Origin of the sequence: Vibrio salilacus, assembly GCF_002811245.1 — a bacterium.
In the GTDB taxonomy this organism is placed as follows: Bacteria; Pseudomonadota; Gammaproteobacteria; order Enterobacterales; family Vibrionaceae; genus Vibrio; species Vibrio salilacus.
Genome location: NZ_NIVQ01000007.1, coordinates 1 through 56,127, shown reverse-complemented (window position 1 = coordinate 56,127; position 56,127 = coordinate 1). Strand labels below are relative to the sequence as shown.

The following is a 56,127-nucleotide window of genomic DNA, read 5'->3' as shown; positions in this document are numbered from 1 at the left end:
AGCCCGATCAGCTGAGCCCATTGTCACTCAAACTATCGGCTCAACTTGAGCTTAAACAGTGGTCGCCTGCGATAAAGACCATAAAACGTTTGATTGCCATTGAGCCTGCGCGCATGGAATGGTGGCGCCAGCTGGTGGCGTTATACCTGCGTGTTGGTGATGAAAAGGGCGCATTAGACGCGATGGCGCTGGCCAAGCTCGATGGTATAGCGCTTAGCCAAGATGACCTAAAATTATTGGCTCAGTTGTATGCCAAACGCGGGGTCCCAGAGCGTGCGGCGATGGTATTGGCGCAGTTGGATCAGATCGACGTTGATAGCAAGCTCAAAGCGCAACAAGCCAGTTACTGGCAAAGCGCCAAAGAGTGGCAAAAGTCGATCGCGAGTTGGCGTGTTGCCGCTCAGCTAGATAGCCAATACTACTGGAATTTATCGCAGTTGTTGGCTCAAGAAGGGCATTACCAACAAGCTCTGGCGGCTTTGGATAAGGTTACGGGTCGTCACGCCGAAGTCGCTTTGATCAAGGCGCGCGCCTATTACAAATTGCAACGTATTGAAGACGCCTTGGCCAACGCAAAGCGGGCCAATGAAATTTCGCCTTCCAAACAAGCGCAAAGCTGGGTGAAGTATCTATCGCAACTGCGCAGTGTTAAGAGCAGTCAAAATAGCTAAGCGAATGATTAAATTGCATCAAAGGCCAGAGTGAACGCTCCGGCCTTTTTTTTGACCACGACTGTGTTGCATTTAACCCGTTCTGTCTCCGTCCTCACTCTTGCTCTGTTTCGAAACGTAAATAATGTAAATTGAATGCCAATAAGAACCATTATCACCTAAATTGAGCGCGGATTAACTGATGATGACTGTTATATGTTGCTCAAGAGTAAGGGCGTTCAGCATTGGGCGCGTCGCCTGCACATTTACGTTTCAATGGCGTTGCTATTGGTCACGCTATTTTTCGCCCTAACTGGCATTACCTTAAATCGCCCGCAGTGGTTTGAGCGTAGCGAAGCGATGATTGAGCACCACACCCTGAACGTTCCACCTCAGCATCTGTTTGCCAACGAACGCCGCTTTGAGCCAAATCGCGTTGCGTTGATCGCTTTTCTCACTCAACAAAGCCAATTACGTGGCACACCTTCTGCCTTGGATGTTTATACCGAGGTTGAACAGGGGCGGTTGCTGGTCGGTGAACTCTCTCTCGACTTTAAAGGCCCTGGCTACAACGCGACAGTTTTTGTTGATATGACGAGCGGTGAAGCAGAAATTGAAACCACAGACTACGGCTTGATTGCGCGGCTTAATGATCTGCATAAAGGGCGAAATAGTGGTGAAGTCTGGAAGTGGTTTATCGATATCACTGCATTGCTGATGGTGTTGTTTGTTGTCACTGGGGTGTGTTTGCTGTTGCCGAAGAAAAAGACATTAAAGACCTCAATGCAGTGGATGACTTTTGGCACTGCGTTATCACTGACTATTTATTTTTTTGCTGTGCCATAGCGGCTTAATGAAGAGAAAAACCATGTTGAACACAGGCCAATTTTTGCGCCGCAATCCTTTGAGTCGATTGCTTCTTATTGCGGCACTGACGCCGTTACCACTATTTGCAACGCCGTTGCCTGATAAGGCAAAAATCGATATTGAATTTGAGCTTCCCACCATCGAAACCTCAATGTATGCCCGCCCGTACGTTGCCGTGTGGATTGAAGACCAACAGCGTCAATCGGTGAAAACCCTTCAGCTTTGGGTGGGTAAAGATGAATGGCTTAAAGACTTGCGCAGTTGGTGGCGCAAAGTAGGGCGTTATGATCGCCAACGAGTTGATGCCGTTACTTCTGCCACTCGTCCTGCTGGTCGTTATCGTTTTAGCTGGGATGGTACGGATGATAATGGTCAACGATTAGCGCAAGGTGATTATACCTTGTTAGTCGAAGTGGTACGCGAACATGGTGGGCGTAATTACCTGCGTCAAAAAATACATTTGGCTGAACATGACGTGCGCTACCAACTCCAACCAACCGAAGAGACGGGAGCGATCACCGTCAATTACCTAGTGAAGTGACAAAAGGAACAACAATGAAAACCAATATCAAAGCAGTGGCGTTAGCCAGTGTCATGGCAATCAGCTTTGCCACCGCAACGACAGTGCAAGCACATCCTCGCTGGGTTCTCCCATCTCATTTTACCGTCTCTAAAGAGGGCGGTGATTGGTTGACATTTGATGTCACCGCGTCGCATGGAACCTTTGTCTTTGATAAACCTGCTGGAAGTGAACAAGCGTTTGTGATGATGCCTGATGGTCGCTCTGAACGTCCTAATTTTGTAGTGCGAGGTAAACGTCGTTCGATGTTTGATTTCTACTTCGTTGAAGAAGGGACGCACAAAGTGGCGATCAACAACCAACCGAGTTACTACACCCAATATAAAGCGGGTCGTCGTGATACGGTTAAATGGGCCAAAGCAAGCAAGGTTGAACGCGGCGGTGTGATCCCAGAACAAGCTCGTGATGTGGTCACTCAGCTCAGTTACACACGCGCAGAAAGTTATATCACTGTCGGTAAACCAACAGAAAAAGTGTTAGAGATTGAAGGCAAACTGCTTGAGATGAAACCACTCACGCACCCTTCCGATATCATTGAAGGTGAAGCGGTGACTTTCCAATTTTTCTTTAATGGTCAGCCTCAGTCAGGCGTGACCGCTGAAATTACTCGCGAAGGTACACAGTATCGCAATCACCAAGAGCAGATTGATGTGGTCAGTGATAACGACGGTAAAGTGACCTTTACGCCCGACCTCGCAGGGCGTTACCTGATGAAAGCTAACTACAAAGGCGAGCTGAAAAATGATCCGTTAGCCGACAAAGTCAGCGTCAATGTTCACCTGACGTTTGAAACCCAACTTAACTAATCAAACCTTGGCTCAGTGCCTTACTGAGCCATTTTGGATACACCATGAACAACACTCTCTTAGTTAACATTTTAGGCTTGATGATTGGTTTGACATCATTTCAATCAGCAGCACATTTTCCTTTGATGAGCTGTCACTTAGCGCAAGACCAAGTGATCTGTGAAGCTGGCTACTCTGATGGTTCAACGGCAGTAGGCTACGATGTCAACATGTACGATTATGATGACAACCTCGTTGCCAAAGTCACCACCGATAAGCGTTCGATTGCGCAATTTACCCACCCTAATACTGACTTTTATTTGGTGTTTGATGCTGGCCATGAGAACCCAGTTGAAGTGGATGTGGTCGAGTTGAAACCACGATGATTATTGACAAGGTTCGATCCGACAATGGCAGTCGTGAAGGCAAGTGGGTGGCGTTGACGGTTGCGACTATCTTGGCGGTTTCACTGCTGTTGTTACCTCACCATCAAGCGCAGTCGCAGCAGACTTCGACTTTGGCCCATCAAGTGTTGGTCACTACTCTTGAGCAAGACGATTTAGCTATGCTGGTCGAGCTTAAACTTGCGCATGAAGAGATTCGTGATCTTTATCTGGAGTCCGGCGAGTGGCCAGATGTCAGCGAGTTACAGCGCAACTGGATTGCGCCGTTTGTGCCAGACCAAAGCTGGCAGCGCAAAGGCTCACATCAATGGCAGCAACTTGAGGCAGGACTGTACCTTGGGGTGAAACAAGACCGACAAGGTTCAGCGTTGATGTTGCTAGATAGCCGTGATCAACAGGCCGACATTTGGCTAGCACCTGCGTCATTGACGTTGAACAAAAGCGTGCCAATCAAGCCAGAAAATCGTCAGTTGCAAGGCTGGCAGCAGGTCATCCTTGCACCATCTTCGCCTTCCCATTCTCACGCTGATTAAGCGTCAACAGAGATGATAGTCACTATGCTCAAACGCGCTCTATCCCATTGTTTTTTCACTTTTAACGCTTTATTGATGGTCTCTTTTAGCAGTTTTGCCACCGATAAGCTCAGCATTGGCGTTACTTTGCAACCTTATTACAGCTACGTCAAAGCGGTAGTGGGTGACAAAGCCGAGATAATTCCCCTTGTCGATGCGGGATTCAACCCTCACAACTATTTACCGCAACCAAATGATCTGAAAAGACTTAATCAAATGGATGTGATAGTGGTCAATGGTGTCGGTCATGATGATTTTGCCATCAAGGTCATTGAGGCCGCTCAGCGTGATGACCTTGTGGTGATTTACGCCAATAAAGAGGTGCCGCTACTGCCTGCCATGGGCCAATCGGTCGGCAAAGGTGCCGTCAATCCGCACACCTTTGTCGGATTGTCGACCACGATTCAGAAGGTTTACACCATTGCCAGCGAGCTGAGTAAGCTTGACCCGGATAACGCGACTTTTTATCGTCATAATGCCCGTCGTTACGCCAAAATATTTCGCCAACTCAAGCGTGACGCGATGTTGTCTTTAGGTGAACTCAATACCGCAGGCATGAAAGTAGCGACCACGCACAATGCTTACGGTTATATTTTGCAAGAGTTCGGTGTTGATGTGGCGACCGTGATAGAGCCTGCCCATGGCGTCGAGCCAAGTGCAAGTCAGTTGCAAGCGACTATCGAGAAGATCCGCGCTGCTGGTATTGACGTGCTGTTTTATGAATTGAATATGCCCAATCGCTTTGTCGATACCATTGAAGCGGCGACGGGGGTTCAGTTATACCGCTTCTCACACATGACACACGGTGAATACCAAGCCGACAAAGTAGAAGTAGAAATGCGCGCAAATGTCGCAACACTGATTGAAGCGATGAAGTTTGTTGCGAGCCAACCTGCGCAGGAGAAGGCGTAATGTCCGGTCCATCGATTTCTCTTGATGGGGTTACTCTGCGATACGGCGATAACTTAATTTTGCAGCAGATCCACACTCAGTTCGAAGCCGGTCAGTGTCACGTGCTCATGGGGCCTAATGGCGGAGGCAAGACTTCTCTACTGCGTTCGGTATTAGGGCTGACGCCATTTACTGGCGAGATAGCGATTCACTGGCCAGATCCAAACCAGACTCAGCAAGCGGGTAGAGTGGGGTATGTACCGCAAAAAGCCATGTTTGAAGCGAGCTTACCGATGACGGTCAGTGACTTTGTGCTGCTCAATCAAACTCGAATTCCGCTGTTTTGGCGACGTAAAACTTCGCAGGCTCAACGCGCGTTAGCTCAGTTAGAACGAGTTGGTATGGCTGGCCGTTGTGATCGTCGTATGGGGCAGCTTTCGGGCGGAGAGCAGCAACGAGTGTTGTTTGCTCAGGCTCTGCTTGATGACCCCGACTTACTGGTATTAGATGAACCAACGACTGGGATGGATGAGCAAGGCGTACGTTACCTAGAAACGCTGATTCATCAAGTGGTCGCCGAGGGCAAAACGGTGTTGGCGGTACATCACGATGTGACGGCTGTGCGCCGTTTAGATGCTCAAGTGCATGTGGTGAATCGTCATATTGTGACCTCAGGCCATCATTCGGATGTGTTAAGCCCCGACCGGATTGAATCGTTGTTTAAGCATTACAGCGCCAAAGTGGAGGCAGCATGATGGATTGGTTAAGACAGCAAGCCTTAAGTGGAGTTGAAGCGGGTTGGTTGAGTGACAGCTTTGCTTATGCCTTTATGGTCAATGCGCTTGTGGCGGCACTGATATTGGGGCCACTACTTGGCGGGTTAGGCACACTGGTTATCGCTAAACGCTTGGCGTTCTTTTCTGAAGCCGTCGGGCACGCCGCCCTGACGGGGATTGCCATCGGAGTATTGCTTGGTGAACCCGCAGAAAATCCATTTATTGGTCTGTTCGGTTTTTGCATGATATTCGCATTATTGCTTCATTTCGTGCGTAATCGTACCAATGTACCCTATGACACTCTGGTCGGCGTTTTCCTCGCCTTGGCGCTTGCGGTGGGGGCGGCGCTGCTGATGTACGTGGCTCGTAAGATCAATATCCACATGCTTGAGAATGTCCTATTTGGCTCGATTTTGACCGTGACAGATGGGGATATTGCCATTTTAGCCTTGAGCTGTTTGGTTATTTTATTGGTACTTATTCCGACCTTTAACCGAATTTTACTCACCAGTATTAGCCCAGATATTGCCCGTGTTCGCGGGTTTAACACCCGTTTTTATGACTATTTGTTTGTCATGATGATCACTCTTGTGACCATCGCCGCGGTAAAGATTATTGGCGCGGTGCTGGTGGGGGCGCTGCTGCTTATTCCGGGTGCAACCGCGAGATTACTGACCAAACGCATTGGCAGTTTTGTCTTGCTCTCTTCTTTGCTGGCTACTTTGGCTTGTCTGATAGGGACGCTACTGCCGATGGAGCTTGAATTACCAGTGCCGTCGGGGGCATCGATCATTATCGTCTCTGCGATATTATTTTTAATGGCAACGATTTATCGAATCGTCAATAAAGCTTAAATCTGAGTAGTTAAATATGAATATGAAAACACTGATCATGGTCGCGTGTTATGGAGCCGCCAGCACGTTGGCTCCTTTTAGTTATGCCAACGATATTGTTACCAGTACCCCAGTGACCTATATGTTGTCACAGCAGTTGCTAAAAGGGACGGATATCGACGTTAGCTACTTGCCGCCCAAACGTTACGGCATTGAGCGGCTGACCAACTGGTTTGCCAATAAAGGCCAGCAACACGTTGTTGAAGCGGGAAAACAAGCCACAGTGGCGATTACGTTGCGGGCCATCTGGCCTCAAGACCCGACTTATGTCTATGCGCGACAGGGAAATATTCACCTGATTGAGATTGATGCTTCACAAGCTATTTCTCCACGCGCCCAAGGGGTCGCAGCATTAACCTTAGATCAGGGAGAGATATCAAAATACGTTTGGATGAATCCGACCAATTTAATTCGTATGGCAGCGATCGTCGGTGAAGATCTGCAAAAAGTGTATCCGCAACATCAAGCGACCATCGACATCAATCAGCAAGGGTTATTACTCGCGATACGAACGTTAATCAATCAGCAGCAATCCGCCATTTTTGCCAGACAGATGGATTCTGTGGTGTTGCTTAGTCAAGCGTTAGAAGATTTTGCTGTGGGTAATCAATTGTTTGTGGTTGAGCGTCAATTTAAGCCTCAATTGGAGTGGACTGAGAGCGATAAGCAGGCGCTCAAAGATCGGTTTGAACAAGACCCAACGTTATGGCTGGTGACGGATAAGCGTCTGTCGGCAGAGCTTACCTCGTTAGTGCCCAGTGAACGAATTTTCCAGGTTGATGTGATTGATCGTTGGGGCAGCCAAGGAATTTCATTACAAACGCCTTTGGCACGTTGGCAGCTGTAATTATTAGTTTGGCGACTGTAATGACTCGCTTGATAATTCTAGCACCGGGTTGAGCGAGAGCCAGAAGACGTATTTTAGCGCGTTAAACAACAAGGGCTACCTGATGAGGTAGCCCTTTGGCATTTTAGGCAGCGTTGGCGAACTCGGCCCAAAACGCTTCTTTGCGTTGGTTGAAGCGTTCAACTAAGTCGTCTACGGCCTCTTGATCGTAAGGTTTTAAGCCACTTGCTACCATGCGTTTGAGGCCTTTACCAACCACTTGACCGTTCTCTTTAAACGTAAAGTTAAGCGTTACTAAGCCACGTTTCCCTTCCACATCGAAGGTGGCATTCGCAAACTCAACTTCTGGCTGAGTAAGGTCAAGACGAGTAAATTCGATTTCCATGCTTTCATAGATCACTAATGGGCGTTGGCAGTTGATCATCATCTGCTGCTGTTCCATCAGTGGTACCATGATGTGTGGAAAGTTCATGCCGGAAAACTGCACATAGTTGGTGACCACGTGCTGAATAAACTCAGGGTTATGGCTTACGTCACCTTGACGGGACATGTGGAGGTACTCTTTGCCATTATGATCGACAACCGCACTCTCTTTGTCACACTTGTTGTCAATCGACAACGAGATCCCCTCACTGACCATACCAGAGAAGTCAAAACGCATCTTTTGGCTAATGCCTTCTTTGCTCAGCAAAACGGCAAACAGAAGATCGCCAGGCACGCAGAAGCGTTTACTGTCTTCGTCATGGATAGGGTTAAAGTCTTCCGCAACCTTTTTAGCAAAGTGACTTGCTTGCTGGCGCGTAAACTGAAATTGGTGGTTATCGTGTGAAAAATACGGTGTCAGAAACATACTTATATTCATGTAGCTATAACTGCGGCGAAGTATACAACAAGGATCGGGTCTAAATGGTCTAATCAGCTGGTTTGTTGCCTTTGTCTTGATTGTGAGCAAGTTTTGCTCCGCCGTTGCTGTTATCGCTGGCATAACAAGATGACCCAAATCAGTGTGAAATAACCCACATATTTGCACCTCTGTTCAACAAATCGTCGATAAATGCTGATATCACAGTAACAGACAGAAAACACTATTTACCCAAGGAAGGACGATGAAAGACGAAACCTTATCCATTCATTTTGGTTATCAAACCGACCCAACCACCAAATCAGTTGCTACGCCGATTTACCAAACGGTGGCGTATGAATTTGATAGCGCCCAACACGGTGCAGACTTATTCAATTTAGAAGTCCCTGGTAATATCTATACCCGTATCATGAACCCGACCAACGATGTGCTAGAAAAACGCATGGCGGCCCTTGAAGGGGGCATTGCTGGTTTGGTAGTGAGTGCTGGCAGCGCGGCAATCAACTATGCGATTTTGACCTTGGCTCAAGCTGGCGACAATATTGTTTCTACGCCGCAGCTATATGGTGGTACTTATACCTTGTTTGCTCATATGTTGCCAAACCAAGGTATCAACGTGAAGTTTGCCAAAGACGATAAACCAGAGAGTTTGGCTGAACTTATCGATGAGAACACCAAAGCAGTCTATTGCGAGAGCATTGGTAACCCTGCAGGGAACATCATTGACCTTGAGCGTATCGCCGAGTTAGCCCATCAACAAGGGGTGCCAGTTATTGTCGATAATACTGTTGCGACCCCAGTGCTGTGCAAGCCGATTGAATTTGGCGCTGATATTGTGGTGCACTCTTTGACTAAATATGTCGGCGGCCATGGCACGACGCTTGGGGGGGTGATCATTGATTCTGGTCGATTCCCATGGGCGCAGCACAAAGATCGATTCCCAGTCTTCAATCAACCAGAGCCGTCTTATCATGGTGTGGTATATAGTGAAGCGTTTGGTGATGCGGCGTTTATTGGTCGTGCTCGAACCGTTCCGCTGCGTAATACTGGCGCGGCATTATCACCGATGAATGCGTTTATGTTGTTACAAGGGTTGGAAACGTTGTCACTACGAATGGAGCGCCATACCGAGAATGCCCTCAAAGTCGCCGAATATCTTGAGCAGCACGATAAAGTGAGTTGGGTCAGCTACGCGGGTTTGCCTGAATCTCAATACTATCCGCTCGCGCAAAAGTACATGGGTGGTAAACCTTCAGCGATTTTATCCTTTGGTTTGAAAGATGGTTATGAGGCAGGGGTGCGCTTTTACGATGCGCTGCAAATCTTCAAGCGCCTAGTGAACATTGGTGATGCCAAGTCGTTAGCGTGTCACCCAGCCTCAACCACGCACCGACAACTCAGCGAGCAAGAGCAGAAACAAGCAGGGGTTGCACCAGAGATGATCCGTCTGTCTGTCGGTATTGAACATATCGACGATATTTTGGCTGATTTAGAGCAAGCTCTAAATGCTTAAATAAAGCTTCAAACGAAAACGACGCAGGTTTTCCCGCGCCGTTTTTTTTACTTTTTATTCATTAGGGGTAATGAACGAGCCGTAAATATCGTGACGACGGTGTTTAAGGTTAGTCACCGAGCCCTCAGTGTTGAGCTGCTTAAGTTTGGTCAGATCAACATCGGCAAAGATGATCATTTCAGTATTGGCGCTGGCCTCGGTTAAGGTCGCATCGTGTGGGAAGTAGATGTCCGATGGCGAAAAGACGGCCGATTGAGCATACTGAATATCGACGTTATCGACCCGTGGCAGGTTGCCGACACTGCCGCCGATAGCGACATAACATTCGTTTTCAATCGCTCGCGCCTGTGAGCAAATTCGTACTCGTTGATAACCGTTTTTAGTGTCGGTCCAAAACGGCACAAAGATAATTTGTACCCCTTGCTCTGCCATCATCCGACCCAGCTCTGGGAACTCACTGTCATAACAGATCAATATGCCGATACGACCTGCATCGGTTTCAAATACTTTGACCTCATCGCCGCCATCGATCACCCAATCTTTCTCTTCATGCGGGGTGATGTGGACCTTGTACTGCGCTTCAATATGGCCATCACGCTGAAGCAGGTAAGAGACGTTGTACAGTTTTTCGTCTTCCAATACCGGCACGCTGCCAGCGATGATGTTGATGTTGTAGGTCACCGCCATTTGTGAAAATCGATGTTTAATATCTTCACTGAAGCTGGCGAGAAAGCGAATCGCTTCAACCGAGTTTTGCCCCTCTTGCAGGCCCATTAGTGGCGCGTTAAAAAACTCAGGGAACAGAGCGAAATCCGCTTTGTAGTTAGACAGCGATGAGACAAAAAACTCGGCTTGATCCATCAAGTCATCGAGATCGCGCATCGCACGCATCTGCCATTGCACCACACCAATGCGAACTAAGGTTTTTTCAATGTCGTGCACTGAGTGAATATCTTCCTCGTAAAAGAAGTTATCCCACTCAAGCAAGGTCGCGTAGCCTTGTGATGCATCGTCTTCTGGCAAATAGTTTCTCATCAAACGCTTAACGTCAAAATCGTTGGCGAGCTGGAAGGACAAAATAGGGTCGTGTAATTCACGACGTTTAATTTTATCAATGTACTCAGTCACCGAGAGCTCATCGGCATGCTCTTGATAGTTTGGAATCCGTCCGCCAGTTAAAATGGCTTTAAAGTTTTTGCTGCGACACAGTTCTTTGCGTGCATCATATAAGCGACGACCTAAGCGTAAGCCACGATAGTCTGGGTGGACAAATACATCCAATCCATACATGGCATCGCCTTTAGGATTATTCTGAATGACGTTGTTTGCATTGATGATGTCAGTGTAGACGTGTGGCAGCGAGAAACGGTTGTAATCAACTTTGATCGTCAGAGCCGCCCCAATGATTTTACCATTATCTTCAATACAGATTTGGCCATCAGGAAACTGACGGATCAGATCCATAATGGTACTGCGCGGCCAAGCTCCGCCGACATCGGGAAAAACCAAATTCATTAGTTGGGCGATTTCAGGGTAGTCCGCTTTTTCAATCGTTCTAAGCGAAAGCCTCGTCGTGATGTTGTCCATAACATGGTTCCATTTTTTACGGCAGAAAACTAGCCTAACATAATCAGATGCGATTCTTAATGGTTCTTAAAGTATTGTAATAGAAAGTCGATTAAGGCTCTTACTGGATGAGAAACGTGTTTTCTTGACGGATAGAGTAAGTACATTTTTAACGTGGTTAACTGCCATTCGGGTAATACCCACACTAACTCGCCATTGGCTATCTTTTCGTCAGTCAGATAATCAGGTTGCATTGAAATGCCTAATCCCGCCATAGAGCCATGCAACAAAACGGTGGCTTCGTTGGCCGTAATATCACAACTCACTTCGACTTCTTGCTGTTGTTCGCCTCGACGAAAATGCCAGATATGGCGGCCAAAATTTTTATAGCCTAAACACGCATGTGTGACCAAATCTTGGGGTTTCGCAATCACTGGAAACTGGGTTAAGTAGGCGGGTGAGGCGACTAATTTTGAGTGACACAAAGCAAACTCGCGACCAATCAAGTTCGCGTTTGGCGTATTGGTGGTACGAATGGCTAAATCGACCCGTTCACTGACCATATCGACCGTACGATCTTGAGCGTCAACATCAATTTTTATTCCGGGGTACTGTTGTCGGAATGCTTGCAGTGCAGGCATCAACATTGAAAAGCCAAACGACATACTCACAGAAATTCGCACTAAACCGCGCAGTGCCTGGCTGGGCATTAGTTGTTCTTCCAACTGACTGGCTTGCTCAACCCAGCGCTGCAAGTCTGGCAGTACTTGTTCGCCAGCGCTGGTTAAGGAGACTTTACGCGTGGTGCGCTGAAGCAGTCGTGCACCAAGCCAGTTTTCGACCGCTTCGACATGGCGAGTCACCATAGGTCGAGACATCGCTAAACGATCGGAAGTGGCAGTAAAGCTTTGTGTCTGTGCAACGTCGAGAAGCACTTGTACGGCGGTGAGTCTATCCATCTATCTGCACGTTTTAAGAAATAATAATGCAAATAATAGGCTCTATTTAGAAATAAAACTAGGCATTACTATCTTTAGCGACAAAACAAACTAACCAATTTGGAGCTAACGATGAAAGCCTTAACCACACTTGCACTACTAATGACCACCAGCGCAGCGGTCGCTGATACCGAACTGACTTTTGATGTATATAACGCCGACCACAACAGTTTTAATGTCACTTCAACCTTAGTCATCGGCGAGACACAAAGCTTGTTGATCGATACAGGTTTTACTCGTGCAGACGCACTACGTATTGCAGCGAAAGTACTTGATGCCGGTAAACCGTTGAAAACAATTTTCATTAGCCAAGCTGATCCTGACTACTATTTTGGTGCTTCTGAGTTGCTTAAGCTGTTTCCACAAGCAAGCGTAGTGACTACCGCGGCAGTGCGAGAGGCGATCGCGAAAAAATTAGAAAGAAAAGTCTCGTTTTGGGGGCCAAAAATGGGGTTCAATGCACCGAGTAATCCACAGTTACCCAAACTTGTTGATAGCAATCAACTGACTATTGATGGTGTGAAAATTGAGATCCGTGGTACACAAGGGGTGCTCGCACATCGTCCATATTTATGGGTACCGAGTGAAAAGGCGATTTTGGGTAACGTTGGGATCGTTGAAGGCATGCACGTATGGATGGCCGATACGCAATCGGATCAAGAGGTCAATGCATGGTTAGCTCAGCTTGAAGAGATGCAAGCGCTTAAGCCCAAGTTTGTCGTGCCTGGCCACATGCAACAAGGCGGTAAGCTAGACGCCAGTAGCATTGCTTTTACCCACACTTGGATTGAACGTTTTGTTGCCGCTGAAAAGCGCAGTGCAAACAGTCAGCAAGTCATGGATGCTATGGCGCAGCACTACCCCAACCTCACTGCCAATTTTAACTTAGAGCTTGGAGCGCAAGTTCATATGAAAGAGGTAAATTGGTAACAGTAAATTAACGCGGTATTAGCATTAATGTAGATACCGCGTTGTTGATTATTGACCTGTCGCTATTTGAGTTGTGTCATTTTGCTGCTCGAGCTCGGCGACTTCGGCGTCAAGCTGGGCAATTTTTTTAGTCATTAAAGTGTGACAGTGTTCGGCCAGCGCTCTGGCATCACTCAGCTTAAAATTTGAGACATCAATCGGTTCAAGCATTTCAGTAATGACGATGCCGTTATTGCTGCGGTTAAGATCGAACTTATTGTGGGTACTGCTGACCACCATTGGCGTTATTGGCACACCCGCTTCAATCGCCATACGAAATGCCCCCGTCTTAAAAGGCAGTAAACCACGCCCTTTACTGCGAGTGCCTTCTGGATAAGCCCAAACTGATAAATTGCGCTGATGAATCGCGTCAGCGACCTGTTTGATGGTATCGCGCGCTTTGGATTTATCTTGACGGTCAATCATGATATTGCCAGTAATCCAATACAAAAAGCCAAAAAATGGCACCCAAATTAACTCTTTCTTACCTAAAGTGACCGTGCGTGGTCTGAGCATACCTGGATCCGTGACAAAGTCGTAAACACTCTGGTGGTTAGAAATATAGACACTATTTTCCGGCGTTGGGGCGTTGTGTAAGCCTCGCTGGATAAGCTTAATGCCAACCAACTTATGTAATTGATTAAACCAGCGACAAAAAAAGTAAACGTGTTTTGGGTTGCGTGGGCTAAATAAGCAATAAACGCTAGCAAATAGCGTGGTAATAATAATGAAGATCCCAGCCAATAATAGGCGTAATAAAGCGAGCAAAACAGACTCCTTCGGTTGGAGGTAAGGAACCTAGGCGGTCAACCATGGCTTAGTGCTAGAGTTTTCACTCCATTTAACCAAATTGCAACAACTTTTCGCCATCCTTAGCCATACATCACTGTTTACATGTGCCTTTGTTTAAAGACTGCTATAAGGTTACCTTTAATACCTTTAATACCTTTATTTACTAAATAAGTAATTGCTTCTAAAGGTTTATTTATTATCACTATTGAGAGTTCACTTTTTTAGTAGGATTGGTGATGTTTTGCTAAAAATTAGGATATTTACTCTAGTTGCATTTTGGTTATGTTCTATTCATGCCTTATAGCTAGTCCACTTGAGTCAAGTTGTACAACACGATGAGACCAAGCGTAAAACCAATAAGAATTAGCTCCATAAGGAATAGAGCAGATGCACAACATGATTAGTAAAACCAAGGGGTTGTTTACCCTCTCAATGATCACAGTGGCTATGGGCGGCATTTCCATCGTCAATGCCGAACCCGGTTTGGGCTTTAATGAAGCAGACTTACCGACCAAATACATCGTTAAATTTAAACAAGGTACACCCGCGCCATTTTCCCGATCGGGAGAGCCTGTCATGACTACGAGCGAAGTGAGCGCGTCGGTACTTGAACAGGTAAAAGCACGTAAGATTGAAAAGCTCGGCGCTAAACCGATTTATAGTGTTGAGATGGATGACCAACAGCTCTCATCGTTACGCAGTAACAGCCAAGTAGAGTATGTCGAGGTCGATCCCCCGCGCTTCCTGCTCAGTGAAACTACGCCATGGGGCTTTAATGCCGTTAATGCCCAGTTGCTTGATGATGCCAATGCAGGCAATCGCACGGTATGTATCATCGACTCGGGGTATGATCTGAGCCATAACGATTTAAGCGGCAACCGCGTTGACGGAACCAATGACAGTGGTACAGGGTCATGGAGTTCGCCTGGCAACAATAACGCTCACGGGACTCATGTGGCCGGTACCATCGCGGCGATTGCGAACAGCGAAGGTATTAAAGGGGTGATGCCCAACCAAAATGTTAACCTTCATATCGTTAAAGTCTTTAATGAATCGGGGTGGGGCTACTCTTCAAGCTTAGTTAAAGCCATTCAAACCTGTGCTGAGAACGAGGCAGACGTGGTGAATATGAGTCTCGGTGGTAGCCAATCAAGCCGCACCGAACAAAACGCGTTGCAGTCGCTGTACGATCAAGGTGTGCTATTAATTGCGGCGGCCGGTAACTCGGGGAATACCGCCCACAGTTATCCCGCCTCTTATGACGCAGTGATGTCGGTTGCTGCGGTCGATACTAATCGTGATCATGCTGCGTTTTCTCAAGCCACCGATCAGGTTGATATTGCCGCTCCTGGTGTCGCCGTACTCTCTACGGTGACGGTTGGCGAAGGGGTTTTGTCTGATATTACCATTAATGGCATCAGCAGTTTTGATCGCGGAGTCGTACCGCACAATCGTAAGATCCTTCAATCAGAATCCTACACATCGGCACCTGTTGCGGGCAGCATCACCGCCGCTTTAGCAGAGTGTGATATCTCATCAGGTCGCTACAACTGTGGCGATATGAAAGAGAAGGTGTGTTTAACCGAGCGTATTGAAAACCAAAGAACGGGTGTGCGTCCGGAAATTGATCCGGTAAAAGCGTGTCACGATGCCGGGGCGAAAGCGGCGATTGTCTACAGTAATCAAGCGCTTCCAGGGTTACAAAACCCATTTGTGTTAGATGATAACGACCGCTATCGCATGGTGTCAGTGACGGTTGATCGTGCATTTGGTCAAGAGCTATCAGCTCAAGCGGGCCAAGAAGTGACCGTCTCTACCACAAGTGGAGAAGATTACGAATATTACAATGGCACGTCGATGGCGACACCGCATGTGACTGGAGTGGCTGGCCTTGTTTGGAGTTACCACCCAACTTGTAGCGCCCAGCAAATCCGTAAGGCGTTAACGGCAACGGCGACCGATATTGATGTGCCAGGGCGTGACAACCGTACTGGTTATGGCCTGATTAACGCTGATGCAGCGAAAGCCTATCTCGATAAAGGCTGTAATGGTGATGAAATCAAAGGCAATGTACTAAAAAATGGCGTAGCAACGGCATTACTATCGGGCGAGGCAAACTCCACTCAGCTGTTTACCTTTGACGTTCCTGCCGATACGACCCGTGCAACCTTCAATCTCAATGGTGGCAGCGGTGATGCTGATATGTACGTACGCTTTAACGGCGAACCTACAACGGTCAGCTACGACTGTCGTTCATGGCAAAGTGGCAACCAAGAAACTTGTACCTTAGATGTGACCGGACAAGGTACGTTCCAAGTACTGATTGATGGTTACGAAGCCTACGCTGGTGCGACATTGGTTGCGACGCATAACGGCTCAGAGACAGACGCTCAACCAGCGTCGAGCTACAGCAACACTAATGTGCTAGCCATTCCAGACAATAATGCCGAAGGCGTAAGCAGTAAGATCGTCGTTGATCGTTCAGGCGACGCTGGCGTGGTGACGGTTGAACTGGACATTACGCACAGCTACATTGGTGATCTAAAAGTAACGCTGACATCAGCGAGTGGTGATGAGGTGGTGCTGCATGATAATACAGGTGGTGCTGGAACGGATATTCGTACCAGTTACCAAGTTGACTTCAGCGGCTTTGAAGCTCAAGGTGAGTGGGGATTAAAAGCGGTTGATAGTGTTCGCCAAGATAGCGGCCGCCTCAATAGCTGGTCACTGACGTTTCAATAAGGAGTTGCGATGAAGAAGCGAATCTACACCAGTCTTGGTTGCGTTGCTTTATTGTGCAGCGGAATTGGTGCTTGGAGCTACGCAGATAATCCTGCTTTTCCGCCAATAGACAACCGAACCGAACAGGCTAAGCAGCAACCGAGTCGATTTTTTGTCAAGTATCATTCCGGGGCTGAACAACAAACTAGAGAGCTTCTTCGCCTTCATCAACTTGAGGTGGTGGAAACACTCGAAAAACAGCAAGTGCTGGTGGTTTCTGGCCGTGAAGAGCAAATCAATAAGCTAAGCCAAAGCGAATTGATTGACTACGTCGAGCCAGAACCTATCCGAAGTTTCTACGCTCAGTAACCATTAGCTGACGTAACTAAGTACAAACGCCTCATCTTTGGGGCGTTTTTATTGTCAGCAAAGGCTTTATCATAGGGTCGGTAATGGGGAGTACGAGAGAAAATGAGAGTAAACGGTATTGATGGTTGTAAAGTAGGCTGGGTTATCTGGCATTTGGGCGCCCATGGCCCCGAGTGTCATATTGTTGATCAACTGGAACACGCCGAGCAATGGCTTACCGGCGCGCACAGCTTAATCGATATTCCAATTGGCTTTAGTGATCAACAAACTCCCGATCGATTGTGTGATAAAGCTGCCCGTCAGTTTTTGACTATCAAACGTAGTGCTTCAGTGTTTCCGGTGCCTTGTCGCGACGCGGTTTATGCCGCCAGTTATGAGCAAGCGTGTGAGATTAACGCTCAACAACTGGGCAAAAGGCTTTCTAAACAGAGTTGGTTTATTTTGCCTAAGGTTAAACAAGTGGATGCGCTTTTAAATCAGCAGCCTGATTTAATGATACGTGAGTCTCACCCAGAGGTGGTGTTTGCTGCCATCAACGCTGCGCCTTTACAGCACAGTAAGAAAACGCCCCAAGGTGTCCAAGAGCGTTTAGCGCTGATCAACACCCTTGATCAGTCGTGGTCGAATCGATTAATCACACAGCTCGAAACGACGCCTAAAAAACACGCCAGTAGCGATGATTTAATTGATGCATTTGTGCTGATGTTGATTGCTCAACATTGGCACCAGCTCAGGACGTTGCCGGCAATGCCGGATAGTGATCCACAGGGGCGTGTGCGTGAGATAGTCTATTGGCACAATAAAAACCAGAGCCAATAAGCGATCGTTTTTCGCGGTTAGAGTTTTGACTGCGCGCGATTAAGGCGGTCGTGTACGGCGTACCACGCTTCGTTCATCGGTGGTCGCTCAACCCAAATTTCATCACAACCCCATTGATCGGCCTCATCTAAAGCGCGATATAGGTCATGTGAGTACTGACTAACATCGTTTGACATCGGCTTCGACTTAAACAATGTGTCCTTGTCTAAAGGCGAGTAGTGGAGACAAGCAATATTGTGGAGACAAGCAATATTGCCGCTGTCGGCTTGTTCAATCTCTTCAATACTGACTAAGCGCACTTTGGTATTCGGCTGATAATGGCTAGTGACATTCCCCGGAACCGCTACCGAGTGGGCTTTGGGCGCCTCGACAGGCATGTTCAGTGTTTGTGATAGTTCGGCGGCGCTAATTGGTCCGCTGCGCAAAATTCGAAACGGTTTTTCAGTCAGATCAATGATGGTTGATTCCAGTCCGTGGGCGCAATCACCACCATCGAGTACGGCTGCTATTTTACCGCCGAGCGAGTTCAGAACATGTTTAGCCGACGTTGGGCTGAGCTTTTTATATGGGTTGGCCGAGGGCGCCGCGACGGCCATACCTGATGATTTGAGTAAAGTACTAAAGACATCATGCGCAGGCATGCGTAAGCCGATCGAGTCTAATCCGCCTGTCACCACCGAGGTCGCTTGCGGCGCTTTTTTTAATAATAAGGTCACAGGGCCAGGCCAATAAGCGGCGGCAATCGTGTAGGCTTCTGGCGGGATATCCACTGCCCAGTCGGTCAATTGCTCGACATCACCAATATGAACAATTAAGGGGTGGTTGGTAGGGCGACCTTTGGCGGCAAAGATCTTTTTTACCGCCTCTGGATTCGATGCATCAGCCGCGAGGCCATAGACCGTCTCGGTCGGAATCGCAACCAGCTCACCACGGGCTAATATCTGTTTGGCTTGTTCAATATCTTGGCTGTCGTTAGCAAATAGGTGTTGCGTATTCAATGTCTGTTCCTCGACGGAGCTGGTTGGTTTAAAATCTAGGCCAGCTATTTTAACCATGTTTTTCAAACTTTCGATGATTAATTGCAGTTCTATGCCATCGATTGATGATCTTTGGGGGTGATACGCACTACTTTCAATTGGTTAAGCCGAAGATGAAGGTCACAGTGTCTTTGCTTGAAGCGCAGCGCCTCCAGCTCACAACGAATCAAGGTATCCGGTCCGAGAGATTAGGCACAAGTTTGACGGTAATTTAGCCACTATACGCTTGCTTATTGAGGCATGTAAATGGTCGAAATATCAAAAGCTAGCGCTCAAATCGGACATGAGGTTTGAGCTCTACAACGTTGCCTTCGGGATCTTCAAGGTACACCGAGCGACCAAAGCCTTGCGCGCCATAGCGTTTGGCAAACTCAGAGGTTTTGACTTGGTGCTTAGCAAGATAATCAAGCAGTTCCTCTTCATCAAAGTCTTCAATTTGTAGACAAAAATGGTCGACGTTACGTCCGTCTTGTTGTGGGGCTTTACCGCCCATTTTTCCTAGTTCACCATCTAGTGGCACGATATCAATTAAGGCACTGCCCGCTCGGCACTGAATCAAACCAATATCTTGTTTTTCGCGTTCAACCTGACAGCCCAAAATGGTCTGATAAAAATGAATCATCGCTTCAAGCTGGGTGGTTCGCAGTACCACATGGTCAAGTGCCACTATATGAATCGGATTGCGCCTTAGCATAACGGCTCCTCTTGATTAAAATGTAACTTTAGTATACGACGCAGGATTTGCGAGGATCGCTTGGTGAGAGTGGCGATTTATCGATGACCATTATCTCAATGGAAATAATCGCCAAAAAAATGAGCACATAGAGTGCTCATTGATTTATCACAGCGAATTGAATTAGCTGGCCGAGGCCACTTTAGCCAACGAACCTTGGTACTCTGGGAGTTCACTTCGCAACCCTTTGATCAGGCTGAAACACATCACCAGTAGTACTAAAGTAAACGGCAGGCCGGTTGCGACTACACCTGATAATCAGTGGTTTCGATACTATATTTTTTTGATGCATTTTCCATAAATACAAATTAAACGTTTTTAATATATGTTCATCTCTTGCAAGAAAAACACTAAAACCGCCCTCAATTGTTTGAGTTCAAACTAAAATTTGTGGCGGAAGTATAACTAAATGATGCTTTGTGAGGATTTTTCGCATAATTGGCGATTTAATGACAAAAATTATTGGGTGCCTAAAGGTTTGACATGTAAGTTTTTTTTGAGGTTGTAAATCATTTACAAACGATGGTTGTCAGTTAGTCATACCGCTTTTCGATGTGATGCTACCAAAGGTTGCAGGGTCACTTGAATCCAGAATTATGGACAATTTTCAGATCTTGAAACCTGCATCTCAAGTTGAAGGGTATCGATATTTATTTCCAATCTCTTACCTGAAAAATTTTCATGTTGTGTGTGAAGCTTATTCACTATGATCTTGCTCACAGTATGCTTCAATGCTTGAACCAATAAAGCAGTATGGATACAAGAATATGAGCACATTTACCCTTCTTGATGGCGGTATGGGCCGCGAATTAAAACGTATTGGCGCGCCGTTTTCTCAGCCGTTATGGAGTGCTCAAGCACTGATTGAGTCTCCAGAGCATGTCCGTTTAGCTCACCAGAGCTTTATTGATAGTGGTGCAGAGATTATTACCGTTAATAGTTATGCCTGTGTGCCTTTTCATTTAGGTGATGCTTTATATCGCCGCGATGGCGCAAGGCTAGCTCGTTTAGCGGCGCAGATTGCGGCTGAGGTTGCGCAGCAAGCATCCCATACTGTTCAGGTGGCGGGAGCGATTCCCCCTGCAATGGGCAGCTATCGGCCGGATTTGTTTCAAGCCCAGCAAGCACAAGACGTCACTCAAACCTTGTACACAGCCCAAGCACCTTATGTTGATATCTGGATTGCAGAGACTATCGCCAGTCTAGAAGAGCTGGACATGATTCAAAAGGTACTCAGACAGTCGAGCAAGCCTTGTTATTACGCGTTTACTTTAAAAGACGATAGTGATGTGGCGCAGTTGCGATCTGGTCAGTCGGTATCGGAGGCGGTTGAGCAGGTTTATGCCGCAGGGGGGGCAGGGATTTTATTTAATTGTTCAGTACCTGAAGTGATGGCCGATGCGATTCAGCAAGCGAAAAGAACCCTGAACGGCCGAGACAAAACGTTAGAGATTGGTGTGTATGCTAATAGCTTTGCGCCGATTAAGTCGAATCACACTGCTAATGAAACCGTACAGACGATGCGCGAGTTTAGCGCCCAAGACTATTTAGAGTTCGCCAAACAGTGGTATGGATTAGGGGCAACCGTGATCGGTGGATGCTGCGGCATTACCCCAACTCATATTCGTGCTTTACATGACTGGAGGCAAGCGCTTGAAAAATCTTAATTATGGTTTAGCCTTTCCGGCGATTATTTTGGTATTGACGTTGCTTAGCGTCTCTGCGCTTTATCCTGCCAATTCCCAAGCGATGGCAGGCCAGGCCATGGCGTGGGTGAGTCACTGGTTTGGCTGGTTGGTGCAACTAGCGAGCTTAGCCTTAGTTGGCTTTTTACTCTGGTTAGCCTTTTCAAAACACGGTCAAATTCGCCTTGGCGAGGAGAAAACCGAATACAGCAACTTTTCTTATGGTGGCATGATCTTCACTGCAGGTGTCGGAGCCTCACTGATTTATTGGGCAATTGGTGAGCCAATGTATTATTTACAATCGCCACCTCTATTTGCAGAAGCCAATAGTTATCCAGCTGCGGCTTGGGCTGTGACCTATTCGATTTTCCATTGGGGGATCACTGGCTGGGCAATTTACTGCTTCCCCGCGATTCCTTTTGCGTATGCTTTTTATGTGCAGAAAAGGCGCAGCCTAAAAGTGTCGAGTTTATGTTCATCCGTGGTCGGCAACCATCCGCTGGTCTGCAAAAGTATCGATCTATTGTCGATTTTTGGCACTCTGGCCGCTTTTGCTAGCTCGTTGGCGTTAACGGTGACCTTAGTGAGTACTGGCATTGCCGATCTATTAGACATAAACAACAGCTTGGGCCTCCAAGGGATAATTATTCTGTTGTTTGTCAGCGCATTGGTCGCAGTGATGTTGGTGGGCTTTAATCAAGGGATTAATCAAATTTCAAACTGGACAGTAACACTGGCGATTGTGTTTGCGCTGTTTGTGTTACTGGTTACTCAGCCAGCCTTTATTGTCAATAATTTTACCGATTCATTGGGTGTCATGCTGGATAACTTTTTTAGAATGTCCTTGTGGACCGATCCGGTTCAACAAAGTGGTTTTGCTGAAGGGTGGACTCAGTATTATTGGTTTTGGTATTACGCCTATTTGATCATGATGGGGCTGTTTATTACCCGAATTTCTCGTGGTCGAACCATCCAAGAAGTTATCCTTTATACTCTTTCTATGGGCGCTTTAGGCTGTACATTTTTTATCTCTATTTTTGGTGGTTATGCGTTATGGGCGCAAATGCTTGGCGGCTTACCGATTCAAGATTGGATGGCCGAAGGAGGATTAACCTATGCGGTGGTTTCTTTGATCAAAACATTACCCGGTGGTGGATGGATCCTCGCTTTATTCTTAATCATTCAGTTCTTCTTAATGTTGACCACGATGTCGAGCGCCAGTGTCGCAACGGCGATGTTGACCACTAATCAGCTTGAATTGAACGGTGACCCCGATAATCGAGTCAAACTACTATGGGCGGCTGCCATTGGTTTGATTAGCTTAAGTGTGTTTTTAGCGGGCGGAGGCATTGAGACCATTAAGTCACTATGTGTGGTGGCTGGTCTGCCGATGATGTTTATTTATGCCATTATGCTAAAAGGTTTTTTGCATACGTTAGGTATTATGAAGAAAAGTAGTAGCGCGATTTCGCAGCCAGTTCAGCAGTTATAAAAGCTTACTCCATGAACTTGCCACAATAGTTTATAACCGCATCGGCAGTGATCGCTGTAAGTTGAAGTGTCAAAGACAATGATAGTGCCCGGGTCACCGAAAAGGTGATGGTGGGGGTTACATGACAATCCTACTGAAAAAGGAACTGAACCCGTGTCCATGTATTTCTAATTCATTTAAAAAGATTGAGTTCTTATGACTATTCAATCTAAAACAAGAAAGCTGATACTGAGCATTTACCCAGCCTCACCATCTATTAGTAGCGATTTTAACACATTGGGAGAAGACGGTAGCATTCCGACTTTTAAGCCAAATGGTTTGAATACCTTGTTGAGAATCTCTGTATTGTAGCTGCCCCGATCATTCTCTATATCTGAGAGTGTTTTTCTTGAGACATCGACAAGTCTTGCGAACACATCCTGTTTGAGTCCCAGTATATTAATGCGTAAACTTTTTAACGCTTGACCTTGTGTTAGCTCTCCAAGCAATAAGTGTTTGATGATTTTGTTTGCCTCTGTTTTGCGTTCTGCTGCACTGACTGCTTTGGCGTTTTTTGAGGCTTTTGATCTCGTTGGGGTATTAAGTTGCATTCGCTCTTTGGTCGAATGAGTTGCATTCTTCCCAGTCTTGGCCTGCTGTTGATTTCGGCTTGCTCTTAGGCGAGCCACCGTATCTTGTACGGACTCCTTATTGCTTGGCTTATTCATAGTAGCCCCCATTTAGTGAGTTTTTCTGATATATGATTAAGCCCAACGGCTGGCATCTCCAAGATTTGTTCTGGTGCTCCTCGTAAAGCGAGTCTCTGCTTTAGGCCTACGCATTTACTTGCAGTAATCGCTAGCTCTTTTAATAACACTTCTTTTGGCACCAGATCAGATAAGGTGCCTGCTATTCCGACGAAGTCGTAAGTTCCGCCAACCTCTAGTGGGGCTTTCCATTTTGTTGTTCTTGGAATACCTTCAGGATCAGCTTTCATTGGTGCGAAGTCGTAAACGGGAGCAAGCTTTATGACGCCATCACCTTTTAAGAATGAAGTGTTTCTGCCATGGTTATCACTATTACCAAACAAGATGTTGAGTAGATCTCTCTTCACCCATTCAATGATGAAAGCTTGGGTATCAAACCTATACCCTTGGTGTTTAACCATATGGCTTTCGGTAATTTTTTCTATGAGAGTTCGGATTGTTGTTTCGTGATCAAGAGTGACCCCAGCGCCTTTGTTCAAAATGGAATACACAGATTCCATGCCAAATCTCTCTATTTGTTGATTAGTAATTTGAACATCAAATCGAGGCAGCCATAAGGAAGGGTAGTTTAATCCTTCCTCCAAGCGCATACCGTCGGTGGCGATGGTTTCAACTCCCATTTCAGTTAGCTCGTGGTAGAAGTAGAACTCAGCTCTTAGAATATTACAGTCGATGGTGCTTTTTGAGCCTCTAGGGTACTTTACTAAGTAATGTAAGTCGTGGTTGCTATTGTCATCTTGGTATGGATCAATCCATATTTTTTCGCTGCCAGAACCATGATCGAAACCACATCGGAGGATCAGTTTTGGCGCTTCACCTCCAGCCCCTGTTGCACCACCTGCGGCTGCCCCTCTTTGTTGTGCATAGTCGAGGAAATCACCTGCTCGATTTTTAACATCATCAACAGAGAAGTAGAGGTTGTCTGCTACTTCGTAGCGCTCAGGAAGAGAGTCTTTTACTCTTAAGTTACCAATAGGCGACATTGTGCCAAACTTGAGCAAAACATAGTCTTGTTCATCAGAACTAAGGTCTTCAATATCTAGGTGTTTGACCCAGTATCGTCTACTAGCGCCACTAGGCATAATATCATCTAGAAACGTTAACCATCCAGGTTTACCCATGTCATCAAAAAAGAATGAGACAGGGTGGTTTAGTGACACCGCGTGAAAGTCATCTTTATCGTGATGTTCTAGCGCATAGTCGCTGAGGTAGTTGAGTTCAGTCACTCGGAAATTATGTTGGCTACTTTTAGGGAATGAGATGATACCAATATCTACCCATTCACCTCTGATAAAAGCTTGTACGGTTAGTTCTTCCATCAACAACACCTCTACTTATCAATGAGTAAAACTTTACTCGTAAAGTCGTTTATTTTCAAGTTATGAGTAATAAGTTACTCATTAATTTATGGAAAGACTATTTATGAGTAAATTGTTACTCATAGGATGTAAGTCAAAATTGTTGATGAGCAGAATGGATTGTTGTAGCTATGGAAGCTGCGATAGGCACTGTTGCGACTGGCTTTCGATTGCTTGGTCAGTTGGTTTGGCGTTTCTGGTAACGGCTTGGGTTTATTGCGTTTGACTACCATTCGAGCGATCCCCACCGATTTATAGGGCGAGTTATCACTGTTAGAGACATTGGCTCTTGGTTTGATTTGTCGTTGGTCAATATACGGTTGCGGAGCGGCAATTGTTGGCTAGGAGATACAAAAAGGGCGATAACTCAGAGAGTTACCGCCCTTTCCAAACGTTTGGTGGAGCTGGCGGGATTTGAACCCGCGTCCAAGAACCATTCATCATTGGTACTACATGCTTAGTCGATCTTTAATTTCACCAGTGACCTGCGAACCGACACGCCAGTCAAAGGCTATCCTGAATTAAAATTCGCCGTTCACCTCTCAGGCGGGAGAATCCGGGCTAGCGCGTTTGGATTTGATCCCTCGTTATTCCCCGTCTTACGTGCGGAAGCTAGGGCGAGAGAGCTCTGAGCAGGTTATTAAGCTGCTAGTGCGTAGTTTTCGTCGTTTGCGACTATTTTTTTGCGGCTTTTTACGTGGCAAACCGCCCCACGGCATGCACCTCAGACTTCAAAATTCCTGTCGAATCCTAAATCAGCCCCAAGTGTTGTACGCATAGTACCAGAAAAGTGTTACCTGTCTAGCTTAATGCGTTTAAGTGCTCAATATTAACGCAGCGAGCTCTTCATTACCCGTGCTTTTTCTCGAGCCCAATCTTTTTCTTTAAGATCAGTACGTTTGTCGTGCAGCTTCTTACCTTTGGCAACACCGATTTTGATCTTCACCCAAGAGCGAGACCAATAGAGCGATAGCGCTGTTAGTGTCATACCCTCGCGGTTGACGCGGCCCAGTAAATTATCGAGTTCACGACGACTTAAAAGTAGCTTACGAACACGCGTTGGGTTAGCCACAACGTGTGTTGATGCTTGGTTTAATGGAGTAATAGTCATGCCACTGACAAAGGCTTCTCCGTCACGCATAAAGACGTAGCTTTCCGCGATATTGGCTTTGCCTTCACGAAGTGACTTAACTTCCCAGCCTTGTAGCTCTAAGCCTGCTTCAATTTCATCATCGATAAAATATTCGTGGCGAGCTTTCTTATTGACAGCGATGGTATTGCTACCCGCTTTTTGTTTGGATTTTTTCTTTACCATAATGGGTGCATTATACGGGTACAAGTGAGGTTATGAAATCCCTTTATTTGCGCTTGGTGCAAATAAAAGTAAAATTAGCTCATGCTTGAGGTTCAGGCTGTATTACGAGGAGTCGATATGAAGCAAGTTAGCCGTTCTGCATTGGTGTCGTTTAGTGCACAGCAGATGTTCAATCTAGTGAACGATGTAGACCGTTATCCGGAGTTCTTGCCGGGGTGTTCGGGTTCACGTGTGATTGAGTCGAGCTCAAATGCAATGGTGGCTTCGGTTGATGTGGCTAAAGCTGGGATCAGCAAAACGTTTACCACAGCCAATGAGCTGATTCATGGTGAAGCGATCATCATGAATTTGGTTGATGGCCCCTTTAAAACGCTAAAAGGCGGTTGGTTTTTTACCCCACTTGACGAACAGGCGTGCAAAGTTGAGCTAAAACTCGAGTTCGAATTTTCAAGTCAGATGATAGAAATGGCGTTTGGCAAAATTTTCAACGAATTGACCAGCAATATGGTCAATGCATTTACTAAACGCGCAAAGCAGGTGTACCCAGTTTATGAGTATTGAGTCGGATATGATTCATGTAGAGGTGGTGTACGCACTGCCTCACGAGCAGCGTGTTTTTACGCTAGTAGTTAATAAAGAGATGACCGTTGAAGAGATCATTGTTCAATCGGGTGTGCTTGAGTTGTATCCTGAAATAGACTTAACCAAGAATAAGGTAGGCGTGTTTAGCCGTAATATTAAGCTCGATGCAACGGTAAATGACCGAGACCGGATAGAGATTTATCGCCCGTTATTGGCTGACCCAAAAGAAATTCGTCGTAAGCGTGCCGAGCAAGCTAAGGCGGCAAGTGATGCTGACGCGGTCAGTAAGAAATCGCCGTCGAAGAAAGAGACTTAAAGCAAGACGCTTTGGTTGTTAAACAGAGATATCTCGTCCAAAAAGAAAGGGTTGACGCAAAACGTCAACCCTTTTTAATTTCTCGCTACTCGCTTAGTTAATGCTTTCGAAGAAATCATTACTTGGCGTGAAGTCACCAGAAATACTAACTAACTGACCGTTATCATTGAAATCAACAATCAGGTTCTTTTGAATCGAGTCGTTGTGGCCTTCAGTATGGTGGTAAATGTAGTACCAAATGTCTGGGTAACCATTTTCGACGAGCATCGGCGAGCCCAGAACATAACGAACTTGTTCTTTGGTCATTCCGAACTTGAGTCGTTCGACTGCGCTTTGTTCAACATAGTTGCCCTGGTTTATATCAATGCGATACACAAGCTTTTCTAGTAAAGAGCAGCCTGTCAGCATTGTCATTGCGAGTGGTACAGCGATAAGCCACTTTTTAAATTGCATACTTAAATTCTTTGTAACGGATAATGATCAAACTCAGCCGATAATAAACAAGCTAGCGGCTAAAGTAAAAAGCTGAACGCGTTTTGCGTTGTTTGAGACCATGATTTTTGAATTTGGTTGCAAAGTAGAGCCAAAATTGCCCATAAAAACAGCTTTGGCTCGTAGAGTTAGACTAAGCGGCAATCAATAGCTCTTTGGCATTGGCAAGTGTTGAGTCTGTGATTTCGCTGCCACCGAGCAGGCGAGCGAGCTCAGTTACGCGCTGTTCATCATCAAGACGGTGCATTTGGGTTTCTGTCTTACCTGCTTTAGTGTGCTTAGCGACAAACAACTGCTGATGACCACATCCAGCCACTTGAGGCAAGTGCGTGACACACATTACCTGAGTTGATTGTCCGAGTTTACGCAACATTTTACCGACTACCGCAGCCGTTGGGCCACTGATGCCGACATCAACTTCATCGAAGATTAGGCTAGGGGTTTCGACTTTCTGCGCGGTAATCACCTGAATAGCGAGTGAAATACGTGAAAGCTCTCCCCCTGATGCCACTTTAGCGATGGGCTGCATTGGTTGACCTGGGTTGGTAGAAACCATAAAGCAGACGCTGTCCATCCCGAGCGGAGAGGGGTGTGCCCCTTGGTTACATACCTCAATGCTAAATTTCGCTTTTTCCATGCTCAGTTCGTGCATGCTAGCGGTAATAAGCTTGTTTAATTCTTTGGCGTAACGTAAGCGTGATTTGTGCAGTTTTTCTGACGCAGTTAAGAACGCATGATATTTGGCTTCAACCTCTTGCTGTCGTTCTTCGATACGTTCTTCCGAGCAGTCGAGTTGTTCAATCTGGGCGAGTAAATCTTGCTGATGTGGATAGAGTTCATTAGGCATGACATGATGTTTTCTGGAGATAGACATCACTTTAGAAAAACGTTCTTCGACAAAGACCATACGCGCTGGGTCAACGTCAATATTATCTAAGTAGTTACGTAATTCACTGTTAACCTCTTCAATTTGAATGATCGCTTCAGCAACCATGTTCGGTAGTTCGGCTAAGTGATCATCAAGTTCAGCTAACTGAATTAAGGCGTGATTGGCCGATTGCAAAATACCAAGCGCATTAACTTCTTCACCTTCGTAAATAAGTTCGATGGCGTGCTGACAGGTAGAGGCAAGTTCGCCGCTATTGGATAGGCGTTTATGTTCTTGTTCGAGTTCTTCATATTCATCCTCGCCAAGAGAAAGTTCATTAAGTTCTTTGATTTGGTATTCAAGCAACTGCTTCTGAGCCATGTTAGCTACGCTGTTTTCTTTAAGTTGCTTAAGTTGGTTATCGGCCTGACGCCATGACTGATAGGCGTTACGTGTGCTTTTCAGCAAGTTGCTATGGCCTGCGTACTGATCAAGCATCGCCATTTGATACTCGCTCTTCATCAGTTGATGGTGTGCATGTTGGCCGTGGATGTTGATCAGCAGTTGTCCAAGTGATTTTAACTGAGAAAGGGGAACCGGACTGCCGTTAATAAAGGCGCGTGAACGACCTTCTTTACTGATTATGCGACGTAAAATGCAGTCACTACCATCGAGTAAGTCATTGTCTTCTAACCATCGAGTGGCGTTAAGGTTGTTCTCAAGCGAAAAAGCCGCACTAACTTCGGTTTTTTCTTCGCCTTGTCTTACCATGCTGGCTTCCGCGCGTCCGCCTAGACAAAGCCCAAGGGCATCGATAGCGATTGATTTACCCGCACCTGTTTCGCCAGTGATGGTTGTCATACCGGTGGATAGCTCTAGCTGTAGAGACTTAACAATTGCAAAATTATTAACACTTAGATGAGCCAGCATTTTTTGTACCTGTTTTAATGAACAATACTGTATAAGAAAACAGTATATACTGTTTCTTTATACAGTAAAGTTCCAGGCCAAAAATTTTGTGATCAGGCTCTAAAGTGATCGGCGGCGTCAATTCGAAGCTGCGGGTTTGTCTTGCGCGCGCGGCACTAAAATAACTTACTCGACCAGCCTAACTTATTACGCAAGACGTGATAGTAGCTGTAGTCTTTAGGATGAATCAGCTTGAGGCCATTAGGGCTTTGATAAATATGCACTTCATCACCAGGAGAGACCGGCAGTGAAACTTGGCCATCGCAACTGACTTCTTGCGCCCCACGATTATCTGGTGAAACGATAAGCTTGATGTGGCGCTTACTATCGACAACCAATGGTCGGCTCGACAGTGTGTGGGGGAACATAGGAACCAAAGAGATTGCGTTAAGGCTAGGAGATAAAATCGGGCCTCCGCCAGAGAGAGAGTAAGCGGTTGAGCCGGTCGGTGTTGAAACAATTAAGCCATCGGCACGCAGCGAGAAAGCAAAACTGTCATCAATGTAGACTTCAAACTCAATCATACGCGCGACTTGGCCTGGGTGGAGCACCGCTTCATTGAGTGCTGCATTATGGCTTTTTATTTGACCGTGACGATGTATTTCGGCTTCAAGTAAAAAACGCTCTTCTTCGATGTAATCACCACCAAGAACCGCAGACAGCGTAGCGTGGAAATCTTCAGGATCGAGATCGGTCAAAAAGCCCAAGTTGCCACGGTTGACACCAATGACAGAGATATCAAATCTCGATAGTACACGCGCCGCGCCAAGCATGTTTCCATCACCGCCGACCACGATGGCGAGATCGGCCATTTGGCCTAATTGAATTAAGCTGGCAAAATCATCGCTTGGAATATCATCTAAAATCTCGCTCAAACGATCATCGATATAGACCTTGTAACCTTGGTCTTGAAGCCAGATGTATAGCTCTCTATGGGTTGCTATCGCTTGCTGATCTCTAGGTTTTCCAATGATGGCGATCACTTCAAAAGGTTTTTTCATAGGTTTTCCGCACCAAATAGGCTTGAATCGACAATCTTCATCCCCATAATAATGGCAAGTTAACTATTTATGCGAATTTTTGTGTATCTCAATATAATAAACGTGATGTATTGAGGGCGGTTGATATGAATTCTGGAGATATCATGAGCAACGAAGAAAACAAGATCAAAGAAGAAGAGCTACAACAACAGCAGGATGTTGAGCAAGAAGCAGAAGTTGTGGGTACTGATGCTGATATCGAATGGAACGAGGAAACTGAGCTAGATGAGAAAGAAGCGAAGATTGCTCAATTAGAAGCAGCGCTGCTTTCAAGCGAAGCAAAAGTTCAAGAGCAACAAGACAGCGTTCTACGTGCAAAAGCTGAAGTAGAAAATATGCGTCGCCGCTCTGAGCAAGAAATTGATAAAGCGCGCAAATTCGCACTGAACAAGTTCGCAGAAGAGTTGTTGCCAGTGATCGATAACCTAGAGCGTGCCATTCAAGCAGCTGATACCGAAAATGAAGCGATTAAACCGTTACTTGAAGGTGTCGAGCTGACGCACAAAACGTTTGCTGATGTTGTGTCTAAGTTTGGTCTTAAAGAGATCAACCCAGAGGGTGAGGCATTCAATCCAGAGTTGCACCAAGCAATGTCAATTCAAGAAAGCCCAGATCATGAAGCAAACACCGTGATGTTTGTTATGCAGAAAGGCTATGAGTTAAACGGTCGTTTGATTCGTCCTGCCATGGTGATGGTTGCCAAATAATCTGTATATCAATCAATTGGTTTAATTGATGAAAGAGAGGCTTAGCCTCTCTTTTTTTATCCTTGTCAGACCAGATTCCGTACGGCTTTGCAACTATCTGATTTGGTAAATCATTGTTGATTTTCAGTCTGTAATAAAATTAATTTCTGATTTGAAATTTGTAACATTATCGTAAACAAAGTCTTTATTTTGTAAACTCAATGTGTACTATGTGCGAACTCCGCCGAGAAAAATGGCGGATTAAACTATAAAATCATAAATTATAAACACAACATTCTGGAGATGAATGATGGATAAATCCCTTTCAAGCAAGATTTTTGTAGGCTTGTTTGCAGGTCTTGTTATTGGTACCGCCATCCAGTACTTATTTAGCGGTGTAGCCATTTTTGACACTTACCTTTTAGGTACGGCTGAAGGTGCCGGCGGTATGTTTGTATCGTTGATCAAATTGCTTGTTGTACCTTTGGTCTATGTTTCAATTGTGTGCGGTATCGTTGACCTTAAAGACATCACTGCTTTCGGTCGCCTTGGTGGGAAAACTTTTGCTCTTTACATTATCAATACCATCATTGCGATTACGGCAGCCCTGACCGTTGGTATGATTTTCCAGCCGGGTGCGGATGCAAATCTTGCGGGTACGATTTCAGAAACCGTTAAATTAACCACGACTGAAACGCCGGATATTTTCTCATTAGTGGTTAACATTGTACCAAGCAACCCTGTTCAGGCGTTTGCTAATGGTGACATGCTGCAAATCATCTTTATGGCGATTTTGACTGGTCTGGCGATTCAAGCGCTTGATTCACGTGGTGGCCCTGCTATCCGTACGTTCAAAATGGCGAACGAAATCATGATGAAGTTAGTTGGCCTTGTCATGAGCCTTGCGCCATACGGTGTCTTTGCGCTAATGATCCAGCTAGGTGCAACGCTAGATGCGAACACGCTAATGTCTGTTGCAGGTTATGTCGCACTTGTTGTTGCCATGCTAGTGTTCTGGATTTTCTTCTTCTACCCAATGGCGGTAGGCCTTGCGACAGGCACGTCACCAAAAGCTTTCTTGCGTGCGACACGTGAGCAGATCTTGTTCTCACTATCAACAGCAAGCTCGAACGCAACGATTCCAGTGACTATGCGTACTCTGACTGAAAAGCTGAACGTATCTAAATCAGTGGCCGGTTTTGGTGTACCACTAGGCGCGACAATGAACATGTCTGGTGTGTCTATCTATATTGCGCTGGCGACTATCTTTGTTGCCAACGCATTTGGTCAGCCAATCAACAGTACGGACCTATTCACTTTAGGTCTAACTATCTTGCTACTGTCCATTGGTGCTGGTGGTGTTCCTGGTGGTGGTGTGGTTATGGTTGGGGTTCTGCTTCACCAACTGGGTTTACCGCCAGAAGGTTTAGCCATTATTGCCGCTGTTGACCGTATCAATGATATGTTCTGTACGTCTTCAAACGTGGTTGGCGATACTGCGGTCAACACGATTGTCGCAAAATCAGAAGGTGAAATCGGTAAGCCTGAAAAGATTGAAGCTGAGCCCGCTCAAGCAAACGCGTAATCCGCGATAACGTTTTTATCAAGCGAGGCCCAGTGTCTCGCTTTTGTTTTTCAGCAAAAAGCACATTTTTTTTTGCTTTGTCCCTTGAAAAGCCATTTGTCGCCCTTATCTATGGTGCATAGAGAAGCAAACATCATTATTTTTGTTTGTGAGCAAGGGTTGAAACCCGATCCTACGTCCCCCACATAGGGGGTAGAGCAAAACGAAAATAGACATTTATTCGGAGATAGCCTGATGGGTAAAATCATTGGTATTGACTTAGGTACTACTAACTCATGTGTTGCTGTATTAGACGGCGACAAACCACGCGTAATTGAAAACGCAGAGGGTGAGCGCACCACCGCATCGGTAATTGCATACACAGACGGTGAGACGTTAGTCGGTCAGCCAGCAAAACGTCAAGCAGTTACAAACCCTGAAAACACGCTATTTGCAATCAAGCGTCTAATCGGTCGTCGCTTTGAAGATGAAGAAGTTCAGCGCGATATCGAAATCATGCCATACAAAATTATTAAGGCTGATAACGGTGATGCTTGGGTAGAAGCGAAAGGCCAGAAAATGGCAGCGCCTCAGGTTTCTGCTGAAGTTCTTAAGAAAATGAAGAAAACGGCTGAAGACTTTCTTGGTGAAGAAGTTACAGGTGCAGTTATCACAGTACCTGCATACTTTAACGATGCTCAGCGTCAAGCAACTAAAGATGCTGGACGTATTGCAGGTCTAGAAGTTAAACGTATCATCAACGAACCAACAGCAGCAGCGCTTGCTTACGGTCTTGATAAGAAAGGCGGCGACCGCACAATCGCGGTATACGACCTTGGTGGTGGTACATTCGATATCTCAATTATCGAAATTGATGAAGTTGAAGGCGAGAAGACATTTGAAGTACTTGCAACCAACGGTGACACACACCTAGGTGGTGAAGACTTTGATAACCGTCTAATCAACTACTTGGTTGACGAGTTCAAGAAAGAACAAGGTATCAACCTAAAAACTGATCCGCTTGCGATGCAGCGTGTGAAAGAAGCAGCAGAAAAAGCGAAAATTGAGCTTTCTTCTACAACGCAAACAGATGTGAATCTGCCATACGTGACTGCTGATGCGACGGGTCCTAAGCACATGAACATCAAAGTGACACGTGCGAAGCTAGAATCGCTGGTTGAAGACTTAGTGCAACGTTCTCTAGAACCATTGAAAGTTGCTCTAGCTGACGCAGACCTATCTGTGGGCGACATCAATGATGTAATCCTAGTAGGTGGTCAGACTCGTATGCCTATGGTTCAAGCGAAAGTAGCAGAATTCTTCGGTAAAGAAGCACGTCGCGACGTGAACCCTGATGAAGCGGTAGCGATGGGTGCTGCGGTTCAAGGTGGTGTTCTTGCGGGTGAAGTGAAAGATGTTCTTCTGCTAGACGTTACTCCTCTGTCTCTAGGTATCGAGACTATGGGCGGCGTAATGACTAAGCTAGTTGAGAAGAACACCACTATCCCAACAAAAGCGAACCAAGTCTTCTCTACAGCAGAAGACAACCAGAACGCGGTAACTATCCATGTTCTACAGGGTGAGCGTAAGCAGGCAATGTACAACAAGTCTCTAGGTCAATTTAACCTAGAAGGTATTCAGCCTGCACCACGTGGCATGCCACAAATCGAAGTAACTTTCGACCTAGATGCGGATGGTATCCTTCACGTATCAGCGAAAGACAAGCAGACTGGTAAAGAGCAGAAGATTACGATCCAAGCTTCTGGCGGTCTAAGCGATGAAGACATCGAGAAAATGGTACAAGAAGCGGAAGCTAACAAAGAAGCGGACAAAAAGTTCGAAGAGTTAGCCACTGCACGTAACCAAGCTGACCAAATGATTCACGGTACTCGTAAGCAAGTTGAAGAAGCGGGTGACGCTCTTCCAGCTGACGAGAAAGAGAAGATTGAAGCAGCTATCTCTGAGCTAGAAGACGCACGTAAGGGCGAAGACAAAGAAGCGATCGACGCTAAAGTCCAAGCACTTATGACAGCGGCTCAAAAGCTGATGGAAATCGCTCAGCAGCAAGCTCAAGCTCAACAAGGTGCGGAAGCGGGCGAACAGCCTAAGCAAGACGACGATGTTGTTGATGCTGAGTTCGAAGAAGTGAAGGAAGACAAGAAATAATTCTTGATTCTAACTGCACTTAACTTTAATGCGGGCGTTTGAGGAAACTCATACGCCCGTATGTTTGTAACTTAGTTGTCATTCTAGATAATGGTTCTTGAACGTGAACTTTCGAGCCTTTATCTAGAATGATACAACCATCAAGCGATGCCCCTGCTAACAGTAAGCATGGGAAGACACATTGCTTGCAGTACTACATTGGTGACGAAGAAAATGTCGAAACGTGATTTTTACGAAGTATTAGGCGTAAGCCGCGATGCATCAGAGCGCGATATTAAGAAAGCGTACAAGCGCTTAGCGATGAAATTTCACCCTGATCGCAATCAGGGTGATGACACCTCGTCAGATAAGTTTAAAGAAGTAAAAGAAGCGTACGAAGTCTTACTCGATCCGCAAAAGAAAGCTGCTTATGATCAATATGGCCATGCAGCCTTTGAACAAGGTGGTATGGGTGGCGGCGGCGGCTTTGGTGGCGGTCAGGCCGACTTTGGCGACATCTTTGGCGACGTATTCGGTGACATCTTTGGTGGTGGTCGTCGTGGCGGCGGCGGACATCGTGCCCAACGTGGTGCCGATCTACGTTACAACATGGAGCTCACGCTTGAAGAAGCGGTACGTGGTGTTTCTAAAGAGATCGAAGTACCCACATTAGTTCATTGCGACAGCTGTGAAGGTAGTGGTGCGAAGAAAGGCTCATCGCCGGAAACCTGTGGAACCTGTCATGGTCACGGCCAAGTACAAATGCGTCAAGGTTTCTTTGCGGTTCAACAGACCTGTCCTACCTGTCATGGTAAAGGTAAGATCATTAAAGACCCATGTAATGTGTGTCATGGTCAAGGCCGTTCGCAAAAGAGCAAGACGCTCAACGTTAAGATCCCAGCAGGCGTTGACACTGGTGATCGCATTCGTCTTTCAGGCGAAGGTGAAGCGGGTGAAATGGGTGCACCAGCAGGTGACTTGTATGTGCAAGTTCACGTCAAAGAACACAATATCTTTGAACGTGATGGCAACAACTTGTACTGTGAGGTGCCGGTGAGCTTCGCTATGGCCGCATTAGGCGGTGAAGTCGAAGTCCCAACGCTAGATGGTCGTGTGAACCTAAAAGTGCCGACTGAGACACAAACGGGCCGTATGTTCCGTATGCGTGGTAAAGGTGTTAAAGGTGTTCGCGGTGGCGGTGTTGGCGATCTGATTGTTAAGTTAGTGGTAGAAACACCAGTGAACTTAAGCTCGCGTCAAAAAGAGCTGCTGAAAGAATTTGAAGAGTCATGTGGTGGCGATGCGGCTACTAAGCATAAGCCAAAAGCTGAAGGTTTCTTCAATGGCGTAAAAAAGTTCTTTGATGACCTTACTAGCTAATTAAGTATCAACGCATATAAAACCCAAAAGCCTGCCTCGTGCAGGCTTTTTTGTATCGGCTATTTCCAACATTTCGCCGGTTGTTGATTGCCTGCGTGATCGAGCGACAGTTGTTGATAACTGAGTTCGGCGCAGCGATCGTTACGTTGGATGCCGATTGGGGTGGCCGAGATTATGTAGTCGTCTTCAGTTGCCGAGAGTGACAATGTGTATTGCTGAGGTGAACTTTGACACCCATTGCAGTGACCTTGGGTTATGACGCCTTCACTAGCTTGGAGATAACTGGTTTGATAATTTCGTTCTACTTCGAGCTGAATTAACGCCAAGTCAGCTAAAGCCGCGGTACGCTGGCCGCGCAGTAGGTAGCGTTGATAGTTAGGATAGGCGATGGCCGCCAGTAGACTGATGATAGCCACAACGATCACTAACTCGATCAATGTCATGCCAATTACTCTTGTTGTGCTCTGTTTGCAGTGATTCATTTTCATTGTTTCCCAGCTTTTATGGATGAGTGTTTGCCTATTGTTGAGAACTGTTAGCATCTCAACAAGATGAAAAACCATCGTCATAACGAATTACATGGGAATTTGAGAAATGTTTCGCGGCTTTACACTCTTTGAACTGGTTGTTGTGATCGCCATACTCAGTGTTTTACTGGTTAGCGCCGCGCCTCAAGTGAGCGGGCTTAGCCACAATGGACAAATGCGCCGTTTAGCTGATGAGCTTAGTGGCTTTATGGTTCAGGCTCGATCTGAGGCGATTTGGCGTAATCAGGATTTATGGGCGCACTTTAGTTATCCGAGTGCGGCGATTTGGCAATTGACTCTGACGGATGCGAGTGCGGCAAATAGTGGCAAGACCTTATTGGTATTACAAGGGGAGTGGTTTACTAGCATCGCCATGAGTTGGACCTACTCCGCGGACAAAATTAAATTCGCGGCTGAGCGTGGGCGGATTAAAGCCGGGAGCATCACCTTTTATAGCCATCACAAACCACAAGCCAAGCTGAAACTGAGCAGCTCTTTTGGCGGTAATCGAGTGATGTTGTGCGGCATTGATGGGTCATATTACGGATATTCGCCATGTCGCTAAAGTGTGCTCAACGCGGCGTGAGTTTGATGGAACTGCTCGCGGCGACGCTACTAGGTGTGATGGCACTAAGTATTGTTGGGGCGATATTCATTAGTGGTCAAAAGCTAGCTACCCAACGTTCAAAACAGTTACTATTAATCCAAAACCTAGCCAGCGCTGCCTTGCAAATCAAACAAGATCTGCAACGCGCGGGTTATGATCCCACAGCCGCTTCGCCGGTTTCTCTTACCTCCAGTTCGCATATCGTTCACCTTGAATCATCGCCCAGTGCGCTTGGCTACGTTTATCGTATTGCTACAACGGGGCAAGAGGTGTTTCGCACCGTGGTAGTGAAACATCACCTCTCTTTAGACGCAGCGGTTGGCCACGGTTTACTGTTGTGCGAAAAGCAATTGACTGGCTCGGTGTCGTTTTATCATGCCTCGCTATCAGGTTGGAATGGTCACTGTTTTAACTTATTTAATCCCGAGCAAATATCGGTGACTGAATTTAGCGTTACGGATGCTGCGATAGTTGGCGAAGGGGCTGAGAATCAAAGTATAACGATTCGCCTTTCTGGGCGCTTGATGACCGACCCGACCATTGCTCATCAACTTGAGCTAACCACTTTACTGAGAAATTTCTAATGAAGCGCTATCAAGAACAGTGCGGCGCGATCACCTTGATAATGACGTCAGTGTTGCTAGCGGCCGCATTGATGATGAACTTGGCTTCGATGAAAACGGTCATGTATCAAATCAAACGAGCGCAAAATGAGGTGAAAGTGCGGCAAATTCACTGGCGTCTTGAAGGTGGAATTGAGTGTGCTGCCGCGAGTGTGGTTGCGCATCAATCCAACCTTGCTCTTGTACTTAATAACGCCTCGCAACTGGATCGCTGTGCAGCAATAGTGACGATTGATCGCTTGGCGGTCGAGGCTCTGCCGACCGGGCAATTTGTCATTACAGCTACATTTGGTCAGCATCAAATGCGTCGCCGTTTTCACTTTCTTGCGAGTAATACAGAAAACAGTGGTCAAACGCGATTTCGTTGGGTACGTGGAGGCTGGTATGTTGAGTAGTCGGCAAGGGTTCAGTTTGCTAGAGGTATTAGTTGCGCTGGCGATGATCAGTATTGCGTCTCTTGGGCTAACCAAGCTGCAAGTTAGTGTCGAGCAAAGAGCCGATTTTGCGGTGAACAGTGTTGTGGCGCTTAACTTAGCAGAGCAACAATTAGAGTGGTTTGGGACACGCGGAGCTGTCAGTGGATACTCCGACACTGAAGTTGCGGATTTTGCGTTATTGCAGTCGGGTACTGAGTTGGAACTGTATGCGCCTTATCATATTCGCTGGCAATTATCGCCAGTGCCTGGTTGGGACAGCAATGACCTGCAACAAGTGCAAGTTAATGTTAGTTGGCCACAGAGAAGTGGTGATAGGCAATCGATTTCTATTCTAACCCTGCTTTCAGCTCAACACGGCTACCACTCAAGTGAATAATTTCGTCTAAATGAGTCGTTGTTATCTTCCAGCGTACGATACGCTTTACAGCTTGGTTTAATACTTGTTTCTAACTTGTTTCATTTCGAGGGGAGGTCGTGTTTTTATAATGTTGCACGTCAATGGTGTTTTTGCAAAATATGTCTCCAATTATGGAAAAACCACTAGAATACTGTGCTTTTCGTTGCCGGCTTTTATAGAATGTTTAGTTAAAAATAGGCCAACATAATAACCGCATAAAGGTCTTCGGCTACAACATCACATATGGAGTTACCATGAGTAACGAAACAATCAATAATGCACCGTCATCACAGCCGAGTGGGATGGACCGCTTTTTAAACTTTATCGAACGCGTCGGTAATAAGATTCCCGACCCTGCTATTTTGTTCTTTTGGGCACTAATGATCACTTGGGGTACGTCGGCGCTGTTATCAAACTTTAGCTTTGATCTGATTAATCCTCGTTCGGGCGAAGCACTTGCGATCAATAACCTTTTAACTGGCGAATCTTTAGCAAGTTTCCTCGCTAACATGGTCACAACGTTTACTGGATTTGCGCCGCTAGGTATTGTGCTGGTCGCGATGCTTGGTGTCGGTGTGGCGGACTCTTCAGGCTTTATTACCACTGGTCTGAAGAAAATGCTTAACTTCACACCAGCCAAGCTGCTTACGCCAATGCTTATTCTGGTGGCTATTGTGTCACACACAGCAGCGGATGCGGGCTACGTACTGGTTATCCCGCTAGGTGGTATCATTTTCCATGCGGCAGGTCGTCACCCTCTGGCTGGTATTGCCGCGGCGTTCGCTGGCGTTTCTGGCGGTTTCTCGGCCAACTTCATTCCTTCAGGTATCGATCCGCTTTTAGCCGGTTTTACTCAAACAGCTGCGAACGTACTTGATCCAGAATATGTGGTAAACCCACTGGCGAATATTTTCTTCACTGGCATGTCGTCGGTTATTATCGTGGCGATTGGTTGGTATGTAACCGAGAAAATCATTGAGCCACGTCTGGCGAATACGCCTATCGATGAAGACGCAGAAACAGCGCCTAACCTTGGTACGTTTACCGAGATCGAATCAAAAGCATTCCGTTATGCCGGTTGGGCGATGATGGTGGGTATTGCTATTCTCGTTGCTGCTCTTGTGCCTGAAAACTCAGCCTTGCGTTCGCCTGAAGGTGAAATCACCGCCTTTTCTGCGCCGATAATGAAGTCTATCGTTCCATTGATCTTCATTCTGTTTATTATCCCTGGTTATGTCTACGGTAAAGTGTCAGGCACATTCAAAACCAGCAACGATATTATCAAGGCGATGGCGGATACCATGTCAACCATGGGGGCCTATATCGTGATGTCATTCTTCTGTGCACAGTTCCTATCAGCATTTGCTCAGTCAAACATCGGTACTATGCTTGCGCTCTACGGTGCTGAAGGTTTGAAAGCGATGAACTTGCCGGGTGAAGCGACCATTGTGGGTATGATTTTGCTGACGGCGTGTGTCAACTTGTTGATCGGCTCTGCATCGGCCAAGTGGGCGCTGATTGGCCCTATTCTAGTGCCTATGTTAATGGCTGTGGGTATCTCTCCTGAGCTATCGCAAGCGGCCTACCGTGTTGGTGATTCAGTTTCGAACATCATTTCGCCTCTGATGGTCTTCTTCCCGCTAGTGGTGGTTTACTGTCAGCGCTACGTGAAGTCAACGGGGATCGGTACACTTGCTTCATTGATGATGCCGTTCTCGATTGCGATGTTAATCGGTTGGTCTATCTTCCTTGTGGCCTACTGGATGTTAGGCATCCCACTAGGTATTCAAGCACCATACACTTACACTATGTAAGCTAAATGTTGAAACAACAAAGCCCGTCACATGACGGGCTTTGTTGTTTTCGGCGCTAATATAGGTTTAATCTTTTAATATAGGTTTAATCTTTTAGATAATTGGCATGGAATCTTAAATGATCATCAATAAAGCTTTGAATAAAGAAGTAGCTGTGATCATAGCCCGGTTGCATACGCAGTTTTATATTGCTTTGCGATGCCTCTGCCGCAGCAAGCAGTAACTCTGGTTTTAACTGCTGCTGTAAAAAGCTGTCGTCTTCGCCTTGGTCTACCAAAATCGGCACACTGGCTTGGCGCGATTTGAGCAGTTCGACACTGTCATACTCTTTCCACGCTTGGCTATCATTGCCCAGATAATGGCTAAATGCTTTTTGTCCCCAAGGGCAGTTGATTGGATGAGTAATAGGGCTAAACGCCGAGATAGAACGGTATTTGTCGCTATTGCGTAAACCAATCATTAACGCGCCATGGCCGCCCATGCTGTGGCCGGAGATCGAGCGCACTTGCGTGACAGGGAAGTGTTGTTCAACTAATTTCGGCAGTTCATCGACGACGTAGCTGTACATGTGATAGTGCTTATTCCAAGGTGCCTGAGTGGCATTGACATAGAAACCTGCGCCAAGGCCAAGATCATAAGCACCATCAGCAGCATCGGCCACTGCGTCACCGCGTGGGCTGGTGTCAGGAGCAACGATAGCAATACCGAGTTTGGCAGCGATGCGGAAGGCCGCGGCTTTCTGCATGAAATTTTCGTCACTGCAGGTAAGGCCGGACAACCAATAAAGCACAGGCACCGGGTTGGTGTCACTGGCTTGCGGAGGCAGGAAAATGGCGAAGCACATTTGGCAGTTTAGTACGTCGGAATGGTGTTGATACTGTTTGTGCCAGCCAGAAAAAACTTTGGCTTGGCTGATGTTTTCAATGGTCATTGGGGCTCCTAGTTACAACAAAGTGCGGCGTGATTAAACGCCGCCCTTGGAGAGATTAGTAATGGATTACGCTGCGGATGCTTTCACCGTTGTGCATTAACTCAAACGCTTGGTTGATATCTTCCAGCCCCATGGTGTGAGTAATGAACTCTTGCAGGCCAAACTCTCCCGCCATGTAACGATTGACTATTTCTGGTAGTTCACTACGACCTTTGACGCCGCCAAATGCGCTACCACGCCATACACGTCCTGTGACTAATTGGAATGGACGGGTTGAGATCTCTTGCCCCGCACCAGCAACGCCAATGATCACCGACTCGCCCCAACCTTTATGACAGCACTCAAGCGCTTGACGCATGACGTTGACGTTACCGATACATTCGAACGAGTAATCAACGCCGCCGTCAGTCATCTCGATAATCACATCTTGAATTGGTTTATCGCACGATTGCGGGTTAATTACATCGGTAGCGCCCAATTGCTGAGCCAGTTCAAATTTACTTTCGTTGATGTCGATACCGATGATGCGACTTGCACCAGCCATACGAGCGCCGATGATTGCTGAAAGGCCGATGCCGCCGAGACCGAAAATAGCAACGGTATCGTCTTGCTCAACTTTGGCGGTATTAAGCACCGCGCCCATGCCAGTAGTCACACCGCAACCTAGCAAACACACTTCTTTTAGTGGCGCGTCTTTGCTTACTTTCGCCAGTGAGATTTCAGGCAGTACCGTGTATTCAGAGAAAGTCGAGCAGCCCATGTAGTGATAAATTGGCTGACCATTTTTGTAAAAGCGAGTGGTGCCGTCTGGCATTAGGCCTTTACCTTGGGTTTCGCGAACAGCTTGGCATAGATTGGTTTTGCCTGATTGACAGAATTTACATTCACCACATTCAGCAGTATAGAGTGGAATGACATGATCGCCGACTTCAACGCTAGTCACCCCTTCACCGATCATTTCGACGATACCGCCGCCTTCATGGCCGAGAATACTAGGGAATATTCCTTCCGGATCTTCACCCGAAAGAGTAAAGGCATCGGTGTGACATACGCCCGTTGCGACAATACGCACGAGAACTTCGCCTGCTTTGGGGAGCATAACGTCGACGTCTTCGATTTTCAGTGGTTGATTTGGCCCCCAAGCCACTGCCGCGCGAGATTTGATAAATTGTTCAGTCATGATGGTTCCTATAGTTCGCTAAGTCAGCGTGTTTGCATCCGATAAGCCTAGTGTATTTGTTTCTTAATTAATGATAATTACCTTAATCTGAAATAAACTATTACGATAACGTAATGCGCCGTTAATGCATCAGTTTTTGTTGCAGCATCCTCAAATTGAGCTCGATTTAGTCTTGTCGAATCAACGTATAGATTTAGTTCAAGAGGGTTACGACTTGGCGATTCGTTTAGGCAATCAGGAAGTTATTTGGGCTCTCTATGCGCAAAGCCGAAGATTGACATCAAAAGTCCGTACCTTGATTGACTATTTATCTACAGCGCTAAACCGAGAACAATCATGAGCGATAACATACAATTAAGCCCATTTAGTCAGCAAGATCACCAATTTATGCGTCGAGCGATGCAACTGGCAGAGTTGGCTGAGCAGCAGGGCGAGGTGCCGGTCGGCGCGGTATTAGTTAAAGACGGTCAAATTATTGCCGAGGGATGGAATTTATCCATCAGCGAACATGACGCGACGGCACATGCTGAAATACAAACGCTGCGTAAAGCCGGCCAAGTGTTAGGCAATTACCGTTTACTTGATACCACGTTATATGTGACGTTAGAGCCATGCCCAATGTGCGCAGGAGCGCTGTTGCATAGCCGAGTAAAACGTATTGTATTTGCAGCGCCAGATCTTAAAGCAGGGGCGGCCGGAACGGTGCTTAATTTGTTTGAGCATCAAGCGGCGTACCATTATGCCGATGTAGAAAGCGGACTGTTAGAGCAAGAGTGCCGAGCTCAGTTGCAGAGCTTTTTTAAACGCCGACGCAAAGAACAAAAAGCGCAAAGAAAACAGGCGAAACAAGTAGAGTAGGGGAGTGAGCAAGACCCGCAGCAGCCTGACGAGTAGGTGCTCATCAGATAAGACAAACGCCTTGAATAAGGCGCTTGTGGGTTTAAGTTATTCTGCGATCAACTGCATAAAGGCTCGGTGACGTGCAATGACTTTTTTCTTGTTGTTGCTGAGCATACGCTTGCGTCGAGTTGCGGTAACCGTTTTATTAAGGCGTTTTGACTGCATTCTACGTTTTTGCATAAAACAACCTCCTATTGTAATTAAAGTAAGAACAAATGCGTTGCGGCTTCAAACGCACTGAAACCGTCTTTATCGCTCCGTTGTACCGAAGCTTTGTGACAGTTTTAAGAACAACCGCACAAGATGGTCAATACTTTTACTATTTATGGCTTTAATGCCAAGAAGTCAAGTATGTCAATTCGTTACTTGAAAGACACACTTGGAACAGGGCGTTATTTTTCAATCACATCTTGTTCAATTTCTTCTTCACCATCATTTGCATTGTCTTCATTAACGTCAGTCGTTGCGATTGCCTCTTCTACAAACTCAATTACAGCTAGATCATTGATATCATTGTCTTCATCGTTGACCGTTTGCTGCTCAACATGACCAATGATACTTTGGTAATAGCGACGAATATTCTCAACGTAGTTACGCGCCTCATCACCACGGGCAAAGCCGTAACGACTCTGACTGTAGTACTTTTTCTGTCTTAGTAGAGGCAAGCGATCTTTGACGTCAGACCAAGCATTTGGATTGCCTCCTTGCTTTTTGGTTAAGCGTCGCGCGTCCATCATGTGGCCGTAACCAACATTGTAAGAGGCCAAAGCGAACCAAATTTTCTCGTGATCTTCAATCGAGTCAGGAATGCGGGTGACAATGCGACGTAGATATTCAACGCCGCCACGCACGGATTGTTCTGGGTCTAATCGATTGGTCACGCCAACGCTTTTCGCGGTTGGCAAGGTCAGCATCATCATGCCACGGACACCGGTTGGCGATTTAGCGAGCGGATTCCAATGAGATTCTTGGTACGCTAATGCAGCCACTAGCCGCCAATCAAACTCGTCAGAATATTTTTTAAACAGCGGTGACCACTTCGGCAGCTTGGAATCAAGAGCGCGAATGAAAGCACGGGTATCGACATAGTCAAAACTACTGATATGTCCGATGTATTTTTCTTCCAATGACGCTAGGTGGCCTGATTGCTTAATACTGCCAAAGAATTCAATCAGCAAGCCATACAAGCTTTCGTCTTGAGAACGGCGCAAAAGCCAAGAAATTGGTTGATCTTCGGTGAGCTCAAAGGCAAGAGCGATATCGGGGTAGATACGCTGGGACAGGGACACTTCGACCGAGTCAGCCACGGTAAAACGTAAGTCGCCATCAGAAACCGCTTTGAGCAGATCATTCACATCAGCATTTGGGTCGATATCGTAAGAAAACTCAGGATGCTTGGCCTGAATCTCGGACAAGCTTTGATTGAAATGTGAGTCACTCACAATGCGTAGTACATCTTCGCCATTATTTTCTTCGATGAGTTGCGCCTGTTTTTTAAGTAACTGTTCGAGCGTTCGTGGCCGCCAATGACCTTTTTTATACACCACTTGCTGACTGACATAGTAATAAGAAGGACTAGGGCGAAACGCTTTTAGGCGTTCCGGTGACTGGGTTAGACCTGCGGCAATAATGTCGATTTCACCATGTTGTAAGGCAGGGTAAAGGCTCGAGATACGATAAGCGGGCTTCATTTCGAGCTGCACACCGAGTTCGTTGGCAAACTCACGTGCCAGTTCATAGTCAAGACCCGCTGGGCCGTCAGGACCAATATAGTAAGAGAGTTGATTGTTGAGTGTGCCGACGCGCAAGACGCCGCGCTCTTTGATAAGTTCTAATTCACTCTTTGGATCAGACTCAATTTGACAACCTGCCATCAGTAACACGGAAACGATCAGTGCGCTGAAGGATGTCAGTTGTTTTAGGCAATGCTTTTTCATTAACGACATTCTCATGCATTCAATAGGGCATTTATATCAAAGTGGTATAACAAGGCAAGTCAATCCGTACCTGTTCGAGATAAGGGCGCTTAATTTTAGATGTTGGTTGTATTTCAAATTTGACAAAAAAAATGACGCAAACGGTTGCTTTTGGTGTTACATCACAAAAGTAATTGCTTTATAATGCGCTCGCAAGTGAAGAGGTGGAATCGGCATAGGTTTGTAAACCTTCGGCAATAGCTTCGAAGAAAAACAGTAACTCACTGAATTTATTCCAATATTACCTTAATCAATTGCATAAGAGACCTAAGCACATGAGAATTTTGCGTGGCTCCCCAGCTCTATCTGAGTTTCGTGTTAGTAAGCTTCTAGAGCTTTGTCGTGAATTAAGCCTGCCTGTAACGGGCGTTTACGCTGAGTTTACCCACTTTGCCGATCTGTCTGTCGACCTTGATGCGTCGGAACAGCAAAAATTGGAAAAACTGTTAACTTACGGTCCGACAATTGAAGAGCACCAACCAACGGGTTTGCTGCTGCTGGTAACGCCACGTCCGGGCACTATTTCTCCTTGGTCTTCTAAGTCGACCGACATTGCGCACAACTGCGGGTTAACCAAAGTCGTCCGTCTTGAGCGCGGCACTGCCTATTACATCGAATCATCAACAGAACTTTCTAAGCTTCAATTGGTTGAGCTTAAAGCGATCTTACATGACCGCATGATGGAAATGATCTTTACTGATTTCGATTCAGCGCAAGCACTATTCCAAGTCGCAGAGCCGGCACCAGTTGCAGACGTGGATCTGCTTTTCGGTGGTCGTAAAGCGCTTGAAGATGCCAACATTTCCTTAGGTCTGGCTCTGGCAGAGGACGAGATTGATTATCTACTAGAAAGCTTTGTCACCAAACTTGAGCGTAACCCGACAGACATCGAACTGATGATGTTTGCCCAGGCGAACTCAGAGCACTGCCGTCACAAGATCTTCAACGCAGACTGGACTATCGACGGCGTCAAGCAAGAGAAGTCTCTGTTTAAAATGATCAAAAATACCTTTGAAGTGACGCCTGATAACGTGCTGTCTGCATACAAAGACAATGCCGCGGTAATGGTCGGTTCTGATGTGGGCCGCTTCTTCCCGAATCCAGAAACTCGCCAATATGGTTACAACCAAGAGAAAGCGCACATCCTAATGAAGGTGGAAACCCACAACCACCCAACCGCGATCTCTCCTTGGCCGGGTGCTTCAACAGGTTCTGGTGGTGAAATACGTGACGAAGGCGCAACCGGTATTGGTGGTAAGCCAAAAGCTGGTTTGGTTGGTTTCACAACCTCTAACCTGCGTATTCCAGGTTTTGAACAGCCATGGGAAACCGATTTTGGTAAGCCGGGTCGCATTGTTAATGCGCTAGACATCATGCTAGAAGGTCCTCTTGGTGGCGCGGCGTTCAACAACGAATTTGGTCGTCCAAACCTACTAGGTTACTTCCGTACATACGAAGAAAAAGTCAATTCTCACGCCGGTGTTGAAGTGCGTGGTTACCACAAGCCAATTATGATTGCTGGTGGTATGGGGAATATCCGAGACGAGCACGTACAAAAGAAAGAGATCCCAGTAGGAGCAAGTCTTATTGTTCTTGGTGGTCCTGCCATGAACATCGGTCTAGGTGGCGGTGCCGCTTCTTCAATGGCATCTGGTCAATCAGCAGAAGACCTAGATTTTGCTTCAGTACAGCGTGAAAACCCAGAGATGGAACGCCGTTGTCAGGAAGTGATTGACCGTTGTTGGCAGTTAGGTGATGCGAACCCAATCGCGTTTATCCACGATGTCGGTGCGGGCGGTATCTCGAATGCATTACCAGAGCTTGTCGATGATGGCGAACGTGGCGGTATTTTCCAGCTACGTGATGTACCAAACGACGAACCGGGTATGAGCCCATTAGAGATCTGGTGTAATGAATCTCAAGAGCGTTACGTAATGGCTGTTGCGCCAGAAAATATGCAAGTATTTGATGCAATTTGTAAGCGTGAGCGTGCACCATACGCCGTCGTCGGTGTAGCGACAGAAGAGCGCAATCTGAAACTGGAAGATTCACACTTCGACAATACGCCAATCGACATGCCAATGGACATCTTATTGGGCAAAACGCCGAAGATGCATCGTGACGCGAAAACACTCAAAGCCAATAACCCGGCCATTGACCGTAGCGGTATTGAGCTAAACGAAGCGGTAGACCGCGTACTGCGTTTGCCAACTGTTGCTGAGAAAACCTTCCTTATTACCATTGGTGACCGCACGGTGACAGGCCTTGTGGCTCGTGACCAAATGGTTGGCCCATGGCAGGTGCCAGTAGCAAACTGCGCGGTAACGGCAGCAAGTTACGATACGTACCACGGTGAAGCGATGTCGATGGGTGAGCGTACGCCAGTTGCTCTTCTTGATTTCGGCGCGTCAGCACGCCTTGCGGTAGGTGAGGCAATCACTAACATCGCAGCAACCAACATTGGCGATATTAAACACATTAAACTATCGGCTAACTGGATGTCTCCAGCAGGTCACCCGGGTGAAGATGCCGGTCTTTACGAAGCGGTGAAAGCGGTAGGTGAAGAGCTATGTCCAGTACTTGGTCTGACTATCCCAGTGGGTAAAGACTCAATGTCGATGAAGACCAAGTGGGAAGAGAATGGCGAGCAGAAAGAAGTAACATCTCCGTTATCTCTCGTGATTACTGCATTTGCGCGTGTTGAAGATGTGCGTAAGACAATCACACCTCAGCTTCGCACAGATAAAAGCAATACTAGCCTTGTTCTTATCGACCTAGGTAACGGTCAAAACCGTCTAGGCGCAACGGCGCTAGCGCAGGTTTACAAGCAGCTTGGTGACAAGCCAGCAGACGTAGACAACGCAGCACAACTAAAAGGTTTCTACCAAGGCGTTCAAACTCTAGTCGCTAACGATCAAGTCGTGGCTTACCACGATAAGGGCGATGGTGGTCTATTGGTGACTCTGGCTGAGATGGCATTCGCAGGTCATTGTGGTGTGAAAGCAGATATTGCTGACCTAGGTGATGACGCTCTAGCTGCGCTATTTAACGAAGAGCTAGGTGCGGTAATTCAGGTTAAGAACGAAGACCTAGACGCGGTACTTTCTACTCTTGCAGCAAACGGCCTTGAGGCATGTTCTCATGTTATCGGCTCAGTAGAAGCATCTGATGAGCTCGTGATTACTTCTGGTGACACGGTAGTTCTAGAGCGTAATCGTACTGAACTGCGCACTATCTGGGCGGAGACTACGCATAAGATGCAAGGTCTACGTGATAACCCAGCATGTGCTGACCAAGAGCATGAAGCGAAGAAAGACAATTCAGATCCAGGCCTAAACGTTAAGCTAAGCTTTGATGTGAACCAAGACATTGCAGCACCTTACATTGCCGGTTCTATGATAAATAAGGGCGCTAAACCTAAGATGGCGATTTTACGTGAGCAGGGCGTTAACTCTCATGTTGAGATGGCTGCAGCGTTTGACCGTGCAGGTTTTGAAGCAACCGATATTCACATGAGCGACATCCTAACCGGTCAAGCGGTTCTAGAAGAGTACCAAGGTCTAGTGGCGTGTGGTGGCTTCTCTTACGGTGATGTACTTGGTGCGGGTGAAGGTTGGGCTAAATCAATCCTGTTCAACGAGCAAGCGCGCCACCAGTTTGAAGGCTTCTTCCAACGCGATGATACGTTCTCTCTAGGTGTATGTAACGGCTGTCAGATGCTATCAAACCTGAAAGAGCTAATCCCAGGTGCAGACCTATGGCCACGCTTCGTTCGTAACGAATCTGAGCGTTTTGAGGCTCGCTTTAGCCTAGTGGAAGTACAGAAATCTGATTCTGTATTCTTCGATGGCATGGCAGGCTCTCGCATGCCAATCGCAGTTTCTCATGGTGAAGGTCGCGTAGAAGTACGTGATGCTGACCACCTAGCCGCGATTGAAGCGTCAGGCACGGTTGCAGTTCGTTACGTGGATAACCACGGTAATGCGACTCAGCAATACCCGAACAACCCGAACGGCTCGCCAAATGCTATTACGGGTCTAACGACTCAAGATGGCCGCGTAACTATCATGATGCCACACCCAGAGCGAGTATTCCGTACGGTTGCTAACTCTTGGGCTCCAGAAGGTTGGGGCGAGAATGGTGCTTGGATGCGCATGTTCCAAAACGCGCGTAAGAACCTAGGCTGAGACTAAAAAGTTGCCACCAATTAAAAGCGTCGATTAAATAATCGGCGCTTTTTTATTAAATTTTTTGCAGTATTGTTGATGTAATTATGCTCTAATACCGCGCTTGCCAAGGGATGGCTATATCCCTCAACAATCCCTTAGGAAATAACTATGTCGAACAATAAAAAATTTGCTATCCGTGTGACCGAAAAGCGCAATGGATGGTGTGCAGAGATCACCCGTCAAGTGACGTCGCGTAAGACCGCTGTATCAAAACGTGAAACGGGCTTTGCTACGGAAGCCGAGGCGCAAGTCTGGGCTGAAACAGAACTAGCGGGCTTTGTGCAAAACCAAGCAACGCGCAACGAGCGCAAAGGTGAAGCGCGTAAAGTTCGTGTTGAACGTGAAGAGAGTTTGGCTAAGCAAGCCGCTGAGAAAAAAGCGCGCCGTATTGCCGAATCAAAAGTGGCAAGCGAAACTGAATTGACTGAAGAAGACGACTTCTTCGACCAAGAGTAAGCCGATAATCATAAAAAAACCGCCGGAATGGCGGTTTTTTTATATTGATTAGGCAAGTGCACAATTAACGAAACTGGCCAACCTCGACAAGAAAGTCGAACCCTGCGGTTGCGAGTTTTCTCTCTAAGGCGTCTCGGTCTATGTCAAAGAACGTCGCCAGTTGATCTAAGTCTCCGTTAAAGTCATCGCGTAACTTCATATTGACGATGCTCATTAGCATCACCGGATCCATAGACTCGAAGTTTGCTAGGTTCATTACTTGTCCTCGAAGTCGGAAATCAGTAAGTTTGCCGCCGCGAAAGCTGCTCTTTCGCGAGTCTCTTTCGTTAGAGATTCATCCGCAGCAATATCGTTGAGCGTTTTGACCGCACATGTGATTGCTTGTGGGATGTAGCCTTGATCGCCACTGCCAATTTGTGCATAAAGTTCGCGAACGAGTCCACAACAGTCATATACTTGCATCACTTCCACTCCAATAAATGATAACTGCTCTAAAATATACACACCCTGTGTTGGAAACTCAAAGTGTTCACTTGTCCTAGCGCAAGGCTTAGCTTGATCTGATGTTAATCTAACCAATTTACCCAACGTTCGAGTTGCACAGATTGCGGCTCAATCAAGCGCTGTAGTAACAAAGACAAAAAAGGCGAGCAAACGCTCGCCTCGGGTCGTGATTTGTTGCGACTACTCTTGCGCGTAACCATGCATACCGAGTCGCTCGCCATCAAGGTAGGCTTCTTTGCCGTCTTTCATTGTCAAACGCTCTTCAACCAACCATTTTACCACCATAGGGTAAATTCGGTGTTCTTGGTTTTGCACGCGCTCTGTGAGTGTTTCAACTGTGTCTTCGTCAAAAATTGGCACCTTGGCTTGCAAGATAACCGGCCCACCATCAAGTTGCTCTGTGACAAAGTGAACGCTGGTACCATGCTCTTCATCACCCGCGTGAATAGCACGTTGATAAGTATTAAGACCAGGATATTTGGGCAGCAGTGACGGATGAATATTGATCATTCGGCCCATGTAATGACGGACAAATTCGCCACTCAAAATCCGCATATAACCAGCTAAGACGATGACATCGGGAGCATACTCATCGATCTGCTTCATTAACTCGTGGTCAAAAGCATCACGAGTATCGAATGCTTTAGAATCGAGGAAGTGTGCACCTGCACCGGCTTTTTCTGCGCGTTCTAGCGCATAAACGTTGGCTTTATTTGAAAAGACAGCGGTGACACGGCCGTTGGTGATATTGCTGTTACAGGCATCAATGATCGCCTGTAAGTTGGTGCCATTTCCGGAAACTAAAACAACGATACTCTTCATGCTTATTTGATCTCTACTTGTTCTTCGCCGGCTTGAGCTGTTGCGATTTCGCCGATGACCCATGCATTTTCGCCTTCCGCTTTTAATAGGGCAACGGCAGCATCTGCTTGATCTTTTGGTAGGGCAATCACAAGACCAACGCCACAGTTAAAGGTGCGGTACATTTCGTGTGTGGTGACGTTGCCTTTCTCTTGTAGCCAATTGAAAATGACAGGCCACTCCCAGCTGTTTCCATCGACGACAGCTTTAGTGCCTTGTGGCAGTACGCGAGGAATGTTTTCCCAAAAACCACCACCAGTAATGTGCGAGATCGCGTGGATATCGTGCTCTGCAATCATTTTAAGGGCGGATTTAATATAAATGCGGGTTGGTTCTAGTAAGTGCTCACCGATGGTGCGGCCGGCTAACAGTTCGTTTTTATCAGCGCCAGAAACTTCAAGGATCTTACGGATTAACGAGTAACCATTTGAATGTGGACCGCTAGAGCCTACAGCGATAAGCGCATCGCCCGCGGCTACTTTAGTACCATCAATAATTTGCTCTTTTTCTACCACACCGACACAAAAGCCAGCGACGTCGTAGTCTTCGCCTTCGTACATGCCCGGCATTTCTGCTGTTTCACCACCAATCAGTGCACAGCCAGCCTGAACACAGCCGTCAGCAATACCAGAAACCACGTCAGCTGCGGTATCAACGTCAAGTTTGCCAGTGGCGTAGTAATCAAGGAAGAACAGCGGCTCTCCGCCTTGAACAATTAAATCGTTAACACACATCGCCACAAGGTCGATGCCTATGGTGTCGTGTTTTTTCATATCCAATGCAAGACGCAGTTTAGTGCCTACACCGTCGGTGCCCGAGACCAGCACAGGTTGCTTATATTTAGTTGGCAGTTCGCAGAGCGCGCCAAAGCCACCAATACCACCCATTACTTCAGGGCGACGTGTACGTTTTACAGCACCTTTTATACGGTCAACAAGCGCGTTGCCTGCATCGATATCAACGCCAGCGTCTTTATAGCTAAGAGATGTGTTATCAGCACTCACAGGGAAGTCCTCTGTTTTAAAGTTGGATATGAAAACGGCGCTATTCTAACAGTGGTTAAAGATAAAGAGCAAACGTTTGCGTAACTTTTTTTGTTACCGATAGAAGCAGAATTTTTTGACGAAATCGTTTATAATCTGCAGGTTTAATAAAATTTTACCTTAGATCCGGAGATCGAAATGAAAGTTGTTGAAGTAAAACATCCTCTTGTTAAGCACAAACTTGGTCTAATGAGAGAAGGTGACATCAGCACTAAGCGCTTTCGTGAGCTCGCTACTGAAGTCGGTAGCCTGCTAACTTATGAAGCAACAGCGGACTTTGAAACGGAAAAAGTAACCATTGAAGGTTGGAATGGTCCGGTACAAGTTGACCAAATTAAAGGTAAGAAAGTAACGGTTGTCCCTATTCTGCGTGCTGGTCTTGGCATGATGGACGGCGTACTTGAGCATATGCCAAGTGCACGTATCAGTGTTGTTGGTATTTACCGTGATGAAGAGACACTTGAGCCAGTGCCTTACTTCAACAAATTAGCGTCAAACATTGATGAACGTATTGCGTTAGTTGTTGACCCAATGCTTGCTACGGGTGGCTCGATGATCGCAACCATCGACTTGCTAAAAGAGCAAGGGTGTCAGTCAATCAAGGTGTTAGTGTTGGTTGCTGCGCCGGAAGGTGTTGAAGCACTCGAAAAAGCGCACCCAGATGTTGAGCTATACACGGCAGCTATTGATGAGAAGCTCAACGATAAAGGCTACATTGTTCCTGGTCTTGGTGACGCAGGTGATAAGATCTTCGGTACTCAGTAACTTAACCGAATTGATTAAAAAGGGAGCCTCGGCTCCCTTTTGCGTTTTAAGCATGACGGCTATTTTTTTAAACTTAACGTCCCGCCACTGCGTGGCTTGTTGATTGGACGTGATGGCGCTTTATTTGTGTCAGACTTAAAAAAGCTTCCCCTATCTGGTTTGCTTTTTGCTTCTCCACTACGACCTTTTTTTGAGTTTGGGGCGTGGCGGAACTCATCAGCATTTTGACCTTTAAAGGTTCGCTGTTGTTGGTTACGGCGTGCTTTTGAATCGTGGTTTTCTTCACGACTGTCAAACAATTTAGCATCGGTGGCTCGACGAATTCGTTGCCCTTTAGCATTGATCTTAGAGGCTTCTTCGGTGCTCACTGAACCTTCGCACATCGCCAGAATCTCGGCAACTTCGTTGTCACTCAAGTAGCGCCATTGGCCGTTGGGAATCCCATCTAAGGTGATGTTCATGATGCGAACTCGGCGCAGCTTGAACACTTCATAACCAAGGGCCTCGCACATCCGACGGATCTGACGGTTTAACCCCTGAGTCAGCACAATGCGAAATGAGTATTTGGTCTCTTTGCTCACTTTGCAAGGCAGTGTCACTGTGTCGAGGATATTGACCCCATTTCCCATTTTCTTAATAAAGTCATCGCTGATCGGTTTATCAACACGAACCACATACTCTTTTTCGTGGTTGTTACCTGCACGTAAGATTTTATTGACGATATCGCCATCATTGGTCAGAAAGATTAGACCATCAGAAGGTTTGTCGAGACGACCAATAGGGAAGATGCGTTTTTGATGGCCAATAAAATCGACGATATTACCAGCGATATCGCGCTCGGTAGTACAGGTGATACCGGTTGGTTTGTTCAGTGCAATGTAGATGAGCTTCTCTTTATTGCTGACTGGTTTGCCATCAATGCAGACATCATCACCAGGTACCACTTTGGTTCCCATTTCAGGCACTTGGCCGTTAATAGTGACGCGACCTTGTTCGATTAATTTGTCGGCCTCTCGGCGTGAACAAAAGCCAGTTTCACTGATGAATTTATTTAAGCGCTTAGCGGAATCTTGTGACATGTTATTGTTGCCTTAAGTTACGTTTCACAACGGCGTTAGAAAAAGAAAAAGCAGCCCCTTAGGCTGCAAAGGTAAGTTTAGCACTGCTGGTTGAATTATCCCAAGCGCTTTTGATGCCGTTCGCGTGTTTCGAGTTTCATATCGGCACTTTTGCGTAGCATGACGTAAACCGCTCCGGTACCACCATGGAACCGCTGGGCACTGTGAACACATTGCACATCGCGAATTTGCATTAGCCATTGAGCGACATAACTTTTCATCAATGCTGGTGGATTTGAACGCTCACCACGACCATGAACGATCACCACAGTGCGAATGTCCATGCTCATACACTGCTTAAGGAATTTAAGTACTTCGTCACGCGCCTCTTTGAGCGTTTTCCTATGCAGGTCTAGGCGTGCTTGAATGGGGTATTTTCCCAAACGCAGTTTCCGGTAGACACCTTCTTGAACACCATCGCGTTTAAATTCAATCATGTCGTCGGGTTTTAGCATCGTTGTATGGTCGAGTGATAAATACTCTGGATCATGGTCGGTAAGCCAAATAGCCGCTTCACGTTTAGCTAATTGCGCCTCGGTGACTTGGTGCTGTTTTTGGTGTTCGGCAGTATTTTGCTCGATAGGCTTTACGTCGCCCATCATTGCTTGGAATAGCGCGAAGTCATCATCGTCAGACATAACGTTATATCAGAGTAGAAATACAATACTGTCATTATACCTAATAGACCAAGAGAGTGATCAAGAGAGGAACTAACAAAAAGAAAAAACCGAAGCAGAAAAAGTATCTACTTCGGTGCATAGCGAATATCTATTCTCTGAATAGGGCTAAGCGATTCTAGTGAGGAGATTTGTCGTTCATCACTTTGTAAATGATGAAACCGCCGTAGAACAGCATAAGACCTAGGGCACCAAAGATCACAATCATCGAAGACAGACCTACCGCATTACCAAATAGGAGATCAAGCCAAAAGTCCATAATTCCTCCGTCAGACAAAGTGAGATGACAGGGATTAAAGTAATCTCAGGTTAAATATGCAGCACTGATCTGGATCAAATGTTGTTATTAAGTTGCGATTTTGTGTGGGTTGGTGTGTTTTTGCTCACACTTTGTCGCCCGTCGATGATGTTTTAGTCAAACGAACTTAAAGTGAAAGAAAGTTATCTAAAATGGCTTGCGTTCAAATAGAGAATCCGTAATATACTCATTCGTTGACGAGGAAAACTCCTCAGTAGATCGCGTGCTAGTCACGCACTGTGAAGTGTAAGAATCACGAACCAGAGGGTAACCCTCTAGTTAACGTCAATTCTGAAGTCAACATATCGGTGAATAGCGCAGCTTGGTAGCGCATCTCCGGGTTTTGGAATAGCGGACCAGAGGGTGACCCTCTAGTAACGTTAAGTCTTAAGCCAACATTGTCGGTGAATAGCGCAGCTTGGTAGCGCATCTCCGGGTTTTGGAATAGCGGACCAGAGGGTGACCCTCTAGTAACGTTAAGTCTTAAGCCAACATTGTCGGT

General features: G+C 46.5%; 59 protein-coding genes and 1 other RNA gene (1 of these 60 only partly in view). 33 read left to right on the top strand and 27 right to left on the bottom strand.

The genetic code is table 11. The features are described 5' to 3' along the window. From CDZ87_RS06865 to CDZ87_RS06820, 10 genes are all read left to right on the top strand, one after another. Positions 1–671: the 3' portion of a tetratricopeptide repeat protein gene (locus CDZ87_RS06865; protein WP_100752818.1), read on the top strand. The gene continues 502 nt to the left of window position 1, outside the view; the window shows 671 of its 1,173 coding nt (coding positions 503–1,173); its start codon lies beyond the left edge, outside the window; its stop codon occupies positions 669–671. A 195-nt stretch (positions 672–866) separates the two neighbouring features. Beyond that, the gene (locus CDZ87_RS06860) at positions 867–1,496 is read left to right on the top strand and encodes a PepSY-associated TM helix domain-containing protein (RefSeq protein WP_100752816.1); all 630 of its coding nucleotides are present in this window, start codon (positions 867–869) and stop codon (positions 1,494–1,496) included. A 22-nt stretch (positions 1,497–1,518) separates the two neighbouring features. Continuing rightward, positions 1,519–2,058 (top strand): DUF2271 domain-containing protein, encoded by a 540-nt coding sequence (locus CDZ87_RS06855; RefSeq protein WP_100752814.1) that lies wholly within the window; start codon positions 1,519–1,521, stop codon positions 2,056–2,058. A gap of 14 nt (positions 2,059–2,072) precedes the next feature. Beyond that, positions 2,073–2,903, top strand: coding sequence for a DUF4198 domain-containing protein (locus CDZ87_RS06850; protein WP_100752813.1), 831 nt, complete (start codon positions 2,073–2,075; stop codon positions 2,901–2,903). A gap of 44 nt (positions 2,904–2,947) precedes the next feature. Continuing rightward, on the top strand, positions 2,948–3,268 hold the full coding sequence (locus CDZ87_RS06845; protein ID WP_100752811.1) for a hypothetical protein: 321 nt from the start codon (positions 2,948–2,950) through the stop codon (positions 3,266–3,268). Next, positions 3,265–3,819 (top strand): DUF6162 family protein, encoded by a 555-nt coding sequence (locus CDZ87_RS06840; RefSeq protein ID WP_100752810.1) that lies wholly within the window; start codon positions 3,265–3,267, stop codon positions 3,817–3,819. The genes CDZ87_RS06845 and CDZ87_RS06840 overlap by 4 nt, the downstream gene beginning before the upstream one ends. Positions 3,820–3,831: 12 nt before the next feature. After that, entirely contained in the window at positions 3,832–4,770 is a 939-nt protein-coding gene (locus tag CDZ87_RS06835; RefSeq protein WP_422641443.1) for a metal ABC transporter solute-binding protein, Zn/Mn family, read from the top strand. Continuing rightward, positions 4,770–5,504 (top strand): metal ABC transporter ATP-binding protein, encoded by a 735-nt coding sequence (locus CDZ87_RS06830; RefSeq protein WP_100752808.1) that lies wholly within the window; start codon positions 4,770–4,772, stop codon positions 5,502–5,504. The genes CDZ87_RS06835 and CDZ87_RS06830 overlap by 1 nt, the downstream gene beginning before the upstream one ends. Next, positions 5,504–6,379 carry a metal ABC transporter permease gene (locus CDZ87_RS06825; protein ID WP_100752806.1) on the top strand — a complete coding sequence of 292 codons (876 nt, stop codon included), beginning with the start codon at positions 5,504–5,506 and terminating at the stop codon, positions 6,377–6,379. The genes CDZ87_RS06830 and CDZ87_RS06825 overlap by 1 nt, the downstream gene beginning before the upstream one ends. A gap of 16 nt (positions 6,380–6,395) precedes the next feature. Next, complete coding sequence (locus CDZ87_RS06820; protein WP_100752804.1) at positions 6,396–7,265, top strand: metal ABC transporter substrate-binding protein; 870 nt, start codon at positions 6,396–6,398, stop codon at positions 7,263–7,265. 124 nt (positions 7,266–7,389) lie between these two features. Here the strand turns inward: CDZ87_RS06820 and CDZ87_RS06815 are convergent, their stop codons facing one another. Then, the gene (locus tag CDZ87_RS06815; protein WP_100752802.1) at positions 7,390–8,115 is read right to left on the bottom strand and encodes a DUF3581 domain-containing protein; all 726 of its coding nucleotides are present in this window, start codon (positions 8,113–8,115) and stop codon (positions 7,390–7,392) included. 256 nt (positions 8,116–8,371) lie between these two features. Here CDZ87_RS06815 and CDZ87_RS06810 point away from each other — a divergent pair, with 256 nt between their 5' ends. Continuing rightward, positions 8,372–9,640: an O-acetylhomoserine aminocarboxypropyltransferase/cysteine synthase family protein gene (locus tag CDZ87_RS06810; protein WP_100752800.1), complete on the top strand. Its 1,269-nt coding sequence runs from the start codon at positions 8,372–8,374 to the stop codon at positions 9,638–9,640. 54 nt (positions 9,641–9,694) lie between these two features. Here the strand turns inward: CDZ87_RS06810 and CDZ87_RS06805 are convergent, their stop codons facing one another. Next, positions 9,695–11,227, bottom strand: coding sequence for a bifunctional GNAT family N-acetyltransferase/carbon-nitrogen hydrolase family protein (locus CDZ87_RS06805; protein WP_100752798.1), 1,533 nt, complete (start codon positions 11,225–11,227; stop codon positions 9,695–9,697). 56 nt (positions 11,228–11,283) lie between these two features. Further along, positions 11,284–12,165 carry a LysR family transcriptional regulator gene (locus tag CDZ87_RS06800; protein WP_100752797.1) on the bottom strand — a complete coding sequence of 294 codons (882 nt, stop codon included), beginning with the start codon at positions 12,163–12,165 and terminating at the stop codon, positions 11,284–11,286. A gap of 111 nt (positions 12,166–12,276) precedes the next feature. On the opposite strand from CDZ87_RS06800, the gene CDZ87_RS06795 reads away from it, so the two are divergent. Beyond that, positions 12,277–13,134, top strand: a complete 858-nt coding sequence (locus CDZ87_RS06795; RefSeq protein ID WP_100752796.1) for an MBL fold metallo-hydrolase — start codon at positions 12,277–12,279, stop codon at positions 13,132–13,134. Between the two features lie 48 nt (positions 13,135–13,182). Here CDZ87_RS06795 and CDZ87_RS06790 read toward each other — a convergent pair whose 3' ends face one another. Next, positions 13,183–13,941, bottom strand: a complete 759-nt coding sequence (locus CDZ87_RS06790; protein WP_100752794.1) for a 1-acylglycerol-3-phosphate O-acyltransferase — start codon at positions 13,939–13,941, stop codon at positions 13,183–13,185. Positions 13,942–14,352: 411 nt separating this feature from the next. On the opposite strand from CDZ87_RS06790, the gene CDZ87_RS06785 reads away from it, so the two are divergent. The 3 genes from CDZ87_RS06785 (at position 14,353) to CDZ87_RS06775 (ending at position 17,874) form a co-directional block, all read left to right on the top strand. Continuing rightward, complete coding sequence (locus tag CDZ87_RS06785; protein WP_100752793.1) at positions 14,353–16,707, top strand: S8 family serine peptidase; 2,355 nt, start codon at positions 14,353–14,355, stop codon at positions 16,705–16,707. A gap of 9 nt (positions 16,708–16,716) precedes the next feature. Then, complete coding sequence (locus tag CDZ87_RS06780) at positions 16,717–17,055, top strand: ATPase (protein ID WP_100752792.1); 339 nt, start codon at positions 16,717–16,719, stop codon at positions 17,053–17,055. 102 nt (positions 17,056–17,157) lie between these two features. Further along, a complete protein-coding gene (locus CDZ87_RS06775; RefSeq protein WP_100752791.1) occupies positions 17,158–17,874 on the top strand; it encodes a DUF429 domain-containing protein in 717 nt (238 codons plus the stop codon). Between the two features lie 17 nt (positions 17,875–17,891). Here the strand turns inward: CDZ87_RS06775 and CDZ87_RS06770 are convergent, their stop codons facing one another. After that, positions 17,892–18,872, bottom strand: a complete 981-nt coding sequence (locus CDZ87_RS06770; protein WP_100752936.1) for an L-threonylcarbamoyladenylate synthase — start codon at positions 18,870–18,872, stop codon at positions 17,892–17,894. A gap of 304 nt (positions 18,873–19,176) precedes the next feature. Beyond that, positions 19,177–19,605 carry a VOC family protein gene (locus tag CDZ87_RS06765; protein WP_100752790.1) on the bottom strand — a complete coding sequence of 143 codons (429 nt, stop codon included), beginning with the start codon at positions 19,603–19,605 and terminating at the stop codon, positions 19,177–19,179. An 806-nt stretch (positions 19,606–20,411) separates the two neighbouring features. On the opposite strand from CDZ87_RS06765, the gene CDZ87_RS06760 reads away from it, so the two are divergent. Beyond that, complete coding sequence (locus tag CDZ87_RS06760; RefSeq protein ID WP_100752789.1) at positions 20,412–21,311, top strand: homocysteine S-methyltransferase family protein; 900 nt, start codon at positions 20,412–20,414, stop codon at positions 21,309–21,311. Continuing rightward, positions 21,298–22,821 (top strand): BCCT family transporter, encoded by a 1,524-nt coding sequence (locus tag CDZ87_RS06755; RefSeq protein WP_100752787.1) that lies wholly within the window; start codon positions 21,298–21,300, stop codon positions 22,819–22,821. Before CDZ87_RS06760 ends, CDZ87_RS06755 begins: the two co-directional genes overlap by 14 nt. Positions 22,822–23,057: 236 nt before the next feature. Here the strand turns inward: CDZ87_RS06755 and CDZ87_RS06750 are convergent, their stop codons facing one another. The 5 genes from CDZ87_RS06750 to smpB form a co-directional block, all read right to left on the bottom strand. Beyond that, a complete protein-coding gene (locus tag CDZ87_RS06750) occupies positions 23,058–23,540 on the bottom strand; it encodes a helix-turn-helix transcriptional regulator (protein ID WP_100752786.1) in 483 nt (160 codons plus the stop codon). Continuing rightward, positions 23,525–24,886, bottom strand: a complete 1,362-nt coding sequence (locus CDZ87_RS06745) for a type II toxin-antitoxin system HipA family toxin (protein ID WP_172953556.1) — start codon at positions 24,884–24,886, stop codon at positions 23,525–23,527. The genes CDZ87_RS06750 and CDZ87_RS06745 overlap by 16 nt, the downstream gene beginning before the upstream one ends. A gap of 119 nt (positions 24,887–25,005) precedes the next feature. After that, the gene (locus CDZ87_RS17005; protein WP_157806455.1) at positions 25,006–25,158 is read right to left on the bottom strand and encodes a hypothetical protein; all 153 of its coding nucleotides are present in this window, start codon (positions 25,156–25,158) and stop codon (positions 25,006–25,008) included. A gap of 163 nt (positions 25,159–25,321) precedes the next feature. Then, positions 25,322–25,688: a transfer-messenger RNA gene (ssrA, locus tag CDZ87_RS06740) on the bottom strand. 66 nt (positions 25,689–25,754) lie between these two features. Continuing rightward, positions 25,755–26,240 (bottom strand): SsrA-binding protein SmpB, encoded by a 486-nt coding sequence (gene smpB, locus CDZ87_RS06735; protein ID WP_100752784.1) that lies wholly within the window; start codon positions 26,238–26,240, stop codon positions 25,755–25,757. A 117-nt stretch (positions 26,241–26,357) separates the two neighbouring features. On the opposite strand from smpB, the gene CDZ87_RS06730 reads away from it, so the two are divergent. Both CDZ87_RS06730 and CDZ87_RS06725 read left to right on the top strand, forming a co-directional pair. After that, positions 26,358–26,801: an SRPBCC family protein gene (locus CDZ87_RS06730; RefSeq protein ID WP_100752783.1), complete on the top strand. Its 444-nt coding sequence runs from the start codon at positions 26,358–26,360 to the stop codon at positions 26,799–26,801. Further along, positions 26,791–27,138, top strand: a complete 348-nt coding sequence (locus CDZ87_RS06725) for an RnfH family protein (protein ID WP_100752781.1) — start codon at positions 26,791–26,793, stop codon at positions 27,136–27,138. The genes CDZ87_RS06730 and CDZ87_RS06725 overlap by 11 nt, the downstream gene beginning before the upstream one ends. A 93-nt stretch (positions 27,139–27,231) precedes the next feature. Here CDZ87_RS06725 and bamE read toward each other — a convergent pair whose 3' ends face one another. The 3 genes from bamE to nadK all read right to left on the bottom strand — a co-directional run bounded on the left by bamE (position 27,232) and on the right by nadK (position 30,468). Beyond that, positions 27,232–27,591, bottom strand: coding sequence for an outer membrane protein assembly factor BamE (gene bamE, locus CDZ87_RS06720; RefSeq protein WP_038177235.1), 360 nt, complete (start codon positions 27,589–27,591; stop codon positions 27,232–27,234). A 172-nt stretch (positions 27,592–27,763) separates the two neighbouring features. Further along, entirely contained in the window at positions 27,764–29,428 is a 1,665-nt protein-coding gene (recN, locus tag CDZ87_RS06715) for a DNA repair protein RecN (RefSeq protein ID WP_100752780.1), read from the bottom strand. A gap of 155 nt (positions 29,429–29,583) precedes the next feature. Then, positions 29,584–30,468: an NAD(+) kinase gene (gene nadK / locus CDZ87_RS06710; protein ID WP_100752779.1), complete on the bottom strand. Its 885-nt coding sequence runs from the start codon at positions 30,466–30,468 to the stop codon at positions 29,584–29,586. A gap of 143 nt (positions 30,469–30,611) precedes the next feature. Here nadK and grpE point away from each other — a divergent pair, with 143 nt between their 5' ends. The 4 genes from grpE (at position 30,612) to dnaJ (ending at position 36,282) form a co-directional block, all read left to right on the top strand. Then, positions 30,612–31,214, top strand: coding sequence for a nucleotide exchange factor GrpE (gene grpE, locus CDZ87_RS06705; protein ID WP_100752778.1), 603 nt, complete (start codon positions 30,612–30,614; stop codon positions 31,212–31,214). Positions 31,215–31,503: 289 nt separating this feature from the next. Further along, on the top strand, positions 31,504–32,778 hold the full coding sequence (locus CDZ87_RS06700; RefSeq protein ID WP_100752776.1) for a dicarboxylate/amino acid:cation symporter: 1,275 nt from the start codon (positions 31,504–31,506) through the stop codon (positions 32,776–32,778). Positions 32,779–33,012: 234 nt separating this feature from the next. Continuing rightward, positions 33,013–34,923, top strand: coding sequence for a molecular chaperone DnaK (gene dnaK / locus CDZ87_RS06695; RefSeq protein WP_100752775.1), 1,911 nt, complete (start codon positions 33,013–33,015; stop codon positions 34,921–34,923). Between the two features lie 213 nt (positions 34,924–35,136). Continuing rightward, positions 35,137–36,282 carry a molecular chaperone DnaJ gene (gene dnaJ, locus CDZ87_RS06690; protein ID WP_038177228.1) on the top strand — a complete coding sequence of 382 codons (1,146 nt, stop codon included), beginning with the start codon at positions 35,137–35,139 and terminating at the stop codon, positions 36,280–36,282. A gap of 59 nt (positions 36,283–36,341) precedes the next feature. On the opposite strand, the gene CDZ87_RS17320 is transcribed toward dnaJ, so the two are convergent. Then, complete coding sequence (locus CDZ87_RS17320) at positions 36,342–36,725, bottom strand: type IV pilin protein (RefSeq protein ID WP_172953560.1); 384 nt, start codon at positions 36,723–36,725, stop codon at positions 36,342–36,344. A 151-nt stretch (positions 36,726–36,876) separates the two neighbouring features. Between CDZ87_RS17320 and CDZ87_RS06680 the strand changes: the two genes are divergently transcribed. The 5 genes from CDZ87_RS06680 to CDZ87_RS06660 all read left to right on the top strand — a co-directional run bounded on the left by CDZ87_RS06680 (position 36,877) and on the right by CDZ87_RS06660 (position 40,687). Further along, the gene (locus tag CDZ87_RS06680) at positions 36,877–37,374 is read left to right on the top strand and encodes a GspH/FimT family pseudopilin (protein WP_100752772.1); all 498 of its coding nucleotides are present in this window, start codon (positions 36,877–36,879) and stop codon (positions 37,372–37,374) included. After that, positions 37,365–38,000, top strand: a complete 636-nt coding sequence (locus CDZ87_RS06675; protein WP_100752770.1) for a pilus assembly protein PilW — start codon at positions 37,365–37,367, stop codon at positions 37,998–38,000. Before CDZ87_RS06680 ends, CDZ87_RS06675 begins: the two co-directional genes overlap by 10 nt. After that, positions 38,000–38,434: a hypothetical protein gene (locus tag CDZ87_RS06670; RefSeq protein WP_100752769.1), complete on the top strand. Its 435-nt coding sequence runs from the start codon at positions 38,000–38,002 to the stop codon at positions 38,432–38,434. Before CDZ87_RS06675 ends, CDZ87_RS06670 begins: the two co-directional genes overlap by 1 nt. Next, the gene (locus CDZ87_RS06665) at positions 38,424–38,852 is read left to right on the top strand and encodes a type IV pilus modification PilV family protein (protein WP_100752768.1); all 429 of its coding nucleotides are present in this window, start codon (positions 38,424–38,426) and stop codon (positions 38,850–38,852) included. Before CDZ87_RS06670 ends, CDZ87_RS06665 begins: the two co-directional genes overlap by 11 nt. A gap of 275 nt (positions 38,853–39,127) precedes the next feature. Beyond that, a complete protein-coding gene (locus CDZ87_RS06660) occupies positions 39,128–40,687 on the top strand; it encodes an AbgT family transporter (RefSeq protein WP_100752767.1) in 1,560 nt (519 codons plus the stop codon). A gap of 85 nt (positions 40,688–40,772) precedes the next feature. On the opposite strand, the gene fghA is transcribed toward CDZ87_RS06660, so the two are convergent. Next, positions 40,773–41,618 carry an S-formylglutathione hydrolase gene (gene fghA, locus CDZ87_RS06655; protein ID WP_100752766.1) on the bottom strand — a complete coding sequence of 282 codons (846 nt, stop codon included), beginning with the start codon at positions 41,616–41,618 and terminating at the stop codon, positions 40,773–40,775. A 55-nt stretch (positions 41,619–41,673) separates the two neighbouring features. Further along, complete coding sequence (locus CDZ87_RS06650; protein WP_100752765.1) at positions 41,674–42,798, bottom strand: S-(hydroxymethyl)glutathione dehydrogenase/class III alcohol dehydrogenase; 1,125 nt, start codon at positions 42,796–42,798, stop codon at positions 41,674–41,676. Between the two features lie 124 nt (positions 42,799–42,922). On the opposite strand from CDZ87_RS06650, the gene CDZ87_RS17565 reads away from it, so the two are divergent. Further along, positions 42,923–43,138, top strand: coding sequence for a hypothetical protein (locus tag CDZ87_RS17565; RefSeq protein WP_100752764.1), 216 nt, complete (start codon positions 42,923–42,925; stop codon positions 43,136–43,138). Continuing rightward, positions 43,135–43,656, top strand: a complete 522-nt coding sequence (gene tadA, locus CDZ87_RS06640; protein WP_100752763.1) for a tRNA adenosine(34) deaminase TadA — start codon at positions 43,135–43,137, stop codon at positions 43,654–43,656. Before CDZ87_RS17565 ends, tadA begins: the two co-directional genes overlap by 4 nt. A gap of 87 nt (positions 43,657–43,743) precedes the next feature. Here the strand turns inward: tadA and CDZ87_RS17445 are convergent, their stop codons facing one another. Beyond that, positions 43,744–43,878 carry a hypothetical protein gene (locus CDZ87_RS17445; protein WP_281251954.1) on the bottom strand — a complete coding sequence of 45 codons (135 nt, stop codon included), beginning with the start codon at positions 43,876–43,878 and terminating at the stop codon, positions 43,744–43,746. A gap of 212 nt (positions 43,879–44,090) precedes the next feature. After that, positions 44,091–45,635: a membrane-bound lytic murein transglycosylase MltF gene (mltF, locus tag CDZ87_RS06635; protein WP_100752934.1), complete on the bottom strand. Its 1,545-nt coding sequence runs from the start codon at positions 45,633–45,635 to the stop codon at positions 44,091–44,093. Positions 45,636–45,949: 314 nt separating this feature from the next. On the opposite strand from mltF, the gene purL reads away from it, so the two are divergent. Further along, positions 45,950–49,861 (top strand): phosphoribosylformylglycinamidine synthase, encoded by a 3,912-nt coding sequence (gene purL, locus CDZ87_RS06630; RefSeq protein WP_100752762.1) that lies wholly within the window; start codon positions 45,950–45,952, stop codon positions 49,859–49,861. A gap of 150 nt (positions 49,862–50,011) precedes the next feature. Next, positions 50,012–50,359: a DUF3622 domain-containing protein gene (locus CDZ87_RS06625; RefSeq protein ID WP_100752761.1), complete on the top strand. Its 348-nt coding sequence runs from the start codon at positions 50,012–50,014 to the stop codon at positions 50,357–50,359. Between the two features lie 64 nt (positions 50,360–50,423). On the opposite strand, the gene CDZ87_RS06620 is transcribed toward CDZ87_RS06625, so the two are convergent. From CDZ87_RS06620 to purM, 4 genes are all read right to left on the bottom strand, one after another. After that, on the bottom strand, positions 50,424–50,615 hold the full coding sequence (locus CDZ87_RS06620) for a DUF4250 domain-containing protein (protein WP_038177210.1): 192 nt from the start codon (positions 50,613–50,615) through the stop codon (positions 50,424–50,426). Continuing rightward, positions 50,615–50,821: a YaeP family protein gene (locus CDZ87_RS06615; RefSeq protein WP_038177209.1), complete on the bottom strand. Its 207-nt coding sequence runs from the start codon at positions 50,819–50,821 to the stop codon at positions 50,615–50,617. The genes CDZ87_RS06620 and CDZ87_RS06615 overlap by 1 nt, the downstream gene beginning before the upstream one ends. A 222-nt stretch (positions 50,822–51,043) precedes the next feature. Continuing rightward, complete coding sequence (gene purN / locus CDZ87_RS06610) at positions 51,044–51,685, bottom strand: phosphoribosylglycinamide formyltransferase (RefSeq protein ID WP_100752759.1); 642 nt, start codon at positions 51,683–51,685, stop codon at positions 51,044–51,046. Positions 51,686–51,687: 2 nt separating this feature from the next. Beyond that, positions 51,688–52,728, bottom strand: coding sequence for a phosphoribosylformylglycinamidine cyclo-ligase (gene purM / locus CDZ87_RS06605; protein ID WP_038177205.1), 1,041 nt, complete (start codon positions 52,726–52,728; stop codon positions 51,688–51,690). A gap of 177 nt (positions 52,729–52,905) precedes the next feature. On the opposite strand from purM, the gene upp reads away from it, so the two are divergent. After that, entirely contained in the window at positions 52,906–53,532 is a 627-nt protein-coding gene (gene upp / locus CDZ87_RS06600; protein WP_100752758.1) for a uracil phosphoribosyltransferase, read from the top strand. Positions 53,533–53,591: 59 nt separating this feature from the next. On the opposite strand, the gene rluF is transcribed toward upp, so the two are convergent. The 4 genes from rluF to CDZ87_RS06580 all read right to left on the bottom strand — a co-directional run. Then, positions 53,592–54,611: a 23S rRNA pseudouridine(2604) synthase RluF gene (gene rluF, locus CDZ87_RS06595; RefSeq protein ID WP_100752757.1), complete on the bottom strand. Its 1,020-nt coding sequence runs from the start codon at positions 54,609–54,611 to the stop codon at positions 53,592–53,594. 95 nt (positions 54,612–54,706) lie between these two features. Then, positions 54,707–55,288 (bottom strand): DNA endonuclease SmrA, encoded by a 582-nt coding sequence (smrA, locus tag CDZ87_RS06590; protein ID WP_100752756.1) that lies wholly within the window; start codon positions 55,286–55,288, stop codon positions 54,707–54,709. A gap of 157 nt (positions 55,289–55,445) precedes the next feature. Then, positions 55,446–55,586: a DUF3149 domain-containing protein gene (locus CDZ87_RS06585; RefSeq protein ID WP_005476401.1), complete on the bottom strand. Its 141-nt coding sequence runs from the start codon at positions 55,584–55,586 to the stop codon at positions 55,446–55,448. 292 nt (positions 55,587–55,878) lie between these two features. After that, on the bottom strand, positions 55,879–56,127 hold a 249-nt coding region (locus CDZ87_RS06580; protein WP_157806454.1), incomplete at its 5' end, for a hypothetical protein.

Coding starts and splice junctions, on each gene's coding strand:
- CDZ87_RS06860 (WP_100752816.1), top strand. CDS start 867: ATGTTGCTCAAGAGTAAGGGCGTTCAGCATTGGGCGCGTCGCCTGCAC.
- CDZ87_RS06855 (WP_100752814.1), top strand. CDS start 1,519: ATGTTGAACACAGGCCAATTTTTGCGCCGCAATCCTTTGAGTCGATTG.
- CDZ87_RS06850 (WP_100752813.1), top strand. CDS start 2,073: ATGAAAACCAATATCAAAGCAGTGGCGTTAGCCAGTGTCATGGCAATC.
- CDZ87_RS06845 (WP_100752811.1), top strand. CDS start 2,948: ATGAACAACACTCTCTTAGTTAACATTTTAGGCTTGATGATTGGTTTG.
- CDZ87_RS06840 (WP_100752810.1), top strand. CDS start 3,265: ATGATTATTGACAAGGTTCGATCCGACAATGGCAGTCGTGAAGGCAAG.
- CDZ87_RS06835 (WP_422641443.1), top strand. CDS start 3,832: ATGATAGTCACTATGCTCAAACGCGCTCTATCCCATTGTTTTTTCACT.
- CDZ87_RS06830 (WP_100752808.1), top strand. CDS start 4,770: ATGTCCGGTCCATCGATTTCTCTTGATGGGGTTACTCTGCGATACGGC.
- CDZ87_RS06825 (WP_100752806.1), top strand. CDS start 5,504: ATGGATTGGTTAAGACAGCAAGCCTTAAGTGGAGTTGAAGCGGGTTGG.
- CDZ87_RS06820 (WP_100752804.1), top strand. CDS start 6,396: ATGAATATGAAAACACTGATCATGGTCGCGTGTTATGGAGCCGCCAGC.
- CDZ87_RS06815 (WP_100752802.1), bottom strand. CDS start 8,115: ATGTTTCTGACACCGTATTTTTCACACGATAACCACCAATTTCAGTTT.
- CDZ87_RS06810 (WP_100752800.1), top strand. CDS start 8,372: ATGAAAGACGAAACCTTATCCATTCATTTTGGTTATCAAACCGACCCA.
- CDZ87_RS06805 (WP_100752798.1), bottom strand. CDS start 11,227: ATGGACAACATCACGACGAGGCTTTCGCTTAGAACGATTGAAAAAGCG.
- CDZ87_RS06800 (WP_100752797.1), bottom strand. CDS start 12,165: ATGGATAGACTCACCGCCGTACAAGTGCTTCTCGACGTTGCACAGACA.
- CDZ87_RS06795 (WP_100752796.1), top strand. CDS start 12,277: ATGAAAGCCTTAACCACACTTGCACTACTAATGACCACCAGCGCAGCG.
- CDZ87_RS06785 (WP_100752793.1), top strand. CDS start 14,353: ATGCACAACATGATTAGTAAAACCAAGGGGTTGTTTACCCTCTCAATG.
- CDZ87_RS06780 (WP_100752792.1), top strand. CDS start 16,717: ATGAAGAAGCGAATCTACACCAGTCTTGGTTGCGTTGCTTTATTGTGC.
- CDZ87_RS06775 (WP_100752791.1), top strand. CDS start 17,158: ATGAGAGTAAACGGTATTGATGGTTGTAAAGTAGGCTGGGTTATCTGG.
- CDZ87_RS06765 (WP_100752790.1), bottom strand. CDS start 19,605: ATGCTAAGGCGCAATCCGATTCATATAGTGGCACTTGACCATGTGGTA.
- CDZ87_RS06760 (WP_100752789.1), top strand. CDS start 20,412: ATGAGCACATTTACCCTTCTTGATGGCGGTATGGGCCGCGAATTAAAA.
- CDZ87_RS06750 (WP_100752786.1), bottom strand. CDS start 23,540: ATGGGGGCTACTATGAATAAGCCAAGCAATAAGGAGTCCGTACAAGAT.
- CDZ87_RS06745 (WP_172953556.1), bottom strand. CDS start 24,886: ATGGAAGAACTAACCGTACAAGCTTTTATCAGAGGTGAATGGGTAGAT.
- CDZ87_RS17005 (WP_157806455.1), bottom strand. CDS start 25,158: ATGGTAGTCAAACGCAATAAACCCAAGCCGTTACCAGAAACGCCAAAC.
- smpB (WP_100752784.1), bottom strand. CDS start 26,240: ATGGTAAAGAAAAAATCCAAACAAAAAGCGGGTAGCAATACCATCGCT.
- CDZ87_RS06730 (WP_100752783.1), top strand. CDS start 26,358: ATGAAGCAAGTTAGCCGTTCTGCATTGGTGTCGTTTAGTGCACAGCAG.
- CDZ87_RS06725 (WP_100752781.1), top strand. CDS start 26,791: ATGAGTATTGAGTCGGATATGATTCATGTAGAGGTGGTGTACGCACTG.
- bamE (WP_038177235.1), bottom strand. CDS start 27,591: ATGCAATTTAAAAAGTGGCTTATCGCTGTACCACTCGCAATGACAATG.
- recN (WP_100752780.1), bottom strand. CDS start 29,428: ATGCTGGCTCATCTAAGTGTTAATAATTTTGCAATTGTTAAGTCTCTA.
- nadK (WP_100752779.1), bottom strand. CDS start 30,468: ATGAAAAAACCTTTTGAAGTGATCGCCATCATTGGAAAACCTAGAGAT.
- grpE (WP_100752778.1), top strand. CDS start 30,612: ATGAGCAACGAAGAAAACAAGATCAAAGAAGAAGAGCTACAACAACAG.
- CDZ87_RS06700 (WP_100752776.1), top strand. CDS start 31,504: ATGGATAAATCCCTTTCAAGCAAGATTTTTGTAGGCTTGTTTGCAGGT.
- dnaK (WP_100752775.1), top strand. CDS start 33,013: ATGGGTAAAATCATTGGTATTGACTTAGGTACTACTAACTCATGTGTT.
- dnaJ (WP_038177228.1), top strand. CDS start 35,137: ATGTCGAAACGTGATTTTTACGAAGTATTAGGCGTAAGCCGCGATGCA.
- CDZ87_RS17320 (WP_172953560.1), bottom strand. CDS start 36,725: ATGACATTGATCGAGTTAGTGATCGTTGTGGCTATCATCAGTCTACTG.
- CDZ87_RS06680 (WP_100752772.1), top strand. CDS start 36,877: ATGTTTCGCGGCTTTACACTCTTTGAACTGGTTGTTGTGATCGCCATA.
- CDZ87_RS06675 (WP_100752770.1), top strand. CDS start 37,365: ATGTCGCTAAAGTGTGCTCAACGCGGCGTGAGTTTGATGGAACTGCTC.
- CDZ87_RS06670 (WP_100752769.1), top strand. CDS start 38,000: ATGAAGCGCTATCAAGAACAGTGCGGCGCGATCACCTTGATAATGACG.
- CDZ87_RS06665 (WP_100752768.1), top strand. CDS start 38,424: ATGTTGAGTAGTCGGCAAGGGTTCAGTTTGCTAGAGGTATTAGTTGCG.
- CDZ87_RS06660 (WP_100752767.1), top strand. CDS start 39,128: ATGAGTAACGAAACAATCAATAATGCACCGTCATCACAGCCGAGTGGG.
- fghA (WP_100752766.1), bottom strand. CDS start 41,618: ATGACCATTGAAAACATCAGCCAAGCCAAAGTTTTTTCTGGCTGGCAC.
- CDZ87_RS06650 (WP_100752765.1), bottom strand. CDS start 42,798: ATGACTGAACAATTTATCAAATCTCGCGCGGCAGTGGCTTGGGGGCCA.
- CDZ87_RS17565 (WP_100752764.1), top strand. CDS start 42,923: ATGCATCAGTTTTTGTTGCAGCATCCTCAAATTGAGCTCGATTTAGTC.
- tadA (WP_100752763.1), top strand. CDS start 43,135: ATGAGCGATAACATACAATTAAGCCCATTTAGTCAGCAAGATCACCAA.
- CDZ87_RS17445 (WP_281251954.1), bottom strand. CDS start 43,878: ATGCAAAAACGTAGAATGCAGTCAAAACGCCTTAATAAAACGGTTACC.
- mltF (WP_100752934.1), bottom strand. CDS start 45,635: ATGAAAAAGCATTGCCTAAAACAACTGACATCCTTCAGCGCACTGATC.
- purL (WP_100752762.1), top strand. CDS start 45,950: ATGAGAATTTTGCGTGGCTCCCCAGCTCTATCTGAGTTTCGTGTTAGT.
- CDZ87_RS06625 (WP_100752761.1), top strand. CDS start 50,012: ATGTCGAACAATAAAAAATTTGCTATCCGTGTGACCGAAAAGCGCAAT.
- CDZ87_RS06620 (WP_038177210.1), bottom strand. CDS start 50,615: ATGAACCTAGCAAACTTCGAGTCTATGGATCCGGTGATGCTAATGAGC.
- CDZ87_RS06615 (WP_038177209.1), bottom strand. CDS start 50,821: ATGCAAGTATATGACTGTTGTGGACTCGTTCGCGAACTTTATGCACAA.
- purN (WP_100752759.1), bottom strand. CDS start 51,685: ATGAAGAGTATCGTTGTTTTAGTTTCCGGAAATGGCACCAACTTACAG.
- upp (WP_100752758.1), top strand. CDS start 52,906: ATGAAAGTTGTTGAAGTAAAACATCCTCTTGTTAAGCACAAACTTGGT.
- rluF (WP_100752757.1), bottom strand. CDS start 54,611: ATGTCACAAGATTCCGCTAAGCGCTTAAATAAATTCATCAGTGAAACT.
- smrA (WP_100752756.1), bottom strand. CDS start 55,288: ATGTCTGACGATGATGACTTCGCGCTATTCCAAGCAATGATGGGCGAC.
- CDZ87_RS06585 (WP_005476401.1), bottom strand. CDS start 55,586: ATGGACTTTTGGCTTGATCTCCTATTTGGTAATGCGGTAGGTCTGTCT.